General features: G+C 71.7%; 49 protein-coding genes and 3 pseudogenes. 23 read left to right on the top strand and 29 right to left on the bottom strand.

Annotation, left to right across the window (positions count from 1 at the left end):
* The first annotated feature begins 148 nt into the window (after positions 1–148).
* Positions 149–616 (top strand): nucleoside deaminase, encoded by a 468-nt coding sequence (locus tag AB0N31_RS30620; RefSeq protein ID WP_366061705.1) that lies wholly within the window; start codon positions 149–151, stop codon positions 614–616.
* Between the two features lie 29 nt (positions 617–645).
* Here the strand turns inward: AB0N31_RS30620 and AB0N31_RS30615 are convergent, their stop codons facing one another.
* From AB0N31_RS30615 to hemL, 9 genes are all read right to left on the bottom strand, one after another.
* Positions 646–1,050: a hypothetical protein gene (locus tag AB0N31_RS30615; protein ID WP_366061704.1), complete on the bottom strand. Its 405-nt coding sequence runs from the start codon at positions 1,048–1,050 to the stop codon at positions 646–648.
* Between the two features lie 78 nt (positions 1,051–1,128).
* Positions 1,129–2,241 carry a c-type cytochrome biogenesis protein CcsB gene (ccsB, locus tag AB0N31_RS30610; RefSeq protein ID WP_366061709.1) on the bottom strand — a complete coding sequence of 371 codons (1,113 nt, stop codon included), beginning with the start codon at positions 2,239–2,241 and terminating at the stop codon, positions 1,129–1,131.
* Between the two features lie 32 nt (positions 2,242–2,273).
* Entirely contained in the window at positions 2,274–3,992 is a 1,719-nt protein-coding gene (locus AB0N31_RS30605) for a cytochrome c biogenesis protein ResB (RefSeq protein WP_366061703.1), read from the bottom strand.
* A 3-nt stretch (positions 3,993–3,995) separates the two neighbouring features.
* A complete protein-coding gene (locus AB0N31_RS30600; protein WP_366061702.1) occupies positions 3,996–4,769 on the bottom strand; it encodes a cytochrome c biogenesis protein CcdA in 774 nt (257 codons plus the stop codon).
* A 1-nt stretch (position 4,770) separates the two neighbouring features.
* Entirely contained in the window at positions 4,771–5,361 is a 591-nt protein-coding gene (locus AB0N31_RS30595) for a TlpA disulfide reductase family protein (protein WP_366061701.1), read from the bottom strand.
* Positions 5,362–5,481: 120 nt separating this feature from the next.
* Positions 5,482–5,916, bottom strand: coding sequence for a hypothetical protein (locus tag AB0N31_RS30590; RefSeq protein WP_366061699.1), 435 nt, complete (start codon positions 5,914–5,916; stop codon positions 5,482–5,484).
* Positions 5,917–6,005: 89 nt separating this feature from the next.
* Positions 6,006–7,304: a hypothetical protein gene (locus tag AB0N31_RS30585; RefSeq protein ID WP_366061698.1), complete on the bottom strand. Its 1,299-nt coding sequence runs from the start codon at positions 7,302–7,304 to the stop codon at positions 6,006–6,008.
* Positions 7,305–7,416: 112 nt separating this feature from the next.
* Positions 7,417–8,064, bottom strand: a complete 648-nt coding sequence (locus AB0N31_RS30580) for a histidine phosphatase family protein (RefSeq protein ID WP_366061707.1) — start codon at positions 8,062–8,064, stop codon at positions 7,417–7,419.
* A gap of 38 nt (positions 8,065–8,102) precedes the next feature.
* Positions 8,103–9,419, bottom strand: coding sequence for a glutamate-1-semialdehyde 2,1-aminomutase (gene hemL / locus AB0N31_RS30575; protein WP_366061697.1), 1,317 nt, complete (start codon positions 9,417–9,419; stop codon positions 8,103–8,105).
* Positions 9,420–9,951: 532 nt separating this feature from the next.
* Between hemL and AB0N31_RS30570 the strand changes: the two genes are divergently transcribed.
* The 7 genes from AB0N31_RS30570 to AB0N31_RS30540 all read left to right on the top strand — a co-directional run bounded on the left by AB0N31_RS30570 (position 9,952) and on the right by AB0N31_RS30540 (position 15,365).
* Positions 9,952–10,389, top strand: a complete 438-nt coding sequence (locus AB0N31_RS30570) for a hypothetical protein (protein WP_010353923.1) — start codon at positions 9,952–9,954, stop codon at positions 10,387–10,389.
* A 376-nt stretch (positions 10,390–10,765) separates the two neighbouring features.
* The gene (locus tag AB0N31_RS30565) at positions 10,766–11,965 is read left to right on the top strand and encodes a hypothetical protein (RefSeq protein ID WP_366061696.1); all 1,200 of its coding nucleotides are present in this window, start codon (positions 10,766–10,768) and stop codon (positions 11,963–11,965) included.
* 11 nt (positions 11,966–11,976) lie between these two features.
* Positions 11,977–12,564, top strand: coding sequence for a hemerythrin domain-containing protein (locus AB0N31_RS30560; protein ID WP_366061695.1), 588 nt, complete (start codon positions 11,977–11,979; stop codon positions 12,562–12,564).
* A gap of 87 nt (positions 12,565–12,651) precedes the next feature.
* Positions 12,652–12,795 carry a hypothetical protein gene (locus AB0N31_RS30555; RefSeq protein ID WP_366061694.1) on the top strand — a complete coding sequence of 48 codons (144 nt, stop codon included), beginning with the start codon at positions 12,652–12,654 and terminating at the stop codon, positions 12,793–12,795.
* 217 nt (positions 12,796–13,012) lie between these two features.
* Positions 13,013–13,477, top strand: a complete 465-nt coding sequence (locus tag AB0N31_RS30550) for a hypothetical protein (RefSeq protein ID WP_366061693.1) — start codon at positions 13,013–13,015, stop codon at positions 13,475–13,477.
* Between the two features lie 20 nt (positions 13,478–13,497).
* Positions 13,498–14,661 (top strand): zinc-dependent alcohol dehydrogenase, encoded by a 1,164-nt coding sequence (locus tag AB0N31_RS30545; protein ID WP_366061692.1) that lies wholly within the window; start codon positions 13,498–13,500, stop codon positions 14,659–14,661.
* Positions 14,658–15,365 carry a phosphodiesterase gene (locus AB0N31_RS30540; protein ID WP_366061691.1) on the top strand — a complete coding sequence of 236 codons (708 nt, stop codon included), beginning with the start codon at positions 14,658–14,660 and terminating at the stop codon, positions 15,363–15,365. Before AB0N31_RS30545 ends, AB0N31_RS30540 begins: the two co-directional genes overlap by 4 nt.
* Positions 15,366–15,906: 541 nt before the next feature.
* Here the strand turns inward: AB0N31_RS30540 and AB0N31_RS30535 are convergent.
* From AB0N31_RS30535 to AB0N31_RS30515, 5 genes and pseudogenes are all read right to left on the bottom strand, one after another.
* Positions 15,907–16,142 (bottom strand): annotated as a pseudogene (locus AB0N31_RS30535) (DUF899 family protein); the annotation flags it as partial.
* A 198-nt stretch (positions 16,143–16,340) separates the two neighbouring features.
* Entirely contained in the window at positions 16,341–17,759 is a 1,419-nt protein-coding gene (locus AB0N31_RS30530; protein WP_366061690.1) for a HAMP domain-containing sensor histidine kinase, read from the bottom strand.
* Between the two features lie 8 nt (positions 17,760–17,767).
* Complete coding sequence (locus tag AB0N31_RS30525; RefSeq protein WP_366061689.1) at positions 17,768–18,532, bottom strand: response regulator transcription factor; 765 nt, start codon at positions 18,530–18,532, stop codon at positions 17,768–17,770.
* Between the two features lie 91 nt (positions 18,533–18,623).
* Positions 18,624–19,217 (bottom strand): FMN reductase, encoded by a 594-nt coding sequence (locus tag AB0N31_RS30520; RefSeq protein ID WP_366061688.1) that lies wholly within the window; start codon positions 19,215–19,217, stop codon positions 18,624–18,626.
* The gene (locus AB0N31_RS30515) at positions 19,214–20,344 is read right to left on the bottom strand and encodes an LLM class flavin-dependent oxidoreductase (RefSeq protein WP_366061687.1); all 1,131 of its coding nucleotides are present in this window, start codon (positions 20,342–20,344) and stop codon (positions 19,214–19,216) included. The genes AB0N31_RS30520 and AB0N31_RS30515 overlap by 4 nt, the downstream gene beginning before the upstream one ends.
* Positions 20,345–20,538: 194 nt before the next feature.
* Between AB0N31_RS30515 and AB0N31_RS30510 the strand changes: the two are divergent.
* Positions 20,539–20,637, top strand: a pseudogene (locus tag AB0N31_RS30510) (transcriptional regulator); the annotation flags it as partial.
* A 5-nt stretch (positions 20,638–20,642) separates the two neighbouring features.
* Here the strand turns inward: AB0N31_RS30510 and AB0N31_RS30505 are convergent.
* From AB0N31_RS30505 to AB0N31_RS30495, 3 genes are read right to left on the bottom strand one after another with little or no spacing between them, the layout of a single operon-like run.
* Positions 20,643–21,383 carry a TIGR03943 family protein gene (locus AB0N31_RS30505; protein ID WP_366061686.1) on the bottom strand — a complete coding sequence of 247 codons (741 nt, stop codon included), beginning with the start codon at positions 21,381–21,383 and terminating at the stop codon, positions 20,643–20,645.
* Entirely contained in the window at positions 21,380–22,414 is a 1,035-nt protein-coding gene (locus tag AB0N31_RS30500; RefSeq protein WP_366061685.1) for a permease, read from the bottom strand. Before AB0N31_RS30500 ends, AB0N31_RS30505 begins: the two co-directional genes overlap by 4 nt.
* A 2-nt stretch (positions 22,415–22,416) precedes the next feature.
* The gene (locus AB0N31_RS30495; protein WP_366061684.1) at positions 22,417–22,890 is read right to left on the bottom strand and encodes a MarR family transcriptional regulator; all 474 of its coding nucleotides are present in this window, start codon (positions 22,888–22,890) and stop codon (positions 22,417–22,419) included.
* A 333-nt stretch (positions 22,891–23,223) separates the two neighbouring features.
* On the opposite strand from AB0N31_RS30495, the gene AB0N31_RS30490 reads away from it, so the two are divergent.
* From AB0N31_RS30490 to AB0N31_RS30480, 3 genes and pseudogenes are all read left to right on the top strand, one after another.
* On the top strand, positions 23,224–24,000 hold the full coding sequence (locus AB0N31_RS30490; RefSeq protein ID WP_366061683.1) for an SDR family NAD(P)-dependent oxidoreductase: 777 nt from the start codon (positions 23,224–23,226) through the stop codon (positions 23,998–24,000).
* Positions 24,000–24,176: a hypothetical protein gene (locus AB0N31_RS30485; protein WP_366061682.1), complete on the top strand. Its 177-nt coding sequence runs from the start codon at positions 24,000–24,002 to the stop codon at positions 24,174–24,176. Before AB0N31_RS30490 ends, AB0N31_RS30485 begins: the two co-directional genes overlap by 1 nt.
* A gap of 28 nt (positions 24,177–24,204) precedes the next feature.
* A pseudogene (locus tag AB0N31_RS30480) lies at positions 24,205–25,463 on the top strand (GNAT family N-acetyltransferase).
* 70 nt (positions 25,464–25,533) lie between these two features.
* Here AB0N31_RS30480 and AB0N31_RS30475 read toward each other — a convergent pair.
* Complete coding sequence (locus AB0N31_RS30475) at positions 25,534–26,727, bottom strand: RtcB family protein (RefSeq protein ID WP_366061681.1); 1,194 nt, start codon at positions 26,725–26,727, stop codon at positions 25,534–25,536.
* Positions 26,728–26,930: 203 nt separating this feature from the next.
* Between AB0N31_RS30475 and AB0N31_RS30470 the strand changes: the two genes are divergently transcribed.
* The 3 genes from AB0N31_RS30470 to AB0N31_RS30460 all read left to right on the top strand — a co-directional run bounded on the left by AB0N31_RS30470 (position 26,931) and on the right by AB0N31_RS30460 (position 30,223).
* On the top strand, positions 26,931–27,782 hold the full coding sequence (locus tag AB0N31_RS30470) for a DUF3558 domain-containing protein (protein ID WP_366061680.1): 852 nt from the start codon (positions 26,931–26,933) through the stop codon (positions 27,780–27,782).
* Positions 27,783–27,901: 119 nt separating this feature from the next.
* Positions 27,902–28,846, top strand: coding sequence for a DUF3558 family protein (locus AB0N31_RS30465; RefSeq protein WP_366061679.1), 945 nt, complete (start codon positions 27,902–27,904; stop codon positions 28,844–28,846).
* A 75-nt stretch (positions 28,847–28,921) separates the two neighbouring features.
* Positions 28,922–30,223 carry a DUF2637 domain-containing protein gene (locus tag AB0N31_RS30460; protein WP_366061678.1) on the top strand — a complete coding sequence of 434 codons (1,302 nt, stop codon included), beginning with the start codon at positions 28,922–28,924 and terminating at the stop codon, positions 30,221–30,223.
* A gap of 75 nt (positions 30,224–30,298) precedes the next feature.
* Here AB0N31_RS30460 and lysS read toward each other — a convergent pair whose 3' ends face one another.
* On the bottom strand, positions 30,299–32,065 hold the full coding sequence (lysS, locus tag AB0N31_RS30455) for a lysine--tRNA ligase (RefSeq protein ID WP_366061677.1): 1,767 nt from the start codon (positions 32,063–32,065) through the stop codon (positions 30,299–30,301).
* A 143-nt stretch (positions 32,066–32,208) separates the two neighbouring features.
* Between lysS and argS the strand changes: the two genes are divergently transcribed.
* Together argS and AB0N31_RS30445 are read left to right on the top strand one after the other, a co-directional pair.
* Positions 32,209–33,978, top strand: a complete 1,770-nt coding sequence (gene argS / locus AB0N31_RS30450; protein WP_366061676.1) for an arginine--tRNA ligase — start codon at positions 32,209–32,211, stop codon at positions 33,976–33,978.
* Positions 33,979–34,116: 138 nt separating this feature from the next.
* Positions 34,117–34,902 carry a DUF4253 domain-containing protein gene (locus tag AB0N31_RS30445; protein ID WP_366061675.1) on the top strand — a complete coding sequence of 262 codons (786 nt, stop codon included), beginning with the start codon at positions 34,117–34,119 and terminating at the stop codon, positions 34,900–34,902.
* A gap of 115 nt (positions 34,903–35,017) precedes the next feature.
* Here AB0N31_RS30445 and AB0N31_RS30440 read toward each other — a convergent pair whose 3' ends face one another.
* Positions 35,018–36,391 carry a helix-turn-helix transcriptional regulator gene (locus AB0N31_RS30440; RefSeq protein WP_366061674.1) on the bottom strand — a complete coding sequence of 458 codons (1,374 nt, stop codon included), beginning with the start codon at positions 36,389–36,391 and terminating at the stop codon, positions 35,018–35,020.
* A gap of 215 nt (positions 36,392–36,606) precedes the next feature.
* Here AB0N31_RS30440 and AB0N31_RS30435 point away from each other — a divergent pair, with 215 nt between their 5' ends.
* Positions 36,607–37,353, top strand: a complete 747-nt coding sequence (locus AB0N31_RS30435; RefSeq protein WP_366061673.1) for a DUF4232 domain-containing protein — start codon at positions 36,607–36,609, stop codon at positions 37,351–37,353.
* 41 nt (positions 37,354–37,394) lie between these two features.
* On the opposite strand, the gene hemB is transcribed toward AB0N31_RS30435, so the two are convergent.
* The 4 genes from hemB to AB0N31_RS30415 all read right to left on the bottom strand — a co-directional run bounded on the left by hemB (position 37,395) and on the right by AB0N31_RS30415 (position 40,586).
* Positions 37,395–38,387: a porphobilinogen synthase gene (gene hemB, locus AB0N31_RS30430; RefSeq protein WP_366061672.1), complete on the bottom strand. Its 993-nt coding sequence runs from the start codon at positions 38,385–38,387 to the stop codon at positions 37,395–37,397.
* A complete protein-coding gene (locus AB0N31_RS30425; RefSeq protein ID WP_366061671.1) occupies positions 38,384–38,770 on the bottom strand; it encodes a hypothetical protein in 387 nt (128 codons plus the stop codon). Before AB0N31_RS30425 ends, hemB begins: the two co-directional genes overlap by 4 nt.
* 82 nt (positions 38,771–38,852) lie before the next feature.
* On the bottom strand, positions 38,853–39,869 hold the full coding sequence (locus tag AB0N31_RS30420; protein ID WP_366061670.1) for a helix-turn-helix domain-containing protein: 1,017 nt from the start codon (positions 39,867–39,869) through the stop codon (positions 38,853–38,855).
* Between the two features lie 273 nt (positions 39,870–40,142).
* Positions 40,143–40,586 (bottom strand): ATP-binding protein, encoded by a 444-nt coding sequence (locus tag AB0N31_RS30415; protein ID WP_366061669.1) that lies wholly within the window; start codon positions 40,584–40,586, stop codon positions 40,143–40,145.
* Positions 40,587–40,727: 141 nt separating this feature from the next.
* Here AB0N31_RS30415 and AB0N31_RS30410 point away from each other — a divergent pair, with 141 nt between their 5' ends.
* Positions 40,728–41,570, top strand: a complete 843-nt coding sequence (locus AB0N31_RS30410) for a helix-turn-helix transcriptional regulator (protein ID WP_366061668.1) — start codon at positions 40,728–40,730, stop codon at positions 41,568–41,570.
* Entirely contained in the window at positions 41,567–41,770 is a 204-nt protein-coding gene (locus tag AB0N31_RS30405) for a DUF397 domain-containing protein (protein WP_366061667.1), read from the top strand. The genes AB0N31_RS30410 and AB0N31_RS30405 overlap by 4 nt, the downstream gene beginning before the upstream one ends.
* An 88-nt stretch (positions 41,771–41,858) precedes the next feature.
* Here AB0N31_RS30405 and AB0N31_RS30400 read toward each other — a convergent pair whose 3' ends face one another.
* The 5 genes from AB0N31_RS30400 to AB0N31_RS30380 all read right to left on the bottom strand — a co-directional run bounded on the left by AB0N31_RS30400 (position 41,859) and on the right by AB0N31_RS30380 (position 47,585).
* Positions 41,859–43,562, bottom strand: coding sequence for a uroporphyrinogen-III synthase (locus AB0N31_RS30400; protein ID WP_366061666.1), 1,704 nt, complete (start codon positions 43,560–43,562; stop codon positions 41,859–41,861).
* The gene (gene hemC / locus AB0N31_RS30395) at positions 43,559–44,518 is read right to left on the bottom strand and encodes a hydroxymethylbilane synthase (protein ID WP_366061665.1); all 960 of its coding nucleotides are present in this window, start codon (positions 44,516–44,518) and stop codon (positions 43,559–43,561) included. The genes AB0N31_RS30400 and hemC overlap by 4 nt, the downstream gene beginning before the upstream one ends.
* A gap of 5 nt (positions 44,519–44,523) precedes the next feature.
* Positions 44,524–46,239, bottom strand: a complete 1,716-nt coding sequence (locus AB0N31_RS30390; protein WP_366061664.1) for a glutamyl-tRNA reductase — start codon at positions 46,237–46,239, stop codon at positions 44,524–44,526.
* Complete coding sequence (locus AB0N31_RS30385; protein ID WP_366061663.1) at positions 46,236–47,009, bottom strand: redox-sensing transcriptional repressor Rex; 774 nt, start codon at positions 47,007–47,009, stop codon at positions 46,236–46,238. Before AB0N31_RS30385 ends, AB0N31_RS30390 begins: the two co-directional genes overlap by 4 nt.
* 288 nt (positions 47,010–47,297) lie before the next feature.
* Positions 47,298–47,585 (bottom strand): glutaredoxin family protein, encoded by a 288-nt coding sequence (locus AB0N31_RS30380; RefSeq protein WP_366061662.1) that lies wholly within the window; start codon positions 47,583–47,585, stop codon positions 47,298–47,300.
* Positions 47,586–47,706: 121 nt separating this feature from the next.
* Here AB0N31_RS30380 and AB0N31_RS30375 point away from each other — a divergent pair, with 121 nt between their 5' ends.
* From AB0N31_RS30375 to AB0N31_RS30365, 3 genes are all read left to right on the top strand, one after another.
* Entirely contained in the window at positions 47,707–48,609 is a 903-nt protein-coding gene (locus AB0N31_RS30375; protein ID WP_366061661.1) for an HAD-IB family hydrolase, read from the top strand.
* A 431-nt stretch (positions 48,610–49,040) separates the two neighbouring features.
* On the top strand, positions 49,041–49,871 hold the full coding sequence (locus AB0N31_RS30370; protein ID WP_366061660.1) for an ECF subfamily RNA polymerase sigma factor, BldN family: 831 nt from the start codon (positions 49,041–49,043) through the stop codon (positions 49,869–49,871).
* Between the two features lie 266 nt (positions 49,872–50,137).
* The gene (locus AB0N31_RS30365; protein ID WP_366061659.1) at positions 50,138–51,364 is read left to right on the top strand and encodes a DUF5667 domain-containing protein; all 1,227 of its coding nucleotides are present in this window, start codon (positions 50,138–50,140) and stop codon (positions 51,362–51,364) included.
* Positions 51,365–51,449 lie beyond the last annotated feature (85 nt).

Raw genomic sequence — 51,449 nt, 5'->3', positions numbered from 1 at the left:
ATACTGGTTGTATCGGGGCGATCCCGACAACGCGGCGAGCGTGCGTGCCAGGCGTCGCCGGGCAGACGGGACTTTCGAAACACGCCCTAGGGCCTCCCGTGACGCCGCTCCCGGCCGGGGAACCTCACCGCGGGCGGAAGGAGTTCACATGCACCAGCCGACCCCCCTGGACGAGGCGACCGCCCGCACCTGGCTCGCCGGCGCCGTCGAGGAGGCCCGCACCGGGCTCGCCGAGGGCGGCATCCCGATCGGCGCCGCGCTCCACGGCCCCGACGGGACGCTGCTCGGCCGCGGCCACAACCGGCGCGTGCAGGACGACGACCCCTCGGCGCACGCGGAGACGGCCGCGTTCCGCGCCGCGGGACGGCAGCGGACGTACCGCGGGACGACGATGGTCACGACGCTCTCGCCGTGCTGGTACTGCTCCGGCCTGGTCCGCCAGTTCGGCATCTCGCGCGTCGTGATCGGCGAGGCGGTCACCTTCCACGGCGGCCACGACTGGCTCGCCGCGCAGGGCGTGGAGATCGTGCTCCTGGACGACCCCGGGTGCGTCGCGATGATGCGCGACTTCATCGCGGAGAACCCGGCGCTGTGGAACGAGGACATCGGCGCATGACCGCGGGGCCTGCCGCGTCCCGGCCGGCCTTACGGCCCCCGCTCCGCCTGCTGGATCAACTGTTCGAAGCGGGCCCGCCAGCGCGACTCCGTCTCGCCCTCGCCCTGGAACTCGTGGGTGAAGCGCAGGGCGGTGCCGCCCGCGTCGTCGTGCTCCAGGTGGAAACGCATCCGGCCACCGCTCTCCACCGTGTACTCGGCGACCCGCTCCACGTCCCAGGCGGTGACCTGCCCGGCGCCCAGGCCGGGCAGGCCGATCACGCCGCCCAGCCGGGGTTCGAGGACGTCGACGGCGCCGAACCAGCCGGAGAGGCCCTCCGCGGTGGCGAGGGCGGGCCAGACCGTCTCCAGGGGTCGCGGGAACCGCACCAGGAAATGCAGGATGTGCGTGTTCCCGTGGGTCTGGCTGGAGCCCTGTTCGATGGAACCGGTCATGACACCAGAGTGACCCCCGGGAACCGCTTCCGCACGGTCGCGGCGTGCGGCCGGCCCGTCCCGCCGGCCGCGGGGGGCTCAGAACCCGGCCGACCGGAGCACGCCCAGGCCGACGTCGGCGTAGGAGTGCTTGCCGGAGACGAAGATGTTGACGCCGTAGTAGTTGAACAGCCAGCAGCCGAAGGCGCCCAGCGCGAGGTAGGCGGCCTTGCGGCCCTTCCAGCCGGCGGTGGCGCGGGCGTGCAGGTAGCAGGCGTAGGCGACCCAGGTGATGAAGGACCAGGTCTCCTTGGGGTCCCAGCCCCAGTAGCGGCCCCAGGCGTCGCCCGCCCAGATCGCGCCCGCGATGATCGTGAACGTCCACAGCGGGAAGACGGCCGCGTTGACGCGGTAGGCGAACTTGTCGAGGGTCGCCGCGGCGGGCAGCCGGTCGAGGACCGAGTCGGCGAGCTTCCCGGGCCTGCCGCCGCCCGCCAGCTTGTTCTCGTAGGAGTCCTTGAAGAGGTACAGGATCGTGGAGACCGCGCCGACGTAGAACACCGCGCCGCAGAAGATCGCGGTGGAGACGTGGATGTACAGCCAGTACGAGTGCAGGGCGGGCACCAGCTGGTCGCTCGCCGTGTACAGGACGGTGACCGCGAGGCCCAGGTCGAGCAGGACCGAGGTGATCAGGAACAGCCCGAGCCAGCGCACGTTCTTCCTCAGCGCCAGCAGCGCCAGGTACACGCCGACGGCCACCGTGGAGAAGGTGATGTTGAACTCGTACATGTTGCCCCACGGCGCCCGCTGCACCGAGAGCGCGCGGCTGAGCACGCCGCCGAACTCGATCAGGAAGGCCAGCACCGTGAGGGAGATGGCGATCCGGCCGTAGAGGTCGCCCTGTTCGTCGCCGCCGTGCGCGCCCGGCCCGTCGGGCACCTCGCGGGCGCCGGCCGCGGCCCGCACCACGACCTTCGGCCGCTCCAGCACGGCGGTGCCGCCGGCCTTCCGCACGGTGACGGCGGGAGCCGCCTTCCCGGCCGGGGCCCGGTCGGTGAGCGCGGCGGCGGTGCGGCCGACCTTGCTGCGGCCGCCGAAGGTCCATTCGGCGATGTACGCGAAGAAAGCCAGGGTGTAGACGGCCATCGCGGAGTAGATCAGCGTGTTGCTGATGTTCGCGAGGTTCTCGTTGGTGGCGGCGGCGAGGTTCACCGCGCCGGCGAGGTCGGTTGCGGCGGCGAGAGTCACTTCTCAGACCCTTCGGCAGGTACGGCTCGGGAATCGGGGGTGTCGGGATCTTCGGGGGTGTCGGGGCCTTCGGGCGCTCCGGGGGCCCGGTCGTACAGGATCCCGGCGAGGTCGCCCAGTTCCTCGGGCACCTTCGCGGACTCGCTGCGGCCGAGGGCGGCCATCTCGACGACCGTGACGCCGTCGGCGCCCCGCACCGCCCGCACCCACACGCGGCGGCGCTGGATGAACAGGGAGCCGGCCAGGCCGAGGATCGCGGCCACCGAGCCGGCCAGCGCCCAGCCGCTGCCGGGCTGCTGGGTGACCTGGAAGTTGGCCCATTCCTTGGTGCCGTCGTAGGTGATCGAGCCGGCGCCGTCCGGGAGGGTCAGGGTCTCGCCGGGCTTGAGGTTGTCCCGCAGCTGGAGGTCCTTGGCGTCCGTGAACGGCTTCATGTTCCGCTTGTCCAGCTGGTAGACGCTCTGCGGGATGCCCGAGTCGACACCGAGGTCGCCGTGGTACGGCTCCAGGTTCAGCACCGGGTTCAGCAGCGCCGGGAAGGCGGAGGAGACCTCGTTGCCCTCGGCGTAGCTGGGGAGGAGGAAGGCCTGGAAGGCGAGCTGCTCGGTGACGCCCTTGGCGTTCTTGTAGCCGTCGAGGACCTTCACCACGCCGGAGGAGGTGACGTTGGAGTCGAGGGGCAGCAGCGGTACGGCACCGCGGTACACCACCTTTCCCCTGCCGTCCTTGACGGTGACGACAGGGGCGTATCCGTGGGCGGTGAGGTAGACCTTCGAGCCACCGATCTCCAGCGGGTGGTTCACCTTGACGGTGGTCTTCCTCTCCTTGCCGTAGGCGCCCTCGGAGTAGGTGAGGGCGGCCTGATAAGTGCGCGGAGTGCCCTTGTTGGGACCGGAGACCTCGTAGGTCCCGGTGAAGTCCTTCAGGGTGAAGCTGAACGGAGCCAGGTCGTCGACGTCGAAGAGGGTGCCGGACTTGAAGTCGTCGTACTGGGTGAGGGTGTTGGAGAAACCGTCGCCCTCCAGGACCAGCTTGTTGCCCTCCATCTTGAACAGCTGGCCCCAGGCGAAGGCCGTCAGCATCACGATGAGGGCGATGTGGAAGGCGAGGTTGCCGACCTCACGCAGGTAGCCCTTCTCGGCGGCGACCGCGTCCCCGACGAGGTGCGCGCGGAAACGGCGCTTCCTCAGCAGCGCGAGCGCGGCCTCCCGCACCTGCTCCGGCTCGGCGTCCGTGCGCCACGTCGTGTACGCGGGCAGCCGGGTCAGCCGCTTGGGAGCGCCCGGCGGGCGGCCGCGCAGCTGGCCCACGAACTGCCAGGTGCGGGGCACGATGCAGCCGATGAGGGAGACGAACAGCAGGATGTAGACGGCGGAGAACCACACCGAGCTGTAGACGTGGAAGAGGCCGAGCCGGTCGTAGAGCGGCGCGAGCGTCTCGTGCGCCGCACGGAAGTCGGCGACCTTCGTCTCGTCGTTGCCCGACTGCGGGATCAGCGAACCGGGGATCGCTCCGAGCGCCAGCAGCAGCAGCAGGAGCAGCGCCACCCGCATGGAGGTCAGCTGCCGCCAGAACCAGCGGGTCCAGCCGATCACGCCCAGGCCGGGCATGCCGGCCAGGGTGTCGACGGGGGCCGTGGACAGCTGGGAGCCCGCGGCACCGAGGCCTTGGTGGTCGGAGGTGGTGGCGGGCTCGTCGGCGGTGGTCTTGCTCATCGATCAGATCCCCACGGTGAAGCCGGTGGACCAGGACTGCAGGTCCTGCACGAGGTGGTCCCACGCGCCGGTCAGCAGCAGTGCGCCGGTCCCGATCATCATGACGCCACCGACGCGCATGACCCACACGTAGTGCCGCTTGACCCAGGTGAAGGCGCCGAGCGCCTTGCGGAAGGCGATCGCGGCGAGCACGAACGGCACACCGAGGCCGAGGCAGTAGGCGACGGTCAGTATGGCACCACGGCCTGCGCTCGACTGCTGCGAGGACAGGGCGAGCACCGAGGCGAGGGTCGGGCCGATGCAGGGCGTCCAGCCGATGCCGAACAGCGCGCCGAGCAGAGGGGCGCCCGCCAGCCCGGCGGCGGGCCTGCGATGGAAGCGGAACTCCCGCTGGGTCATCCAGGGCATCAGGCCCATGAAGAAGACGCCCATGAGGATCATGAGCACGCCCAGCACCTTGGACAGAACGCCGCTGTTCGCCTGGAGCGTGTCCCCGAAGTAACCGAACAGGGCGCCGCTGGAGACGAAGACCGCCGTGAAGCCGAGGACGAAGAGGGAGGCTCCGGCAACCATCCGACCGCGCCTGGCGTCCCCCAGGTCGGTGCCCGCGACGCCGGTGACGTACGACAGGTAACCGGGCACGAGCGGCAGAACGCAGGGAGAGAAGAAGGAGATGAGACCGCCGAGCAGCGCGACGGGCAGGGCGAGCAGCAACGCGCCGTGCAGAACCGTCTGGTTCGGGTCGGTCGCCGCGGCGACCGTCATGACCGCACTCACGTCACTTCTCCGCGAGAACCGGAGTGATCATCTTGCGGAGTTTCTCCTCGCTCAGCGGTGACAGCGAGCGCGCGGCGATCTTGCCTTCACGGTCGAGGACCAGAGTGGAGGGCACCGTCTGGAGATTGAGGGTGCCCTTCTTGAAGCGCAGCAGCAGGCGGCCTGCCGGGTCATAGAGACTGGGGAAGGTGACGCCCTGCTGCTTCTCGAACGCCACGGCGTTCTCGACGCTGGTATCGCGCGTGTTGATGCCGACGAACTGCACGCCCCGGCTCTTGAGGTCCTGGTAGACCTTCTGGAAGTTCGGCGCCTCCGCACGGCAGGGGGCGCACCAGGAGCCCCAGACGTTCAGGACGACGACCTTGCCTTTGTAGTCGTGGACGTCGAGCTGCCCGCCGTTGACGGTCTCGCCCGACAGATCGGGGGCCGCGTCTCGTTCGGCCTGCTTGACGGTGGAGATGCCGTCCTTGCCCATGACGAATCCCGTGTCCCCGCCTCCACCGGAGATACCGCCGGAGGTGCACGCGGACAACAGCAGCGCCGTGGCGGCTGCGACGGCGACAGACAGGGGGGTGCGGCTGGCGGCACTCATGTGAAAAGTTTCGCATGCCCGTTCCGGGGATCTTGCGCACCCCCCTGGCCAAGGAATCCCCGCATTTCAGACGGCCTTCGCAGGCCTCGAAAGCGGGGGGTTCCCGGCGGAGGCCGACCCCTACGACGTGACGTTGTACTGCGGGGAACAGAGCTGTCCGGCGCTGCCACCGAAGCAGACCCAGAACTTGTACCTCTTGTCCTCGGTCAGATTGCCGCCCTTGGTGACGGTGTACGGCGAGCTGTGGCCGTACGTGCTGGCCTCGCGGATGGGGCTGGTGCTCAGGTAACCGGCGACACCGAATCCGTCGGCGTGGGTGTCGACGACCTCGAGGTAGTCGCCGTCGGCGTGCCAGTGGGCTGCGCCCACGGCCCTGCCGTTGTCGATGACGAGGACGGAACGCGAACCGTCGCTCTGCATGTCGGTGGCACGGAACTCGACTCCCGTCGGCACTGCGGCGGACGCGGTGGACGCGCCCGCGGTCACGGCCGCGCCCATCATCAGGCCGGTAGCCGCCAGGACGGCGGCGGCACGCTTGTGCAGCGAACTGCTCACGGTTTCCCCTCGGTCGATCATGTACTGGTCATGGAGAATTTAATCGAACCTGTGTTCTAGTTCGAGACGTTTTCCACGACTTGAGAGGGTCATGAGACCGTTGAGGCTCCCGTGGCGCCCGGCGCCTTCGTCACGGCCGACAGGAACTCCTTCCAGCCGCCGGCCGGCTCCTGCCCGACGTCCAGCGTGCGCAGCTTGGCGAGCACCTCCGGCTTCTGCACGTCGATCCAGTCGACGAACTGCCGGAAGGAGACCAGGCGCACGTCCGCGCCCTTCTCCTTCTCGCGCGCGATGTGCTTGAACGCCTCCTCGACGGCGTCCATGTAGATGCCGCCGTTCCACTGCTCGAAGTGGTTGCCCACGAAGAAGGGCGCGCGGTTAGTCTCGTATGCCCGCTTGAATCCCTGTATGTACGCCTGGGCCGACTGCTGCCGCCAGCCGGGGTAGTTGTGGCTGGGCGCCTTGGTCGAGTTGACCGACTGGTTGGCGAGCATGTTGTAGTCCATCGACAGGACCTCGAAGCCGCGTCCGGGGAACGGTATCTGCTGCAACGGCAGGTCCCACATGCCCTGCTTCTTGTCGGGCCAGACCTGGCGGCCGCCCGGCGAGGAGGCGTCGTAGCGCCAGCCGAGGGAGCGGGCGGTGGGCAGCAGGTTGTCCTGGCCGAGGAGGCAGGGCGTACGACCGCCGACGAGTTCCTTGTCGTAGTCGAAGGGGAGCGCGGGCAGGTCGGTCCACCCGGTGTTGGTGCGCCACTGCTTGACGAACGACTTGGCCTGGTCGATCTCGTCGCGCCACTGGCGCCCGGTCCAGTTGCCGACCGACCCGGAGCCGGCGCAGAAGTGCCCGTTGAAGTGGGTGCCGATCTCGTGCCCCTCCAGCCAGGCGCGGCGCACGTTGACCAGCGTCGCCTTGACGTGGTCGTCGGTGAGGTAACCGATGTCCGAGGCGCCGCGGGGGTTGTTGGGCGGGTCGTAGAGCCGCTTCTTCGACTCGGGCAGCAGGTAGAGCCCGGAGAGGAAGAAGGTCATGGCCGCGCCGTGCTCCTTGGCCAGGTCCAGGAAGCGCGGGAAGAGGCCGTTGCCGACCTCGCCCGCCCCGTCCCAGGAGAAGACGACGAACTGCGGCGGTTCCTGACCCGGCTCCAGCGGCTCGGGCGCGGCCGGCTGGTGCGGCTGCTTCCCGGTGAAGGAGGTGGAGCCGTCCCCGATCGGACGGACGGTGGCCGTGGGCTTCGGGGATGCCGAACCGCCCTTCCCGGCCCCGCCGGAACCGTCACCGGGGCGCGGGTCGTCCGACGACGTGAAGCCGCCGCAGCCCGCGAGTCCGGCGGCGGCCGCGGCCCCCGCCCCCAGTCCTAGTGCTCCCCTGCGGGTGAGAGTGCGCATGGCATCCCCGTTCGTCGCGTGCTCCGGTGGTCACCCACTCAGAGGACACGTCGAACGGGGAGGTTCCGCTCATGTGTGCGTATTCCGTAACAGTGATCGAGGGACCACCGGCTCACGCCCCGAAGGCCTTGCCCTTCCCCTTCACCGGCTTGGCGCCGGCCAGCAGGTGGGGCGGCACCAGGTCGCGGGCGGGCTCGGAGTAGCCGACGGACACGATCGTGTCGCCCCGGTACGTGAACGACGTCAGCGAGGCGAGCGTGCACTGCCGCTTGCGCGGGTCGTGCCACAGCCGCCGCCGCTCGACGTAGGACCGCACGATCCAGATCGGCAGCTGGTGGCTGACCAGCACCGCCTCGTGCCCGCGGGCCCTGTCCTTCGCCGCGTCCAGCGCGCCCATCATGCGCACCACCTGGTCGACGTACGGCTCGCCCCAGGACGGCTTGAACGGGTTGTAGACGTGCCGCCAGTTCTCCGGCCGGCGCAGCGCCCCGTCGCCGACGCCGAAGGTCTTGCCCTGGAAGACGTTGCCCGCCTCGATGAGCCGCGCGTCGGTGCCGACGTCGAGTCCGTGCGCCTTGGCGATGGGGCCCGCCGTCTCCTGCGCCCGCTCCAGCGGGGAGGCGCAGACGTACGTCACGTCGCGGGGGGCGAGGTGCTCGGCGACCCGGTCGGCCATCCGCCGGCCCAGGTCGGAGAGGTGGTAGCCGGCGAGGCGGCCGTAGAGGATGCCGTCCGGGTTCTCGACCTCGCCGTGCCGCATCAGGTGGACGACCGTCAGGTCCTTGCTGTCGCCGGTGCTCACGCGCGGGCCTCCGCAGCCGCTCGGGCCGCCGCCGGAAGGGCGTCGGCGATGCGCTGGAGGGCCCGTTCGTCGTGGGCCGTGGACACGAACCAGGACTCGTAGGACGAGGGCGGCAGGTAGACGCCGTTCGCCAGCAGCGAGTGGAAGAAGGCGGTGAAGCGGAACGACTCCTGCGCCTTGGCGTCCTCGTAGTTACGGACGGGTCGGTCCGTGAAGAAGACGGAGAACATGTTGGAGGCGCTCTGGAGCGTGTGCGCGACGCTCTCCTTGGACAGGGCCTCCGACACCAGCGTCTGGATCTGCTCGGAGACGGCGTCGAGCTTCGCGTACGCGGCGTCGTCGAGGAGCCGGAGCTGGGCGATGCCGGCGGCGGTGGCAACCGGGTTCCCGGAGAGGGTGCCGGCCTGGTACACGGGCCCGGCGGGCGCGAGGTGCGCCATCACGTCGGCGCGGCCGCCGAACGCCGCGGCCGGGAAGCCGCCGCCCATGACCTTGCCGAAGGTCATCAGGTCGGGCTTGACCCCGTCGATCCCGAACCATCCGGCCCGGCTGGTCCTGAAGCCGGTCATGACCTCGTCGGAGATGTAGAGGGCGCCGTTGTTCTGGCAGGCGTCCTTGAGCCCCTGGTTGAACCCGGGCAGCGGCGGGACCACGCCCATGTTGCCCGGCGAGGCCTCGGTGATGACGCAGGCGATCTCACCGGGGTGCCGGTGGAAGGCCTCCTGCACGGCCTCCAGGTCGTTGTACGGCAGGACGATGGTGTCGCCGGCCTGGGCGCCGGTGACGCCGGGCGTGTCCGGCAGGGCGAAGGTGGCTACGCCGGAGCCGGCCGCGGCGAGCAGCGAGTCCACGTGACCGTGGTAGCAGCCGGCGAACTTGATCACCTTGGAACGGCGGGTGAAGCCGCGGGCGAGCCGGATGGCGGACATCGTGGCCTCCGTCCCGCTGGAGACCAGCCGCACCTGCTCGACGGGCCCGACCCGCGCGACGATCTCCTCGGCCAGCGTGACCTCGCCCTCACCGGGCGTACCGAAGGACGTACCGCGCGAGACGGCGTCCTGGACGGCGGCGATCACCTCGGGGTGCGAGTGCCCGAGGATCATGGGGCCCCAGGAGCAGACGAGGTCGACGTACTCCCGGCCGTCCGCGTCCGTCAGGTACGGGCCGGTGCCGGACACCATGAACCGGGGCGTGCCGCCGACGGCGCGGAAGGCGCGCACCGGGGAGTTCACGCCGCCCGGTGTGACGACGGCCGCACGGTCGAACAGTGCCTGTGAGACAGGCGCTTCGTATGAATAGGGCAGTTCGCTCATGACCTGCGACTTCTCCGACTTCTCGGACTCCGGTTGGCAGTGACCTCCTCAGGGTAGGCCAGCGGCCCCGGAGGGCCGCGGGGCGTGTGCCGTGCCCGCACGGACCGGGCGGGCCGCTCCTGCAAGCTTCTTCATCTGCGAAACTGAAACGGACTGAGCCTGATAGACGTAGCTCACAACGACGGCGTGTCGAGGGGCTGCGAAGATCCTGCGGACAGGTGTTTCACCGCACGTTTCGGCGTGCGGCCGTGGGGGAGGTCACTGACACGATGATCGGGTTGCGCGGCGGAGCCTGCGCGTCCTAGAAAAGCAGTCGGGTGGAGATATGCATCGCGGTGGCGGACTGGGCGAGGGGACTGATGACCGGGGTCCTCGACGTGCCCGGCGGGGAAGGCACCGGCGCGACGCGGAGGAAGCCGACGAAGCACGTCGCACGCAGGGCGTCCCGGGCGTGCCCGAGGTACCGAGTGAGTCCGAGCGGCTCGACCGTACGGTCGACCGGCTCCGGGCGAGGAGCGGGAATGGTGGTCGGGTGGGGGTGACGTACAAGTACTTCGGCGCACCGGACGGCGCGACCGCGGCCCGGGTCCCGATCTCGATGCGCCCCGAGGAGCTCGGCGGCGACGAACTCGGCATGAACGGCATGTTCACCAAGATCAAGCCGGAGACGATGGCCGCGATGGTCCTCACGGGCATCGAGGGCGTCCCCCTGCACAAGGTGCCCCCGCTCGAACTCGTCGTCCTGCACCCCGACTACGCCGTCGTCAAGCTCCCCATGACGGTCGTCGACCCCCTCCGCGACATCGGCGAGGAAGCGGTCGGCGCGGCGGCCTTCATCTGGTCGACGGTCCCGGACCGGGGCGGTCCGCGGGACGCGTTCAACGTGTACCAGTTGCTGCACGAGTGGCAGGACTTCAGCCACCGGCTGCACGAGGCGGGACATCAGCCGTACTGCCTGGTCTGGCCCTGAGCTGGGGTTTCGTAGGAGTCGGGCGGGGTCTTCGGGCTCGCCCTTTTCCGTGCCGGAGAGGGGCCGTCGAGCGGCCAGGGCACATCGAGGGCACATCGGTTTCGCCGGGGGTGCTGATGCGCCCTGGGTGGCGGGCGGTCGCCGTCGTCCGCCGCTGACCGCCGTGTCGTCCGATGAGGCGTGGGCGTACTTCGCCGGTGAGCACGGCATCCGCACGCTGGGCTGACCCGCCAGGGGGAACCATGCGGCCCGCGGGCGTGAGCGGTGGCTGGAAAGCGCCCATCGTGAACAGACTGAGGACCACGTCTGTGCTCGTCGCCCGAAACGGGGTACCCCAGCGGCGCGCGAGTCCCCCTCGCCCTCAGGAGGCACTCCCATGACCTTCAATCCGTTGGAGCAGCGGGGTATCCCGCTGGACCGCCAGCTGCGCAGCTGGCGTGAGCTGAACGTGGACCCGATCGACCCGGACCACTGCGACCCGTACACCCGCTGCCGCGTCATCACGATGAACGGGATCGAGGTGGAGGCGATCCTGTTCAGCCACCAGCTCGCCCGGCACACGGCCGATCCCGAGATCAAGCGGCAGCTGGCGCGGGTGCGCTACATCGAGGCGCAGCAGCAGAAGGTCGTGAACTGGCTGCTTCCGGGTGTCTCCTCGGTACTGGAGACGACCATCGCCTACGAGCAGGTCGCGGTGGACCTGACTGCGTGGGTGGCCCGCATGGAGCCGGACCCGTATCTGAAGCAGGCGTACCAGTTCGGCGTGCTGGAGGACTTCGACCACCTGTACCGGTACGCGAACCTGTACGAGATGATCGAGCACCGCAAGGCCGAGTCGATCGTCGACGACCTGACCGAGGTCATGCCCGGCCGGCCCACCCGGTTCCACCACCGCAACCCCGTCGACAACGTCCGCGACCCCTACGCCAAGGACGAGACGAACCCGCTGTCGAAGCTGCACGCGCTGACGATCATGTCGGCCGAGCAGCAGACCATGAACTTCTACATGAACACCGGCCCCACCTACATGGAGCCGATCGCCCGCCAGCTCTACCAGGAGATCGGGCTGATCGAGGAGGAGCACGTCACGCACTACGAGTCGCTCGTCGACCCGGGTGAGACGTGGTGGGAGCAGCTGGTCAACCACGAGTACAACGAGTGCTACCTCTACTACTCCTTCATGGAGCAGGAGAGTGATCCCAGGGTCAAGGCGATCTGGGAGCTGCACCTGAACATGGAGCTGGAGCACCTGCACGCCGCCTGCGACCTGATGCGCAGGCACGACGGCCGCGACCCGGCCTCGGTGCTGGCGCCCGAGCTGCCCAACGTGCTCACCTTCGAGCCGAACAAGGGCTACCTGCGCGAACTGCTCGACACCCAGATGGACTTGACCACACTCGGTGCCGGTTACGTGCGTGAGGCGCACGAGCGGTTCGAGCAGATGCAGGAGCAGATCCACGGCGGCGAGGCACCGCCGAGCGACCGGGTCATCACCGAGCACGACGAGGTGTTCGGCCGCGAGTACCGCGTCCAGACCGAGGGCGAGCACCCCGACCCCGCGCAGCGCGAGAAGTAGGGGAGGCCGAGATGTCCGAGCTGAAGACCCCGCACGCCGGGGACGATCAGGCCAAGGACGACGACGTCGTCGCGTTGCTGATGCGCCAGCACGGTGACATCCGCAACCTCTTCGACGAGGTCGAGGCCACCGAGGGCGACGAACGCCGGGACGCTTTCCGCCGCCTGGTGCGCCTGCTGGCCGTGCACGAGACCGCCGAGGAAGAGGTCGTCCACCCCTTCGCCCGGAAAGGTTTCCCCGGTGGCGAGCAGGTGGTAGAAAACCGTCTCGCCGAGGAGAGGGCGGCCAAGGAAACACTGGCCGCCCTCGACGAACTGGACACCGAAGACCCGAAGTTCATGCCCCGGCTGCTCGAGCTCCGCAAGGACGTCCAGGAACACGCCCGCGCCGAGGAACGCTACGAGTTCACCCACATCCGCCGCAGCGCCGACGCCGCCGGCCTGGCCGCGATGGCGAAGGCGATCAAGGCCGCCGAGGCGATGGCGCCCACCCGGCCCCACCCGGGCGTCGAGTCCGGGGCGAAGAACATGGCCCTGGGCCCTGTGGCGGCCCTCATGGACCGCACCAAGGACGCCGTGCGCAAAGCCATGGACAAGTAGGTCCGGAACAGCCGTGACCGGGGGCCGGACCCATGCCCCGGCCCCCGGTCGCGCAGACCGCAGACGGCAGCACCGGGGGAAGACCGTATGAAGATCGACGAGCCACTGGTCAGAGGGCTTCTGGACGCTCCATCGGACGACACCGTCGTGGTACTCCTGAAGAACCGTGCTCAGGTGGTCGAGCAGGCCGCCCTCGACAGCGGGCAGTACCCCACGGGGCAGCCGTGCTGATGTCACGCGCAGAGCTCGTGGAGCGGCTCGGCGCACCTTCACCCGCCGAGGAGGACGTCACGCACCTGGCGGCCTCTCTGCAGGACGACGTCGGCGAACCCGGCGCCTGACACCGTCCCGCGCCAACGCGACACGCGGCCGTCACCGTTTCGTTCGGGAGACCGCGGAAACCCAGTGCCGGACGGGGGCCGCCGGACACCGAAGCGGAGGGCATTCGATGAAGAAACTGTGGTGGGCCGTTCCGGTCGTGGCCGCCGGGGCGGCGGCCGTACACCGGTCTTGGCCGGGACACGGACCCGACGAGCAGGCGGGGGGCCGCTGGCTCACCGTGACGGTCAACCGGCCGCCCGCGGACGTGGGCTCCGACGGCAGGCTGCCACCTCCCCTGGACGACCTGACGGAGCGGATCGACGTACAGATCCGGCCGGCACCGGGCGACCGCGGTACGGAGCTGGCCGCGCGGTTCAAGGAGCCCGTCCCCGCCGTGTCGGCCTCCGTGCCCGCGCGCCTGGCCGGGCAGGACCCGCGTCAGGAGCTGCGGCGCGCGTTGCGCGACGCGAAGTCCCTGCTGGAGGCGGGCGAGGTGCTGCGCCCCGACGCGCCGCCCACGACCCGCCCCACGCCGGGCGGCAAGCTGGTCGAACTGTTCACCCGTCGCGCTGGCGGGGAGGGAGTGCTGTGAAGGCGCTGTGCTGGGAAGGCGTGAACAAGCTGTCCGTCGAGCAGGTCCCCGACCCGGAGCTGCGCAACGACCAGGACGTCGTCGTGCGGCTGATCGCGGGCACCACCTGCGGCTCCGACCTGCACCTCATCGGCGGCTACATCCCGGCCATGCGCGCCGGCGACGTCATCGGCCACGAGTTCGTCGGCGAGGTCGTCGAGACCGGCTCCGCCGTGCGCAGGCACAGGGTCGGCGACCGGGTCGTCGTCTGCTCCTTCGTCGGTTGCGGGCGCTGCTGGTACTGCGCCAACGACCTGTGGTCGCTGTGCGACAACACCAACACCAACCCCGGTGTCGGCCAGGCCCTCTTCGGCTACGAGACCGCCGGCATCTTCGGCTACTCCCACGCCATGGGCGGCCTGCGCGGCAGCCACGCCGAGTACGTCCGCGTCCCCTTCGCCGACTACGGCGCCTTCAAGGTCCCCGAGGGCATCGACGACACCAGCGCCCTGTTCGTCTCCGACTCGGTCCCCACCGGGTGGATGGGCGCCGACCTCGCGGGCGTCAAGCCCGGCGACGTGGTCGCGGTCTGGGGCTGCGGCGCCGTGGGGCAGATGGCCGCCAGGGCCGCGATCCTCAAGGGCGCGGAGCGGGTCGTCTCCATCGACCGCATCCCCGAACGGCTGACCATGACCGAGCGGTACATCGGCGCGGAGACCCTCGACTACACCGCCACCGACGTCGCCGCCGAGTTGCGCGAACGCACCGGCGGGCGTGGCCCCGACGTGTGCATCGAGGCCGTCGGCATGGAGGCCCACAGCGACGGACCGATGTACCTGTACGACCAGGCCAAGCAGCGGCTCCGTCTCCAGAGCGACCGGCCCACCGCCGTGCGGCAGGCCATCCACGCCTGCCGCAAGGGCGGCACCGTGTTCATCCTGGGCGTCTTCGCGGGCGCCGTCGACAAGTTCCCGCTCGGCGCCGTGATCAACAAGGGACTCACCGTGCGCGGGGCGCAGATGCACGGTCAGCGCTACATCCCCATGCTGCTCGACCGGCTTGCCGCGGGGGACATCCGGACGGACCATCTCGCGACCCACACCCTCCCCCTCGATCGGGCACCGAAGGCGTACGACATGTTCAAGCACAAGACCGACGGCTGCGTGCGCGCCGTCATCCGGCCCGAGGAAGCGGAGGTCGCGTGATCGACAGATGTACGGCACACCGTGTGGCCCACCGGGTGGCACGGTGGCGCTCGGCACCGGCCCTGCACCCGCACGGGGTGCTGTGCTCGGGAACACTGGCCGTGACCGGCCGCTCGGACACCGGATGGGGTGTGCCGTGGCTGGACCGACCCGGCCCCTATCGGACGACGGTGCGCTGGTCCCGGGCGCTCGGACTGCCCCGGCGGCTGCCGGACGGTCTGGGCCTGGCCGTCCGGGTCGAGAACGTCGACGGCCTCAGCAACGCGCTCGACCTGCTGTTCACGTCCAGCCGCTCCGGTCGCCTCGGTCGCCATCTGCCCCTTCTGCGGCCGGACGCCCTGGGCGGGCCGTACTCCACCCTGTTGTCCTACCGGGTGGGTGACCGCGAACGGGTCCTGGCGGCCTTCCCCGTCCCCGGCCCGGACGGCAGTCCGGACGACACCATGCCGACACTGTGGCAGCAGCTCGCCCGTCGTCCCGTCCGCTTCGACCTGCGCGCGGCCGCTTCCGACGAACCCTGGCGCACCTTCGCCACACTGTCCCTGGAAGCCGTCCACACCGCCCCGGCCGCCCGCACCGTGTCCTACGACCCCTACACCCACAGCCTGCCCGGCCTGCACCCCACCGGACGGCTGCGCCGACTCCGCGACGCCGCGTACGCCAGCTCCCGCCAGGGACGAACCGGCGGCGAGCGCGACCAGTGACCGGTGGGTCCGTCGGCGGTGGGTGCCGGCTCTCGGGCAGGGGACGGGAGACCCGGCCACCGAACGCGATGTCCGGTCCGTGGGCCGGGGACGACGGGCACGGGATGCCGCGGTCAAGGGCCACTGGCGCACGTCGGTCCCGCTCTGAGCGAGACCGAGGACAGCGGTGAGGTGACCTCACCGGTCCACCGACACCGCCGGTCCAGCCGGTCACGCGTCCGCATCCGCACGCGTTCCCGGGCGGGGTGCGTCGGGGAGTGGCCCCGGCAGGTGGTCGGACCGCTCTTGAGGGGCGCCGCCCGTGAGGGCGACGAATGGGCCCGCCGAAGCCCTGCGATCACCGACTGAGACCACCTCCGGCGGCCGGGACAGGGAGCACGCCGTCGGGGGCACGGAAGGCACATCCAGGGCACACGGGCCGGGGAGACGGCGTCGGCCCGCGAGAACCACCGAGAGCAGTTTCCGCAGGTCAACGCACATTTCACCGAGATCCCCAGGTCAACGGCCCCCCGCGTTCAATCGCCGCACGAGTGGCAGGACCTCGGCCACGGAAGAGGTCCAGGAACGGGACCGGGCCGTCGGCTCCGACGACCTCGACCGTCCCGTCGAACTCCACCATCGACATCCGGTGGCGGGCCGCGGCGATGGCGTCGCCCTCGCGGGTGTGGGCCTTCTCGCGCACCAGCAGCTCGTCACGGGCGGCCGCCAGGTGGCCGGGTCGACGACGGACGGGCGGCCGGGCGGCGCGGTGACCGGATCACCGGGCGTGATCGTCATGGTGTCCTCCGTGGTCTCTCGTGCCGGGCGGTGCCGTAGGACACGACGCCCGGCGGGGTCACCAGGACAGACTCGCCGCCCGGCCGGAACTCATCGCCCGTCCGCGCGTCCGGCACCGTGCCGGCCGGCACGGTCCGAGCCCGTCCGGGCCGTGAGCGTCCCCCCGGCCCGTCGGGGGACCGGCAGCACCGGGGCCGTCTACTCCGCCCCGCCCACCGTGAACCCGGTCACCGCGCCGCCGCCCGCCCTGCGGAAGGCGAACGCCGCTCCCCCGTGCGCCAGCGCGACCTCCCGGACGATCGAGAGGCCGAGCCCCGAGCCCGGCAGGGAGCGGGCGTCCGCGGCGCGGTAGAAGCGGTCGAAGACGCGGGTGAGGTCGGTCTCGGTGATGCCGGGCCCGCGGTCGAGGACCTCGACGCGGACGGTGCCCGGCAGGGCCGGGCCGGTCACCCTGATCTCGATGGGCTCGCGGCCCTCGCGGTCGAACTTGGCGGCGTTCTCCACCAGGTTGGACAGCGCCCGCTGGAGCATGCCGGGCCGCCCGTCGGTGGTGGTGTCGCCGGCGGCACGGACCACGATCCGCCGCCCGGTACGGCGCCGCGCGAGCCCCGCCACGTCCTCGGCCAGGTCGGCGAGGTCGATCCGCTGCGGCGGCTCGGTGTCCGACTGCCCGGCTGCGAGGTCCACCAGTTCGTTGACCAGGTCGGTCAGTTCGCGCGCCTCCTGGCCGAGGTCGGCCACGAGTTCGTCCCGGGTGGCGGGCGGCAGTTCGTCGATGCGGCGCAGCAGCGAGATGTTGGTCCGCAGCGAGGTCAGCGGCGTCCGCAGCTCGTGCCCGGCGTCCTGGACCAGCCGCCGCTGGTCCTCCTCGGACTGGGCGAGGCGCCCCAGCATGCGGTCGAAGGCGCGGCCGAGGCGCCCCACCTCGTCGTAGCCGGTGACGGGCACCTGGACGCCGAGGCGGCGGGTGCGCGCGACGTCCTCGGCGGCGGTCGTCAGCATGACCAGGCGGTGGGTGATGCGCCGGGCCAGCCACCAGCCGGACAGTCCGGCCGCCGTCACGACCGCGGCCATCAGGAGCAGCGTGCGCTGCTGGAGCGCCCGCAGCAGGTCCTCGGTGTCGCTGAACTCCTGCGCGATCTGCACCGCGCCCCGGCCGCCGCCGAGCGCGACGGTGGCGACCCGGTAGACGTCGCTGCCGACGTCGACGTCCTTGTGCTCGACGATCGTGCCCGCGACCGCCGCCGCGGCGATCTCCCGGTCGGCGTCCTTCACGGGCAGCCCCGGGTTCCCGGGGTCGACGACGGTTCCGTCCGCCCCCAGCACCTGCACGTCGGTGCGGGCCGGGCGCACGATGTCGTGGCCGGGCGCGGCGGAGGAGAAGTCGGCGGGGGCCATCGCCCGGTCCCGCACCTCGTCGCGCAGGTCCTGCACGACCTCGTCGAAGACGGACTCCTGGTCCACCCGCACCAGGCGGGCGGCGGCGTTGTACGACAGGACGCCGACGATGACGGTGACGACCGCCGTCACCGCCGCGAAGGACACCGCGAAGGTGGTGCGCAGCGAGACGGCCTGCGGGCGTCGCCGGGACACCCACTGCCGCAGCGGGCCGGACACGGGGCGCCTCAGTCTTCCCGCAGCACGTAGCCCACGCCCCGCACGGTGTGGATCAGCTGCGGGGCGCCGGGCCCGTCGAGCTTGCGGCGGAGGTAGCCGACGTAGACGGCGAGGTTCTTGGAGCCGGGGCCGAAGTCGTAGCCCCAGATGCGGTCGTAGATCGTGGAGTGGTCGAGGACGATGCCGGCGTTGCGCACCAGCAGTTCCAGCAGCTCGAACTCGGTGCGGGTCAGTTCCAGTTCGCGTTCCCCGCGCCAGGCCCGCCGCGCCTGCGGGTCCACACGCAGCCCGGCCGCCTCCAGGGAACGCGCGGCGGCCACCGGCACCGGGGCCGCGTCCTGCGGGACACCCGCCGTGGTGTCCGTCCCGGCGGCGTCCTTCCCGGCGGCGTCGGCCGGCGCGCCGGTACCGGTGCGGCGCAGCAGGGCGCGCAGCCGGGCGAAGACCTCCTCGACGTCGAAGGGCTTGACCACGTAGTCGTCGGCGCCCGCGTCCAGGCCGGCGATCCGGTCGGCGGTCTCCACGAGCGCCGTCAGCATCAGGATCGGGGTGCGGTCGCCCTCGGCGCGCAGCACCCGGCAGACCTGGAGGCCGTCGATGCCGGGCATCATCACGTCCAGGACGAGGACGTCCGGCGACGACCGGTGGGCGTGCGCCAGGGCCTCGACGCCGTCGGCGACCGCGGTGACCCGGTAGCCCTCCAGGGTCAGCGCGCGTTCCAGGGCGTGACGGATGGCGCGGTCGTCTTCGGCGAGCAGCAGCGTGTGGGGCACGCGCCCAGTCTCCCAGCCGTCACGGTCCCACGGCGTGACGGGCGGCTCACCGGGCGCCCTTCTTACGTGCCTCTCACCCGCCCCGGCCCGCTCAGCCCGCCGGCCGCAGGGCCGCGAGCTGCTCCGCGAACGGCACCACCGCGAACTCGTCCTTCACGGCGGGCCGGGCCGCCGCCAGGCCGCTCATCAGCGCGGCCAGTTCCCCGGCGGCCCGCTCGATCCGCTCGGGCAGGCCCGGCGCGCCCCAGTCCTCGGAGGCGGCGTAGACACCGGTCGGGACGACGACGGCCCGCAGGTGGGCGAACAGGGGCCGCAACGCGTGCTCCAGCACCAGCGAGTGCCGGGCCGTGCCGCCGGTGGCCGCGATCAGCACGGGCTTGCCGGCCAGCGCGTCCCTGTCGAGGACGTCGAAGAAGGACTTGAACAGTCCGCTGTACGACGCCGAGAACACCGGGGTGACCACGATCAGCCCGTCCGCCGCCGTGACCGCCTCCAGCGCGGCGGCCAGCTCCCGGCCGGGGAATCCGTTGGTGAGGTGGTGGGCGATCTCGACGGCGAGGTCGCGCAGCTCCACGACCCGTACGTCGGCCGGGGCGCGTCCGGTGGTGGCGGCCGCGAGCCGGTCGGCCAGCAGGCGGGTGGACGACGGGACGCTCAGTCCCGCCGAGACGACGACGAGCTTCATGCGACGGTCTCCTTGTCCTGAGCGTTGTCCTGCGCGGCGGCGTCCTGAGCGGTGGCGTTCTTGGCCGCCAGGAGCGACCGGTGGGTCGGCGCGTCCGGCACGTCGGCCGGGCGGCCCTTGGCGAACTCCTCGCGCAGCACCGGCACGACCTCCTCGCCGAGCATGTCGAGCTGCTCCAGCACGGTCTTCAGCGGCAGTCCGGCGTGGTCCATCAGGAACAGCTGGCGCTGGTAGTCACCGGCGTACTCCCGGAACGCCAGCGTCTTCTCGATGACCTGCTGCGGCGAGCCGACGGTCAGCGGGGTCTGGTCGGTGAAGTCCTCCAGGGACGGCCCGTGCCCGTAGACCGGCGCGTTGTCGAAGTACGGCCGGAACTCGCGCACCGCGTCCTGCGAGTTCCTCCGCATGAAGACCTGCCCGCCGAGGCCGACGATCGCCTGCTCGGGGGTGCCGTGCCCGTAGTGGGCGTAGCGGGCCCGGTACAGCTCGATCATCCGCCTGGTGTGGTCGGCCGGCCAGAAGATGTTGTTGTGGAAGAAGCCGTCGCCGTAGAACGCGGCCTGTTCGGCGATCTCGGGCGAGCGGATGGAGCCGTGCCAGACGAACGGCGGGACGTCGTCCAGCGGGCGGGGCGTCGAGGTGAAGCCCTGGAGGGGGGTGCGGAACGTGCCCTCCCAGTTGACGACGTCCTCGCGCCACAGCCGGTGCACCAGGTTGTAGTTCTCGATGGCGAGGTTGATGCCCTCGCGGATGTCCTGGCCGAACCAGGGGTAGACCGGGCCGGTGTTGCCGCGGCCCATCATCAGGTCGACGCGCCCGTCGGCCAGGTGCTGGAGCATCGCGAAGTCCTCGGCGATCTTCACCGGGTCGTTCGTGGTGATCAGCGTCGTGGAGGTGGACAGGATCAGCTTCTCCGTCCGCGCGGCGATGTAGCCGAGCATCGTCGTCGGGGACGACGGCACGAACGGCGGGTTGTGGTGCTCACCCGTGGCGAAGACGTCCAGGCCTACCTCCTCGGCCTTCAGCGCGATGGCGACCATGGCCTTGATCCGCTCGCGCTCGGTCGGCGTACGCCCCGTGGTGGGGTCCGGCGTGACATCGCCGACCGTGAAGATCCCGAACTGCATGGCCGCTCACCCTCCAACTTGTTTACGGTTCAACTATACCGCCCAACAGCGACCCCGCACCCCGTATTCCGCCTCACCACCGGCGGCCCGTCCCCGACCCCGGCACGCCCCCCCCCGCCGACGAGACCACGGCGGGCGCACCACCGGCGGCCCGCGCGTCCCGCCGGGGGTGCCGTCCCGGCCCGATGCGCTACAGCGACCTCGCCCTGCTGCTGGTCGCCGTGAAGGACTGGGCGGAGACCCGCTTCGACGAGGTCCACGCCGCCCGCGAGCGCTACGACACCGCGGGCTGACCCCGCTACGACCCGAGCGGCAGCGCGTCGGTGTAGCCGTTCACCGGCCGTTCCACCTCCGCGACGGTACGACCGTCCAGCGCGACCGCCGCCGAGGACGTACCCAGCGCGCCCTGCGCGTGCCAGGTCCCCGTCACCGTGACCCAGGTGTCGGCCTTCGGCGCACGCACGCCGTACACCCGCACCTTCACGGACTGCGCGTCCGCCGCACAGCACGACAGCATGATCCGCGTCAGGTACCAGCCCCCGCCCCCGTCCGCGGGCGTGACGAAACCGGTCATCCGCACCGTGCGCCCTTCGATGGCCCGTCCCTCGTCCTGCTGCACCCGCTGGGTGAAGTCGGTCAGCGTGATCGGCAGCGGCGAGGTCGCGGGCAGCGGGTCGAAGCCGTCCTCGGCGACCACCGCGACCGCCTTGGGCGCCTCCCGCGAGGCGGTGTAGGAACCGAGCGCGGGCGGGGCGTAGAACAGCAGGCTCAACGCGGGCAGGAACAGCAGCCAGGCGACCCGGGGCACACCCGAGTGATCGTGCCCGTGACCGTCGCCGTCCTCCGCGGGCCGCTCCACCGGCCGCCGGGCCGACCACGCCTCCGCCGCCCCCAGCAGGATCAGCAGCACCCCCGAGGCGATCAGCAGCGGCCGCATCCCCTCCTTCACGTACCTCAGGTACGCCTCCGAGAACAGCGCGGCCCGCAGCAATCCGACACCGCTCAGCACCAGCAGCGCCACCTGCGCGAACCGCTTCACAGCAGGACCCCTCCCACGACCACGCTGCACACCACCGCGACGACGGCCGTGGCGCCGGAGAACCGGACCGCGAAGGCCCGCCCGAAGGTGCCCGCCTGGAGGGCGATCAGCTTCAGGTCGACCATCGGGCCGACCACCATGAACGTCAGCCGCGCCGTCGGCGAGAACCCGCTGAGCGAGGCCGCCACGAACGCGTCGGCCTCCGAACACACCGCCAGCACGATCGCCAGCACCGCCAGGAACAGCACCGACAGCCACGGCGAGCCGGCGAAGGCGTCCACCACCGAACGGGGCACGGCCACGTTGAACGTCGCCGCCGCCATCGCACCCACCACCAGGAAACCCCCCGCGTGCAGGAAGTCGTGCTGGAAACCGCGCCGGAACTCCGTCCAGCGACTGTGCCCCGGCCGGTGCCCGGTGTGCCGCACCGCCGGCTTCAGCCACTCCTCGCGCCCCCGCCACAGCCACAGCCAGCCCATCGCGGCCGCCGTCACCAGCGAGGCCAGCAACCGGGCCAGCACCATCTCCGGACTGCCGGGGAACGCGATCGCCGTGGCGGTCAGCACCACCGGGTTCACGGCGGGCGCCGACAGCAGGAACGCGAACGCCGCGGCCGGATTCACGCCCCGCCCGATCAGGCTGTTCGCCACCGGCACCGACGCGCACTCACAGCCCGGCAGCACCACCCCCGCCGCCCCCGCGACCGGCACCGCGAGCGCGGCCCGCTTCGGCAGCAGCCGGTTGAAGAGGCTCGCCGGCACGAACGCGTCGATCGCCCCGGACAGCGCCGTACCCAGCAGCAGGAACGGCAGCGCCTGCACGGTCACCGCGAGGCACACCGTCCGCCACGCCTGCACGGCCGGGTCCTCCAGCGACCGCCCGACCAGCACCAGCACCGCACCCGGCAGCACGGCGGCACCGACCAGCAGCAGCGGCCAGTTCCGCGGCAGCGCCCGCCCGGCCCCCGGCCCCGCCCCCTCGGCCGGCAGGTGGCCGTCGTCCTCCACCCGGCTGTCCTCGACCGTCCGCATGCCTACCCCAGCCCTCCCCGCAGCCGCGCGACCTGCTCCCCGCTGAACTCCACCGTCCGCCCCATGTGCCGCACGATCACCGCCAGTTCCGCGTCGTCCAGATCCTCGAAGAGGGGACTCCAGTCGCCGCCCAGCCGCTCCCAGGTCCGCCCGAACTCGGCGATCCGCTCCGGCACCGTCGCCACCAGCACCCGCCGCCGGTCCGCCGCGTCCCGCTCCCGCACGACGTACCCCGCCTTCTCCAGCCGGTCCACCAACCGCGTCGCCGACCCCGTGGTCAGCCCCGTCAGCTCCGCGACCCGGCCCGCCGTCACCGGCTCCCGCTCCAGCGAGAGCAGGTTCAGGCACTGCAGGTCGGTCGGGTGCAGCCCCAGCCGGTCCGCGACAGCCTGGTTGAACAGCGCGAACGCCGCGACATACCGCCGGGAGACGACGGACAACTCGCCGAGCAACCGCGACCGCACGTTCCCGGACATCGCCCGCACACCCCTTCGTAGCGCCGTCCGCAGATCGTACGACGTACCCGGACCGGGCCGGCCGACAGCGCGACCCCCGCCCACCGCCGTCCACCGGGGCCGAGGACCCGCCCCGTGCGAAGCCGCCGCCGAGCCCCTCCGGCGCTCCGCCGCCCTCCTCACCGTCGCCGCCCTCTTCGCGATCGGCGGCGCCCGGCCCGTCCGGCACCGCCGTCACCATGTGGGCACCGCGGACGGCGAGCGCACGGACCCGCCTATCCTGGCCGGGCAGGCGTTCGACCGCCCGCGTTCTCCGTACGTCCGCCCCGCCCGAGGAACCGAGGAGCAGCCCCCATGGCCACCGCCGCCCCGTCCGCCGCGTCCCGCATCGCCGTCGTCACGGGTGCGAGCAGCGGCATCGGCGCCGCCACCGCCCGGCAGCTCGCCGCGGCCGGCTACCGCGTCGTCCTCACCGCCCGCCGCAAGGACCGCATCGAGGCCCTCGCCGAGGAGATCACCGCGGCGGGCGGCTCCGCGACGGCCTACCAGCTGGACGTCACCGACCGCGCCGCCGTCGACGAGTTCGCCACGGCGTTCCGGACCATCGGCGTCCTGGTCAACAACGCGGGCGGAGCGCTCGGCGCCGACCCGGTCGCCACCGGCGACCCCGCCGACTGGCGCACGATGTACGAGACCAACGTCATCGGCACCCTGAACCTCACCCAGGCCCTGCTCCCCAAGCTGGTCGCGAGCGGCGACGGCACGGTCGTCGTGGTCTCCTCCACCGCCGGCCACGGCACCTACGAGGGCGGCGCGGGCTACGTGGCCGCCAAGCACGGCGCCCACGTCCTCGCCGAGACCCTCCGCCTGGAGATCGTCGGACAGCCCGTCCGCGTCATCGAGATCGCCCCCGGCATGGTCAGGACCGACGAGTTCGCGCTGACCCGCTTCGGCGGCGACGCCGACCGGGCCGCGAAGGTCTACGAGGGCGTGGCCGAGCCCCTCACCGCCGACGACGTCGCCGAGACGATCACCTGGGCGGTGACCCGCCCCAGCCACGTCAACGTCGACCTGCTGGTCCTGCGCCCGCGCGCCCAGGCGTCCAACACCAAGGTCCACCGGGAGTCGTGATGACCGGCGCAGGCGGGACGGGAAGCCCGCAGACCCCCGAACGGGCGGCGGAGCAACGCCGCCTGGCCCAGGAGACCAAGGACGAACGCCAGGTCTGGTACTTCCTGGCCTACTTCCTCTTCGGCATCCACCTCATCGCCTTCGTGATGATCTACGCGGTGAAACACGGGAACTGAGCCCCGCACCCGGCGGGTCCTCACCGGCGTGGACAGACATCTCCCCTTCGAGACCCTGCACAACTTCCGCGACCTGGGCGGCTACCGCACCCCGGACGGCCGCCACCGCGTCCGTCCGGGCCGCCTCCACCGCTCCGACTCCCTGGGCAAGCTCACCCCGGACACCCCCGACTGGGACCTCTTCCTCTCCCTGGGCATCCGCACGGTCATCGACCTGCGCCACCCCTGGGAGGCGGAGCGCGCCGGCCGCGTCCCGGCCCACCCCTCCTTCACGTACCGCAACCTCAGCATCGAGCACCGCTTCTACGACCAGGCGGCGCAGACCCCCGACGTCGAACCCGGCCCCTACCTGGCCGAGCGGTACATGGAGGTCGCGCAGGACGGCACCGCGGAGATCCGCGAAGCCCTGCACCTCATCACCGCGACGGACGCCCCCTGGTCTTCCACTGCGCCTCCGGCAAGGACCGCACCGGACAGCTGGCCGCCCTGGTCCTCACCCTCCTGGGCATCGACGACGACCTGATCACCGAGGACTACACCCTCACCGAACTCGCCACCCCCGCCCTCCTCGCGGACTGGCGCACCCGCAACGACGGCGCCTCCCCCACCTGGCCCTACTACCTTCACGCCCCCGGATCGGTGATGCGCCTGTACCTGACCGCACTGGCCTCCCGCTACGGCTCCACGGAGGGCTACGTGGAAAGGGCCCTGGGCCTGGACCCGGAGGCCCTCGCGGCGACACTGCGCGCCGGGCTCCTCGAACCCGTCCCCCTCGGCCGGCCGGAGCTGACCTTCCGCAGAGCGCCCCCGGAGGACGCCCGCACCCTGGTCAGGCTGCGTGACACGGCGGCGCTGAGGCAACTGGCCCGCGGCATCGACCAGTGGCTGCCGGGCGAGAAGGACGAGGCCCACTTCCGCACCCGGATGCGCGAGGGCGAGGTCTGGCTCGCCCTCGCCGGCACCGCGGTGACCGGCGCCTGGGAACTCTGGTGGGACGATCCGGCGGCCTGGGGCCCCCGCCCGCCCGAGGCCGGGTACATCCACCGTCTGATGACCACCCCGCACACCTCACCGCCCGGCACCGGCCGCCGCCTCCTCGCCGAGGCGGAGTCCCGCATCGCGGCCACGGGCCGCGCGTACGCCCGCCTCGACTGCCTCTCCTCCAACCTCCGCCTGCGGACCTACTACGAGGCGGCCGGCTACCGGGTGGTCGGCGAACAGCGGGCCGAGGACGGCGGTACGGGCAGCCCGTACGCGGTGACGCTGCTGGAGAAGCGGCTGGCCTGACGCGTGCGAAGGGGTCCGGGCCACCCGGCCCGGACCCCTCGCCCCGCGGACACCGGCCGCCCGGCGGGGCTCAACCCTTCACGCAGACGACCTGCTTCAGCTTCGCCACGACCTCGACCAGGTCCCGCTGCTGGTCGATGACCTGCTCGATGGGCTTGTAGGCGCCCGGGATCTCATCGACGACGCCGGAGTCCTTGCGGCACTCCACGCCCCGCGTCTGCTCCTCCAGGTCCTTCGTCGTGAAGCGGCGCTTGGCCGCGGTGCGGCTCATCCGCCGACCCGCGCCGTGGGACGCCGAGTTGAAGGCCTTCTCGTTCCCGAGGCCCTTCACGATGTACGAACCCGTGCCCATGGAGCCGGGAATGATCCCGTACTCGCCGGAGCCGGCCCGGATCGCGCCCTTGCGGGTCACGAGCAGGTCCATCCCGTCGTAGCGCTCCTCCGCCACGTAGTTGTGGTGCGCGCTGATCTCCTTCTCGAAGGCGGGCTTGGCCTTCTTGAACTCCCGGCGGATCACGTCCTTCAGGAGTGCCATCATGATCGTCCGGTTGTGCTTCGCGTACTCCTGCGCCCAGAACAGGTCGTTGCGGTACGCCGCCATCTGCGGGGTGTCCGCGACGAACACGGCGAGATCGCGGTCGATCAGGCCCTGGTTGTGCGGGAGTTTCTGCGCCACGCCGATGTGGAACTCGGCGAGTTCCTTGCCGATGTTCCGGGAACCGGAGTGGAGCATCAGCCAGACAGAACCGGTCGTGTCCGTACACACTTCGACAAAATGATTTCCTCCGCCGAGTGTTCCCATCTGCTTCGTGGCGCGTTCCTGACGGAATTTGACCGATTCGGCGATCCCCCCGAACCGCCCCCAGAAGTCGTCCCACCCCCCGGTGGCCAGCCCGTGGAACCGGCCCGGCTCGACGGGACTGTCGTGCATCCCCCGTCCCACCGGAATCGCCTGCTCGATCTTCGAGCGCAGCCGGGAGAGGTCGCCCGGCAGGTCGTTCGCCGTCAGGGACGTCCTGACCGCGGACATCCCGCAGCCGATGTCGACCCCCACCGCCGCCGGACACACCGCGCCCTGCATGGCGATGACCGATCCGACCGTCGCGCCCTTGCCGTAATGGACGTCCGGCATGACGGCCAGGCCCTTGATCCAGGGCAGGGTGGCGACGTTGCGCAGCTGCTGGAGCGCGCCGTCCTCGACCGTCGCGGGGTCGGTCCACATACGGATCGGCACCTTCGCGCCCGGCATCTCCACGTACGACATATCGTCCTCATTCCCCCGGAAAACAACAGAAGTCTCGAATCGCAAAACCGGTGCCAAGGTCGGCAATAGAGACGGCGGACCGGCATCCACGGTGTTGCGTGCGATACACATTGTCTGCCGGTGCCGCCCCCGTCCGGCAAGCGAATAACCAGCGGGGACACTGGACCTGCCACCCACGATGTGCCCGTCGAGAGGAGCCGACCGTGCAGCGGAAGGCGTACGTACCCGGCGTCGCCGCGCTCCTCGCGGCCCTGCTGGCCGGCTGCTCGAGCAGTTCGGGCGACGGCGGCCCGACGGACAACTCCAATCCGGGCGACGCCGGCACCGTGACCGCAGCCGCTCAGCCGGGCCGCTACGACGCCCTCCCGGAGGCCTGCGGGGCGGTGGGCCGCAGCACCCTCGACTCCCTTCTGCCGGGCATCGTCCAGATCCCCGACGAGGCGCGGCGCGAGGCCGCCTACGCGGGCCAGGCGACGCTGACGTTCGACACGGACCGCAAGGCGGGCTGCCGTTGGAAGGTGGACTCCACCGACGCCATCGACCACCTGAGCGTCGACTTCGAGCGGGTGGTCTCGTACGACAACGCGGTCAGTGACGACAGCCAGGCCGAGACGCTGTTCGCCGGAAAGGTGACGGCGGCCGGTCTGCCCGCGCCCACCGCGTCGCGGCCGGCCGGCGTCGCGGCCACCCCCTCCGGCGGTACGACGGCGGCCCCTTCCGCCTCGTCCTCCTCGTCCCCGTCGCCGTCCTCGTCCGCCTCGGCCTCGGCGTCCGCCTCCGCTTCCCCTTCCACTTCCACTTCCGCCTCCGCCGACCTCCAGTCCCGGCTCCTGGACGATCTCGGGGACGAGGCCTTCGTCGACGACGTGCTCGCCAGCTCCGGTTCGACGGCGAAACAGCGCACGGTGACTGTGGTGTTCCGCACGTCGAACGTCATCGTGACCATCGAGTACGAGGAGCAGGCGACGTCCCTCGGCGTCGTCCCGGACAGCAAGGAAATGCAGGACAGCGCCCGGAAACTGGCCGCGCAGCTCGCCGACTCCCTGGCCGGCTGAGGCCACTTCGGGCGCACGGGCCCCGCGCGTGCGATGCCCTCGAAGCGGAAACGCACGGCTTCTTCACCGCGTACCGTGGCCCACCGGACCCCGATCCGACCGCAGGAACCACGAGCGTCATGAGTGAAGGAACCATGCAGCGACGAGCCCAGCGAGACGACCAGCGTGCCCAGCGAGACCGGCGAGCGATGCGTGCGGGAGGCGTGAACCGTCTTCTGGCCGCGGCGGCCGCGGTCCCCGTGATGCTGATCGTCGCGGGCTGCTCCTCGGACTCCGGCTCGGACTCCGGCTCCGGCTCCGGTGGTGCGTCCGCCGCGCAGGAGACCGGTGGCGCGTCCGCCGTCGCCTCCCCGAGTGCCGAGCCGACCGTGCAGGCGGCGGCGTACAGGACGCTGCCCGAGGCGTGCGGCGTGCTGTCGAAGAAGACGCTGACCGCGCTGGTGCCGAAGGCCCCCGCCAAGGGCAAGGAGGGCACGTCGAGCGACCGGGCGGCACGGGCCTCCTGTTCCTGGTCCAGCCTGGACAACAACGGGGTGAAGGGCTCGCAGTTCCGCTGGCTGAACGTCTCGATGGTCCGTTTCGAGACGGACGCGGCGAGCAGCGGCGAGCAGCAGGCGCAGGAGTACTACGCGAAGCAGGTGCAGGGCGCGTCGGCGACGACGGGGGCGAAGAACGCGAAGTCGCAGGCGCTCGCCGGGACGGGCGACCAGGCGACGACCGTGCGCTACGACCTGAAGAAGTCGGAGGGCGCCTTCAAGCAGCAGACGGTGGTGGCGCGCGTGGAGAACGTGGTCGTCACGCTGGACTACAACGGTGCCGGTCTGGCCGGTGAGAAGACGCCGGACGCGGACGCGCTGGTGAAGTCCGCGGAGCTGGCGGCGAAGGAGGCGGTGGCGTCGGTCGAGACGGCCAACGGCGAGGGTTCGGGCGGCGGTTCGTCGTCCCCGGCGCCGTCGGAGACGTCGTCGAAGGCCCCGCCGGCGGCGGCGTCGCCCTCGGTCTCGGCGTCGGCCTCGGCGGCGGTCGCCAAGAAGACCTCGACGGCGGCCGCGAAGAAGAGCTGACGTACCCGCAACACGTGAGCCGCACACATGTGCCACCCTGTTGCGCGCAACAACACGCAAGGGAGGGGAGTACGGGTGGCCGCGCCAATCCAACTGACCCGGATGCACCGCATTCTCATCGGTGTGGTCGTGACCGGCGCCGTGATCATCGCCGCGATCGGCTTCGCCGGTTCGTACGCGGCCGTCCGTGAGCTGGCTCTCGAGAAGGGCTTCGGGAACTTCGCGTACGTGTTCCCGATCGGCATCGACGCGGGCATCTGCGTCCTGCTGGCCCTGGACCTGCTGCTGACGTGGATCCGCATCCCCTTCCCGTTGCTGCGGCAGACGGCGTGGCTGCTGACGGCGGCGACGATCGCGTTCAACGGCGCGGCCGCCTGGCCGGACCCGTTGGGCGTCGGCATGCACGCGGTGATCCCGATCCTGTTCGTGGTGTCCGTCGAGGCGGCCCGGCACGCGATCGGCCGGATCGCCGACATCACGGCCGACAAGCACATGGAGGGGGTGCGGCTCACCCGCTGGCTGCTGTCCCCGGTGCCGACGTTCCTGCTGTGGCGCCGGATGAAGCTGTGGGAGCTGCGCTCGTACGAGCAGGTCATCAAGCTGGAGCAGGAACGTCTCGTCTACCAGGCCCGGCTGCGTTCCCGCTTCGGCCGGGCCTGGCGCCGCAAGGCTCCGGTGGAGTCCCTGATGCCGTTGCGGCTGGCGCGTTACGGCGTTCCCCTGGCGGAGACGGCCCCGGCGGGCCTGGCGGCGGCGGGGATCGAGCCGGCGGTGCTTCCCCCGGCGTCGCCGCAGCCGCAGGCTCTCGCGCCCCAGCAGGAGCTGCAGGAGCTGTCGGCGGCCCCGGCCCAGCAGCAGTTGCGGCAGGGCCGGCAGGAGCCGCAGCAGCAGTTCCGGCAGCAGGCGGAGCAGCCGGAGCAGCCGGAGCAGGCGCCCGAGGACGACCAGAGTCCCTGGTTCCAGTCGCCGCACGAGGTGCAGTACCAGGGCGGCTACGACCCCACCTACGACCCCTCGGAGCAGTACGCCCGGTGGTACGAGGAGCAGCAGCAGGCCGAGCAGTACGCGGACCAGTACCAGGAGGAGCCCCCGGCGCAGGAGCCCTCCCCGGAGGAGACCGGTTCCTTCCCCATCCCGGTGGTCCCGGGCCGCAACCGCGAGCTCGGTGAGGGCGGCGGCAGTCCGGAGCCGACCGAGGAGGACTACTACCTGGTCTTCAAGAAGTCGATCAACGGCAGCTACCCCACCTCGGGCCAGCTCCGGGACGACGTGGAGGCGACGTTCGGCGTGACGCTCCCGCCGCGCGAGGCCGACCGCATGGTCAACCGCTTCACCAACCGCCACACGGCGGAACTGCAGGACGACCACATCGCGTAGCCGGCGGACACGGAGACGACGGAAGGGGGCACCCGGTGCTGACACCGGGTGCCCCCTTCCGTCGTCCGGCCGGGCCTACTCCCCGAGCAGGGCCCGCACCCGCTCCTGGCCCACGGCCAGCAGCAGGGTGGGCAGTCGCGGCCCGGTGTCGCGCCCGACGAGCAGGTGGTACAGCAGCGCGAAGAACGTCCGCTGGGCGGTCTTGATCTCCGGCGGCAGTTCCTTGGGCGTGGCGTCCGGGGAGAACCCGGCCTGCACCTTGGGCACGCCGTACACGAGGTGGGTGAGCCCGTCGAGGGACCAGTTCTCGGCGAGGCCGTCGAGCAGGAGCCGCAGCGACTGCTGGGAAGCCTCGTCGAGGGACTTCAGCAGTTCGGCGTCGGGTTCCTCGCGCACGACGGTCCGCTGGTCGGCGGGGACGTGCGTGTTGATCCAGGCCTCGGCCCTGTCGAAGCGGGGGCGTGCCTCGTCGAGGGTGCCGAGCGGGTTGTCGGGGTCCAGTTCGCTGAGGATGCGCAGCGCCTGGTCCTGGTGTCCGGCGGTGATGTCGGCGACGGAGGCGAGGGTGCGGTACGGCAGCGGCCGGGGCGTGCGGGGCAGCTCGCCGCCGGCAGTGCGGACCGCGCGGGAGTGGGCGGCCACGTCGGCGGGCAGGGCGGAGCCGTCGGCGACCTTGGCGTCGAGCTTGTCCCACTCGTCGTAGAGCCGCTGGATCTCCTGGTCGAAGGCGATCTTGAAGGACTGGTTGGGGCGGCGGCGGGCGTACAGCCAGCGCAGGAGCTGCGGCTCCATGATCTTCAGGGCGTCGGCGGGGGTCGGGACGCCGCCCTTGGACGAGGACATCTTGGCCATGCCGCTGATGCCGACGAACGCGTACATCGGGCCGATCGGCTGCTTGCCGCCGAAGATGCCGACGATCTGCCCGCCGACCTGGAAGGAGGAGCCGGGCGAGGAGTGGTCGACGCCGCTGGGCTCGAAGATGACGCCTTCGTACGCCCAGCGCATGGGCCAGTCGACCTTCCAGACCAGCTTGCCGCGGTTGAACTCGTTGAGCCGGACGGTCTCGGAGAAGCCGCAGGGGTCGCAGACGTACGTCAGCTCGGTGCTGTCGTCGTCGTAGGCGGTGACGGTGGTGAAGTCCTTCTCGCAGTTGCCGCAGTACGGCTTGTACGGGAAGTAGCCGGCCGAGCCGGAGCTGCCGTCGTCCTCGGCCGCGGCGCCGGAGCCCTCGGCGGCCTCCAGCTCGGCCTCGTCGAGCGGCTTCTGCTGCTGCTTCTTGGCCGGGGCCTTCTTGGTGCGGTACTGGTCGAGGATCGCGTCGATGTCGCCGCGGTGCCGCATGGCGTGCAGGATCTGCTCGCGGTAGACGCCGGAGGTGTACTGCCGGGTCTGGCTGATCCCGTCGAACTCGACGCCCAGCTCCGCCAGCGACTCGACCATCGCGGCCTTGAAGTGCTCGGCCCAGTTCGGGTGGGCCGAGCCCGGCGGGGCGGGGACGGAGGTCAGCGGCTTGCCGATGTGCTCGGCCCAGGACTCGTCGACCCCCGCGATCCCGGCCGGCACCTTGCGGTAGCGGTCGTAGTCGTCCCAGGAGATCAGGTGGCGCACCTGGTGGCCGCGCCGGCGGATCTCGTCGGCGACGAGGTGCGGCGTCATGACCTCGCGGAGGTTCCCGAGGTGGATGGGGCCCGAGGGGGAGAGGCCGGACGCGACGACGACCACCGGAGCGGCAGCGAGTGATGTCGCTTTGCCCGGGGCCCGACGCTCCGACTCCTCGATGACCTCATCCGCGAAACGGGAGACCCAGTCGGTGGTCTCGGTGCTCTGAGCCACGATCGGCACGTCCTCTGGTGTGAAGGCTTGAAGGTTCGAAGTGCGTTCCATTGTCCCAGGCCGGGCCGCATCCGCGAAAACCGCTTTTCACCGCGTGGGATACTCGGTCTCCGTAGTACTTTCCGGAACCCGAGCAGAACGGCAGCCACCCCATGGCCTCGGTCACGTCCCTCAGTCACTCCGTCGAACAGCGCCTCGCGTCCGCCCTCTCGGCTGCTCTGCCGGAGGCCGTCGGCGCGGACCCGCTGCTGCGACGCAGCGACCGGGCGGACTACCAGGCGAACGGCATCCTGGCCCTGGCGAAGAAGGCGAAGGCCAACCCGCGGGAGCTGGCGACGCAGGTCGTCTCCCGGGTGGCCGCCGGTGACCTGATCAAGGACATCGAGGTCTCCGGGCCGGGCTTCCTGAACGTGACGGTCACCGACCGGGCGATCGTGGAGAACCTCGGCGCGCGGTACGCGGACGCCGACCGCCTCGGTGTGCCCCTCGCGGACGCGCCGGGCACCACGGTGATCGACTACGCCCAGCCGAACGTGGCGAAGGAGATGCACGTCGGCCACCTGCGGTCGGCGGTCATCGGTGCCGCGGTCGTGCAGATCCTGGAGTTCACCGGCGAGACCGTGGTGCGCCGGCACCACATCGGCGACTGGGGCACCCAGTTCGGCATGCTCATCCAGTACCTGGACGAGCACCCGCACGAGCTGGACCACAAGGACTCCGAGGTCAGCGGTGAGGAGGCGATGTCGAACCTCGACCGCCTCTACAAGGCCGCGCGCAGGCTGTTCGACGCGGACGAGGAGTTCAAGACGCGGGCCCGGCGCCGGGTGGTGGACCTCCAGGCCGGGGACCCGCACACCCTCGCCGTGTGGCAGCGGTTCGTCGACGAGTCGAAGATCTATTTCTTCTCCGTCTTCGAGAAGCTGGACATGGAGATCCGGGACGAGGACATCGTCGGCGAGTCGGGTTACAACGACATGCTGGCGGAGACCTGCCGTCTCCTGGAGGAGTCGGGCGTGGCGGTCCGCTCGGAGGGCGCCCTGTGCGTCTTCTTCGACGACGTCAAGGGCCCGGACGGCAACCCGGTCCCGCTGATCGTGCAGAAGTCGGACGGCGGCTACGGCTACGCGGCGACCGACCTGTCGGCGATCCGCGACCGCGTCCTGCACCTCAAGGCGGACACGCTCGTCTACGTCGTCGACGCCCGGCAGTCGCTGCACTTCAAGATGGTCTTCGAGACCGCGCGCAGGGCCGGCTGGCTGAACGGCGACGCCACGGCGCACCAGCTCGCCTTCGGCACGGTCCTGGGCAAGGACGGCAAGCCGTTCAAGACCCGTGAGGGCGAGACGGTGAAGCTGGTCGACCTCCTCGACGAGGCGGTCGACCGCGCCACGGCGGTCGTGCGGGAGAAGGCGGAGAAGGTCGGCCTGACCGAGCGGGAGATCGAGGAGAACGGCCGGTACGTCGGCATCGGCGCCGTCAAGTACGCCGACCTGTCGACCTCCGCCGTGCGGGACTACAAGTTCGACCTGGACCAGATGGTCTCGCTGAACGGCGACACGTCGGTCTACCTCCAGTACGCGTACGCGCGTGTCCAGTCGATCCTGCGCAAGGCGGGCGAGGCCCGCCCGGCCGCGCACCCGGAGCTGGAACTGGCCCCGGCGGAGCGGGCGCTGGGCCTGCACCTGGACCAGTTCGGCGAGACGGTCCAGGAGGTCGCGGCGGCCTACGAGCCGCACAAGCTGGCCGCGTACCTGTACCAGCTGGCCTCGCACCTGACGACGTTCTACGACCAGTGCCACGTGCTGTCCGCGGACAATGCACCGGAGGTCGTCGAGAACCGCCTCTTCCTGGTGGACCTCACCGGCCGCACCCTCCACAAGGGCATGGCCCTGCTGGGCATCCGGACGCCCGAGCGGCTCTGACGGTGCGCCGCCCACCGGACCGCGCGTCTGCGGCCCGGTGGACGGCCGGCGAGCGCCGGTCCCCGGCGCACCGCCCCCGTACGGCCCTGCCGGCCGGCTTCTGAGCCGTTGTCAGACCCTCCCCCTACAGTCACCGGCATGGCGACTCTTCCCAACCCGCTGCCCAAGCTGGCGTCCGACCCCAGCGGACGTTCCCTCGGCCTCCAGCTCCCGCCGGGCCGGCTGATCGACACGACGGACCAAGGGGTGTGGCACGAGCCACTGTTGTGGCACGCCGAACGGGCGGCGGCACCGGGCAACTGGGCGGCGCTGGGCGGACCCGCGGGGCGGGCCGGTCTGGTCCCGGTCCTCGTCGCCCTGGGCGGTTCCCAGGGCGGGCCGCAGCGGTGGGACCTGGCGCCCGCCGACATGTCGTACCCGGGGGACCACGACGCGGAGGAGGTGCTCGCGGACCTCTGGGAGGAGTGGGCGGCGGAGGACGAGGAGTGGCCCGGTCCGGCCGACGCCCCCTCGCTCCAAGCCGATCCGGACGCGCGGGCCGCGCAGGTCGCCGACCTCCTCGCGGGTGAGGGACCCTCGTGGTTCGAGGCACCGCACCTGGCCCTCGTACCGGCCCGCCGCAGCGCGGACGTACCGGCGGTCATCGGCTGGTCGGGCCCGGTGAACCACGAGAACGACACGGCGCGGCTGTCCGCGGTCCTGCGTTCGTGGGAGGACCGTTTCGGCATACGGGTCGTGGGTATCGGCTTCGACGTCCTGGCCGTCTCGGTGGCGGCCCCGCCCACCACCGTCGCGGAGGCGGAGGCGGTGGCCGCCGAACACTTCGCGTTCTGCCCGGACAACGTCCTCCAGGGATCCGGCACCCTGAAGGCGTACGCCGCCGGGCTGCTCGGCGAGCACGCCTGGTCCTTCTGGTGGGACTGACCGCCCTCCCCGCTCCCCCTGAATCCCCGTCCCGGCAGCCCCTCCGCGGTCTCCTGCGGGGTCTGCGTCACGAAGCACGGCCGGGAGGGTGCGGACCGCGAAAGGCGGACGGGCTCTACGGCGTCGGGGACGCCCCCGCCCGCTGCCACGCGGACCCGCCGAGCGGGAACTCGTACGCGGGCCGCCCGTTGTTGCCGCTCGTGCGGAACGGCCTGCCCTTGTCGTCGACGACCAGCGTGCCGTGCCGGGACCCGCTGGACCAGGACAGCTCCAGCGTCCAGCTCACGTCGTACGCGGAGGCGTCGGCGTCGATGTAGTAGACCTCGGGGTCGGACTCGCTGACCTTGAAGGGGAAGTCGGCGTGCCCGGCCTCCGGCACCAGCGCCGGGCGCACGGCGTCGAGGGCCACGGTGAAGTAGCGGGTCGGCACCCCGCCCCCGCAGCCGACGCCCGGATAGCCCATGGCGTAGTCGTTCCAGGCGAGCGGCGTCCGCTTCTGGACCGTGCGGACCTTCAGCCCGTCGACGACCACCGTCTCGTCACCGGTCCCCTGCACGGTCACCTGCACGAACTGCGACCCCGAGGACACGGCCCCGTGCGCGGCCACCCAGGCGGGCGCGTCCTGCTCGACGGGCGGCGGCGAGACCCGTCCCGGCTCACGGTCGATCAGGTAGCGCTGGCCGCAGGGGTCCAGCCAGGCGTTCGGGCGGACCTCCACCGTGAGCGGAGGAGCCCCGCCGCCGTCCTCGACGGCCGCGCCGGGCCGTTCGGCGCCGGAGACCGAGGGTGACGGCGTCCCCGAAGAGGACGCGGACACGGACGCCGACGCGGACGGCGAGGCGGAGGCCGACCCGCTCCCGGACGGCGACGCGCTCCCCGTCCCCCTCTCCTGCACGGACGGGGCGGCCCCGGCGCCCCGCGCACCCCCGGCGTCCTCGACGCCACCGTCGGACAGCCGCATCCCGAGAACCACGGCTCCGGCCACGGCGACGACGGCGACACCGGCCAGAACGGCCCGCCGTCGGCGCCGACCGGCGGACGGCCGCGGTACGCCGTCCCGCACGAGGTCGGTGACGAGGGCGGCCGGACCCGGCTCGGGGTCGCCGCCCCGCACGCCCTCCGCCGGCCCGGGCTCGGGTTCCCCCCGCACGCCCTCCGCCGGGGCCGCGTCAGGCTCCACCACCGGCACCGCGTCCGGCTTCACCGTCGACGCCGCGTCCGGCTCCGCCGCCGGCCCGCTCTCCTTCTTCCCCCGCGCCGCGTCCGCCAGCACCCACCGCCGGTGCAGCTCGACCAGCTCGGCCGGCGAGGCCTTGCACAGCCGGGCGAGCCGTTCCACAGGCGCGTAGTCCGTGGGGACGGCGTCCCCGTTGCAGTAGCGGTGCAGCGTCGACGTACTCATGTGGAGCCGTTTCGCGAGCGTGCCGTAGCTCAGCCCGGATCGGTCCTTCAGTTCTCGCAGTAGTTCCGCGAACTCGGCCGCAGCCACTGTTCGTCCACCCCTCGTGTCCCATCCCGGCGTTCCAGGGATGGTGCGTTTCCCCAGCTCAGACGCGTTGCGGGCGTTCCAGCGTCCCGGATCGTCCGCAGGTCGTGGCGGCCGGGACGGATCTCCCCACAAGCTGTGGCCATCCAAGCACGCCGCCCCCGGCACCCGGTCGAGCGGCGTACGCCAACCACCCTTTTCGGTAAGAGGAATTCACCATGCGCATCCGCCGCACCAGCCGCCGGCTCGTCCCCGCAGTCGCCGCGCTCGCCGCCCTCTCGCTCACGGCCTGCGAGAACGGAACGGGCACCGAGGACGAGGGCGCGTCCGCCCCCGCGTCGTCGGTCACCGCACAGCCCCGGGGAACCGACAAGCCGACCACCGGCTCGGACACGGGGACGGGTACGGGTACCGGCACGGACACCAGCACCGGATCGGGCTCGGGCTCGGCCGCGAAGCCGGCCGGCGGAACGTCCGCCAAGCCGGGCGCCGGTGCCGGCACCGCCACCGACGACAAGGACCCGAACGCCCCCGAGAACCGCGTCCTGTGCAACGGCTCGAACACGAAGGTGACCGCCCAGCCGGTCCCGCGCCCCCTCAACCACATGCTGATCACGGTCACCAACACCGGCAGCAAGGTGTGCGACCTGACCTACTACCCGGTGCTCCGCTTCGACGAGATGCAGTGGGCGCCCGCGGCGGCGGAGGCGACCAAGCCGCAGGCGGTCACGACCCTCTCGCCCGGCGAGTCCGGCTACGCGGGCGTCCTGCTGTCGGCGGCCGACGGCAGCGGCGACGGCGGGACGACCGCCAAGAAGCTGACGGTCGCCTTCCAGGGCCGCACCCCGAACAGCAACGGCGGCGCCTCCGCGACGCCGCCGCTCCCGGCCGAGGGCGTCTACTACGACAGCTCGCTGACGGTGACGTACTGGCAGCAGAGCATGGACGACGCGCTCGCCTGGTGAGCCGGTGAGCAAGGAGGCCGACGGGTCAGCGGGTCAGCGGGTCAGCGCAGGGTCCGGGCCACCTCGGTGGCCCAGTAGGTGAGGATGTTCTGCGCCCCCGCCCGCTTGATGCCGGTGAGCGTCTCCAGGATCGCCCGGTCGCGGTCGATCCAGCCCTTCTCGGCGGCGGCCTCGATCATCGAGTACTCGCCGGAGATCTGGTAGGCGGCGACGGGCACGTCCACCGCGTCGGCGACCCGCGCGAGGACGTCGAGGTAGGGCCCGGCCGGCTTGACCATCACCATGTCGGCGCCCTCCTCGAGGTCGAGAGCCAGCTCGCGCAGGGACTCCCGCACGTTGGCGGGGTCCTGCTGGTACGTCTTGCGGTCCCCCCGCAACGAGGAGCCGACGGCCTCCCGGAAGGGCCCGTAGAAGGCGGAGGAGTACTTGGCGGTGTAGGCCAGGATGGCGACGTCCTCCCGCCCGATCTGGTCGAGGGCGTCGCGGACGACCCCGATCTGCCCGTCCATCATGCCGCTGGGCCCCACGACGTGGGCGCCCGCGTCGGCCTGGACCTGCGCCATCTCGGCGTACCGCTCGAGGGTGGCGTCGTTGTCGACCCGGCCCTGCTCGTCGAGTACCCCGCAGTGCCCGTGGTCGGTGAACTCGTCGAGGCAGAGGTCGGACATCACCAGCAGGTCGTCCCCGACCTCGGCCCGCACGTCCCGCAGCGCGACCTGGAGGATGCCGTCCGGGTCGGTCCCCACGGTCCCGAGGGCGTCCTTCTTGGACTCCTCCGGCACCCCGAAGAGCATGATCCCGGAGATCCCGGCCTCCACGGCCTCCGCGGCGGCCTTCTTCAGGCTGTCGCGGGTGTGCTGCACGACCCCGGGCATCGCCCCGATCGGCACCGGCTCGCTCACGCCCTCCCGCACGAACGCGGGAAGGATGAAGTCGGCCGGGTGCAGCCGGGTCTCGGCGACCATGCGCCGCATGACGGGGGTGGTCCGCAGCCGCCGCGGACGCGAACCGGGAAAGGATCCGTACGTCGTCATGCGTCCACGCTACGCCCGTCCCACCCACCCCTTTGCCGACGCCCCGTCGGCCCCGGACCGCCCTCGCCGTCCTGGCCGTCCTCGTCCGCGACGATCCGCAGCGCGGGCTCCGGCGCGAACTCACCGACCCGGAAAGCGGCGTCACGCCAGTTGACGCACAGGTCCAGCAGGCGGTCGGTGTCCTGGGACCAGGGCGGCGTCTGACAGCGCACGGTGGGGAACAGCACGGCCGAGGCGAGCCTGACCGCCGCCAGCGCGGCACCGGCATGGGGTTCCACGCCGATCTCGGCGCCCTCCTGCCTCAGGGTCTCCAGGTCGTCGGCCGCTTGGAGCAGGACTCGGTACACGCGTGCGTAGGCGGAGTGGGTCGCGTCGTCGGGCATGGGCTGCTTCCTCGGGAGTCGTGGAGGGTCGGGGCGGGTTCCGCGGCCGCGGGGAGACATCCGGCCGTTCCCCGCGAGAGGTTCAGGCCGCGGGGGCGGGCACGGGGGCCGTCGCCGCTCTGCGGGCACGGCAGTCGCGACAAACCCTCTCCGGCCCCGCGGTGGGAAGGACGCGGGTGCAGCCGCCCTCGCAGTCCGTCCAGGGGTCGGCCCAGGGCTCCGGTGTGGTCGCCACCGGTGCGGGAGGCGGGTCCTCGCCGGGTGCCGCGAAAGGTGACAGGGGTGGCAGGGGCGGCGGGAGCCCCTCCCGGAGCCGGCGGGCGAGGAACCCGGCGGGAGTTTTCAGGAGGACGGGAACGTCGTCGGTCATCGCGTGGATCACGGCGGCCCGGGAGGCGCCGTTGTCGAACCAGGCGACGACGGCGGGAATGAGGCGTTCCACGTCCTTCCGGGAGAGCGTGAAGCGGTCGTCGGTGCGACGCAGTCCGGCAAGCAGGGCGGAGGCCTTGTCGCGGTGTCCGCTGTCGAACGGTTCCTGTCCGCGGGGTTCGGACGGCACCGACGGAGGCTCTTCGGGCACGGGGTCGTCCGCCCCCTCGGCTCCTGCGACTTCCGCGACGGCGGCCGGCACGGCCGGGGCCACGGGCACCGCCGTGGTGACGGAGGCGACCCTGGCGACGGACACGACGACCGGCTCGTCCCGTACCTCGGACGCCTCCGCCCGGCTCCGGGTGAGCGCCGGGGCGTTGTGCGCGTACGTCCGTGTGACGAAACGGCCCCCCTCCGTGCGCTCGCGCACCCGCTCCAGATAGCCGTGCGCCTCCAGCTCCCGCAGCCCGAAGGCGATGCGGTCCCGCCCTTCGGGGAAGCGGTCGGCGAGGCTGCGGATGTCGACGGGGGCGCCCTGCGGCAGCGACAGGATGTGGACGGCCGGTCCGATCGCGGTCAGGGACAGCGCCCGGTGCTGGGCGAGGTGGTTGCCGATGATCGTGTAGTGGCTCGACTGGTACGCACGTACGTGGGTGACACCGGAGGGGGTGGCGCTCCGCCGAACGCCCGGTGCCGGGCGCGGGGCAGGGATAGGCTTCGTCACAGCCATGGGGAAGGGGTTCGACTTCCTCTTTGGTCAGGCCCTCGCACTGGGATGGCAGTCCCGGCGGGGGCCGAAGCATGTGTGGGGTGGTCCGTGCCGAGCGTGCACGGCGGGACGGCGCACACGCCAGCCACAACGGCCCGTTTCACCCACCCGAGTGACAAAGACGGGGTTTGGTTTGGTTGGAAGGGTTTTTCCCCGGTTTCTTGAGTCTTTTACGGCCCGGAGCACGGGCGTCCCTCTCACCGGGCCCCGTGTTTCCGGGCTCCGGTGCGGAGTTCACCGGGGCGGGGCGAAATCCACTTCCGCCCACACGGTCTTGCACGGCACCGGCCCGCACCGAACACCCCACCGGTCGGCCGACTCCTCGACGAGCAGCAGCCCGTAGCCGGATTCCGCGAGGGCCTCGCCACTCGCCCGTGCCGAGCCAGGCAGGCGATCACCCCGGGTGTCCGCGACCTCGATACGCAAAGTTCCGGGCCCGAGGACGGAGAGCGTGAGCCGGAAGCTCCGACCGGGGACGTGACCGTGCAGGGCCGCGTTCGCGGCGAGTTCGGCGACGACGAGCCGGGCCGGGTCCAACGGCAGCCCCCAGGAGTTCAGTTGCTCGGCGGCGAGGAGGCGGGCGAGACGGGCTCCGCGACGGGTGGCGGAGAGCGGGACGGAGAACTGGCGGAGGGGCGTACGCACGGATTGCTGATTCACGTGACTCAGAGTGTCCATGCGTGCGTACGCTGTGAATGATCGCAACCCGTGCGGACGGTGTCTGTCCGTGAGGTGTCCGGTTCCGTCCGGGCCGTACGGGGTGACCGCGGGCGGGCGTCGGGGTTGGACCGGGAAGGGCGCGACGGGAGGACGGCGGACGTGGGTGGATGGGACGCGGGGCCGGAGGACGACGAGGAAGCCGGGGCGGTGATGAGGACCGTCCAGCGGCAGTTGAAGCTGTGGCGGGAGTCGGCCGGCCTCACCCAGGCCGAGTTCGGCGCGGCCATCGGGTACGGCGAGGAACAGGTCTCCTCCGTGGAGCGGGGCCGGCGCATCCCCCGCCCCGAGTACCTGGACCGCGCGGACGAGGTCCTGTCGGCGGGCGGCAGGATCGCGGCGCTGAAGGAGGACCTGGCGGAGGTCCGGTACCCGAAGAAGGTCCGGGACCTGAAGAAGCTGGAGGCGGACGCTGTTGAGCTGGGCGCGTACAACAACTCGGTGATCCATGGGCTGTTGCAGATCCCGGAGTACACCCAGGCGGTCTTCGACGCGCGCCGTCCACCATTCACCGAGGAAGAGGTGAACCAGCAGGTTTCTGCGCGCTTGGCGCGTCAGAGGATCCTCGATCCGCGGTCGGGAGCACGCGTTTTCAGCTTCGTTCAGTGCGAGTCGACGCTGCGCAGGCCCATTGGGGGCAGGATGGTCATGCGACAGCAGCTCGAACGGCTGTTGGAGGTGAGCCAGTGGCGCAACGTGGACCTTCAGATCCTGCCCCTCGACCGCGAGGAGAACTCGGGAACCGATGGTTCGTTCCGGCTCCTCAAGCTCAAGGACGGAGCCACAGTTGCGTTCAGTGAGGCGCCTCTTAGCAGCCGGGTGATGACCGACCCCAAAGAAACGACGGTTCTCGACATCCGCTACGGAGTCATCCGCGCGCAGGCTCTCAGCCCTCGGGAGTCGTTGGCCTTCATCGAAAAAGTACTGGGAGAGACGAAGACATGACGCTCAAGGCTTCCGCTTCCGACGCCAAGCTGGAGTGGATAAAGAGCAGCTACAGCACGGCTGACGGTCCCGACTGCGTCGAGGTGGCCACCGCCCCTGGCCAGATCCTCGTCCGCGACTCCAAGAGCCCGCACGGTCCGCGCCTCACCCTCCCCCCCACCGCCTGGGCGGCCTTCCTGCCGTACGCGTCCGACCACTGACGTCACGCACCACGCGTCACGCACAACGCCCCGCCGTCTCCGACAGGAGACGACGGGGCGCACGAGGTGCCTCCGAGGCTGAGGGCGGCTACGTCGCCCGACGCCGCCGCGCCCCCGGCCGCCGCTCGCTCGGCCGGCTGACCGGATCCCCGGCCTCCCGGGCGGCGGCACGCCGCCGCAGGCCGAACTCGGCCAGCGCCTCCGCGAGCTTGTGCACGGACGGCTCCGGAGCCATCACGTCCACCCGCAGCCCGTGCTCCTCGGCCGTCTTCGCGGTCGCCGGGCCGATGCAGGCGATCACCGTCACGTTGTGCGGCTTGCCGGCGATGCCCACCAGGTTGCGCACGGTGGAGGACGACGTGAACAGCACGGCGTCGAACCCGCCGCCCTTGATGGCCTCCCGCGTCTCGGCCGGCGGCGGCGAGGCCCGCACGGTCCGGTAGGCGGTGACGTCGTCGACCTCCCAGCCCAGCTCGATGAGCCCGGCCACGAGCGTCTCGGTGGCGATGTCGGCCCGCGGCAGGAACACCCGGTCGATCGGGTCGAAGACCGGGTCGTAGGGCGGCCAGTCCTCCAGCAGGCCCGCCGCGGACTGCTCACCGCTGGGCACCAGGTCCGGCTTCACGCCGAAGGCGACCAGCGCCTTGGCCGTCTGCTCCCCCACCGCCGCGACCTTGATCCCGGCGAAGGCGCGGGCGTCGAGCCCGTACTCCTCGAACTTCTCCCGCACGGCCTTGACCGCGTTCACCGAGGTGAAGGCGATCCACTCGTACCGCCCGGTCACCAGGCCCTTGACGGCCCGCTCCATCTGCTGGGGCGTCCGCGGCGGCTCGACGGCGATGGTCGGCACCTCGTGCGGCACGGCGCCGTAGGAGCGCAGCTGGTCGGAGAGCGACGCCGCCTGCTCCTTGGTGCGCGGCACGAGCACCTTCCAGCCGAACAGCGGCTTGGACTCGAACCACGCGAGCTGGTCGCGCTGGGCGGGGGCGGAACGCTCGCCGACCACGGCTATGACCGGCCTGCCGCCCTCGGGCGAGGGCAGCACCTTCGCCTGCTTCAGCGTCTGCGCGATGGTGCCGAGCGTGGCGCTCCAGGTCCGCTGCCGGGTCGTCGTACCGGCGACGGTGACGGTCATCGGGGTGTCGGGCTTGCGCCCGGCCGCGACCAGTTCCCCGGCGGCGGCAGCCACGGAGTCCAGCGTCGTGGACACGACGACGGTCCCGTCGGACACGCCGACCTCGGTCCAGCACCGGTCGGAGGCGGTCCGCGCGTCGACGAACCGGACGTCCGCACCCTGCGCGTCGCGCAGCGGCACACCGGCGTACGCGGGCACGCCGACGGCGGCCGCGATGCCGGGGACGACCTCGAAGGGCACACCGGCCGCCGCGCAGGCGAGCATTTCCGCGGCCGCGTACGTATCAAGTCCCGGGTCCCCGGACACCGCACGGACGACCCGCCTGCCGCCCCGCGCGGCCTCCATGACAAGATGTGCGGCATCCCGCACGGCGGGGGTCCCAGCGGTTGTTGACGTGGCGTCAACGAGCGTCGGGTGCGGTCCGCCCGTGCCCGGAAGAGGACCCGAGGACGGGCCGGCTTCCGCGTGCACGACGGCGACGCCGGGTCGGGCGTGCGTGCGCACGACGTCGAGCACCTCGTGCTCGGCGACGAGGACGTCCGCGTGGGCCAGCGCCTCCACGGCGCGCAGAGTCAGCAGTCCCGGATCCCCGGGTCCGGCACCCAGGAAGGTGACGTGCCCGTGTTCCGGAGCGGTGGGAAGAGTGGTGGGGCTCACTGTGCTCGCTCCCCCATCAGACCGGCCGCGCCCTGGGCGAGCATCTCGGCGGCGAGTTCGCGGCCGAGCGCCATTGCCCGGTCGTACGTCTCGGGCACGGGACCGGTGGTGGACAACTGCACCGTGCGGGAACCGTCGGTGGTGCCGACGACGCCCCGCAGGCGCATTTCCTTGACAATCTGCCCGTCGGCCAGGAGGTCGGCCAGCGCGCCCACAGGGGCGCTGCAACCGGCCTCCAGGGCGGCGAGCAGTGACCGTTCGGCGGTCACGGCGGCCCGGGTGAACGGGTCGTCGAGTTCGCCGAGCGCGGCGATCAGATCCGCGTTGCCCGCGGCACACTCGATCGCCAGTGCTCCCTGGCCGGGAGCGGGCAGGACCGTGTCGACCGACAGGAAGTCGGTCACCTCGTCGCCGCGGCCCATGCGGTTCAGCCCGGCCGCGGCCAGCACGACCGCGTCCAGTTCGCCGTCGCGCACGTACCCGATCCGGGTGTCGACGTTCCCCCGGATCGGCACGGTCTCGATGTCCAGCCCGTGGCTGCGCGCGTACGCGTTCAGCTGCGCCGTGCGGCGCGGCGAGCCCGTACCGATGCGCGCCCCGCGCGGCAGGTCGGTGAACTTCAGCGCGTCCCGGGCGACGATGACGTCACGCGGGTCCTCGCGTTCCGGTATCGCGGCCAGGACCAGGTCCTCGGGCTGCCCGGTCGGGAGGTCCTTCAGCGAGTGAACCGCGAAGTCGACCTCACCCCGCGACAGCGCGTCCCGCAGCGCGGTGACGAACACGCCCGTGCCGCCGATCTGCGCGAGGTGCTCTCGGGAGGTGTCGCCGTACGTCGTGATCTCGACGAGTTCGACAGGCCGGCCGGTCACCTGGCTCACGGCGTCCGCCACCTGCCCCGACTGGGCCATGGCGAGCTTGCTGCGCCTGGTCCCCAGTCTCAGTGCGTTCGTACTCATGCCGCTCATGCCGGCCCTCGGTTCTCTGCGTTCTTCTCGGTGCTGTCCTCGGCGCGCGAGACGGAGGCCACCGTCTCCTGGTCGAGGTCGAACAGGGTCCGCAGCGCGTCCGCGTATCCGGCTCCGCCGGGTTCGGCGGCGAGCTGCTTGACCCGTACGGTCGGCGCGTGCAGCAGCTTGTCGACGACGCGCCGCACGGTCTGGGTGATCTCCGCGCGGTGTTTGTCGTCCAGGCCCGGCAGCCGGCCGTCGAGCCGGGCGATCTCGCCGGCGACGACGTCGGCGGCCATGGCGCGCAGGGCGACCACGGTCGGGGTGATGTGCGCGGCGCGCTGCGCGGCGCCGAACGCGGCGACCTCGTCGGAGACGATCCGCCGCACCTGGTCGACGTCGGCGGCCATCGGCACGTCCGCGGAGGCCTCGGCGAGCGACTCGATGTCCACCAGCCGCACCCCGGCGAGCCGGTGCGCGGCCGCGTCGACGTCCCGCGGCATCGCCAGGTCCAGCAGGAACAGCACCGGCTCGGGCCGTACCGGCACGGGGGCGGGCTCGGGCCTGCGGCGCTCGGGGATGCGGCCGACGGTGGCGGCGGTCGCGGCCAGCGCGGTGATCAGCTCGGCGTCGGCCCCGGGGCGGCGCGCGGCCTCGCGGCGGTCGACGGCCTGGCCGGCCGCCCAGGTGGCGTGCTGTTCCAGCGTGGCCGCGTCCATGCCGGCCACGGCGGCCTCCCCCATCAGGGAGAAGCCGGGCTGCACGGCGGAGAGGTCCAGCGGACAGCCCTCGTCGGTTCCCACGGAGGTCGGCGGCAGCGGCCGTATGTCCGCGTGCTCGGGCCGGCCGCCGGCGGGGGCGGGAGCGGCGGGCGCTGCGGGCGTTCCGGCACGGCCCTCGACGGCGGCCGCGACCGCTTCCGCCGTGAGGACGAGTCCGGTAGCGCCGGTGCAGGAGACGGCGACGTCGGCACGGGCCAGTTCCGCCGGTACCGACTCCATGGGCACGGCCCGGGAGACGATGACCGGCTCCCCGTTCTCGGCGAGGATCTGCGCGAGGCGCTCGGCGCGGTCGAAGGTGCGGTTGGCGACGACGATCTCGGCGACGCCGGCGCGCGCGAGCGTCGCGGCGGCCAGCGAGGACATGGAGCCGGCGCCGATGACCAGGGCGCGCTTGCCCCGCGCCCACGCGGTGACGTCCCCGCCCGCCGCCAGCTGCTCCAGGCCGAAGGTGACCAGGGACTGCCCGGCGCGGTCGATGCCGGTCTCGGAGTGGGCCCGCTTGCCGACCCGCAGGGCCTGCTGGAACAGGTCGTTCAGCAGCCGTCCCGCGGTGTGCAGCTCCTGGGCGCGGGCCAGGGAGTCCTTGATCTGGCCGAGGATCTGCCCCTCGCCGACGACCATCGAGTCCAGTCCGCAGGCCACCGAGAACAGGTGGTGGACGGCGCGGTCCTCGTAGTGCACGTAGAGGTAGGGGGTGAGCTCCTCCAGACCGACGCCGCTGTGCTGGGCGAGCAGCGTGGACAGCTCGGCGACACCGGCGTGGAACTTGTCCACGTCGGCGTAGAGCTCTATGCGGTTGCAGGTGGCGAGCACCCCGGCCTCGGTGGCCGGTTCGGCGGCGACGGTGTCCTGCAGCAGCTTGGTCTGGGCGTCCGCGGAGAGCGCGGCCCGTTCCAGGACGCTCACGGGGGCGCTGCGGTGGCTCAGCCCGACGACGAGGAGACTCATGCCGGCATCACGGCGGGTACGTCCCCGTCGGGTCCCTGGTCGGTGGCGCCCGCGCGGCGCACGGCGGGGGCGGGGGCGGGGGCGGCGCCGTCGTGCGCCGCGGCCTCCTCACCGGCCTTGCGCTGCTCGTGGAAGGCGAGGATCTGCAGCTCGATGGAGAGATCGACCTTGCGCACGTCGACGCCGTCCGGGACGGACAGCACGGTCGGCGCGAAGTTCAGGATGGAGGTGACGCCGGCGGCGACGAGACGCTCGCACACCTGCTGGGCGACGCCCGGCGGGGTGGTGATGACCCCGATGGAGACGCCGTTGTCGGAGATGATCTTCTCCAGGTCGTCGCTGTGCTGGACCGGGATCCCGGCGACCTGCCGGCCGGTCATCTCGGGGTCGGCGTCGATGAGCGCCGCGACCCGGAAGCCCCTGGAGGCGAACCCGCCGTAGTTGGCCAGCGCCGCGCCGAGGTTGCCGATGCCGACGATCACAACCGGCCAGTCCTGGGTCAGGCCCAGTTCGCGGGAGATCTGGTAGACGAGATACTCGACGTCGTAGCCGACGCCCCGGGTCCCGTAGGAACCCAGGTAGGAGAAGTCCTTGCGCAGCTTCGCGGAGTTGACTCCCGCCGCGGCCGCGAGCTCCTCGGAGGAGACCGTGGGAACCGAGCGCTCCGACAGTGCGGTCAGCGCGCGGAGGTACAGCGGAAGCCGGGCGACGGTGGCCTCGGGAATCCCTCGGCTACGGGTCGCCGGTCGGTGAGTTCGGCCAGTTGCCACGGTGCTCCTGCGGGTAGAGCGGGGCTGTAGGCGGTCACACGTCCCCAGACCGCCCCGTCGAATGCAGGCTATGTCTTTGTGAACGCGTGCACAAAGATAGTGTCCGATTTGCCCGGCCAACGTGACCGGGGTCACGCGCCCCCGGCGTCTTCGCGGGGAACCGGCGCAGACCCGCGCGCGTTCCTTGATTATCGGGGGCAAAACCGCACACTCTCCTCACGAATCCCGCCCCCGAGATCTGGTCACCATCGATCCTAAGCGACTTTTCACCACACTTGGACTGCTCGGTCAGTTCCCCGTGAGCTCCGCGCGGAGCCGTTCCTCGTTCACGCGCCAGAAGGTGTGCTGCCGCCCGTCCACGAGCACGACCGGGACCTGCTCCCAGTACTGCTCGTGCAGCCGCGGGTCCTCGGTGATGTCCCGCTTCTCCCACGGCACGCCGAGATCGGCGCACACCTTCTCGATCACCTCCTGCGCGTCGTCGCACAGATGACATCCGGGTTTGCCGATCAACGTCACGAGCCGGTCCTGCGGAGCGGGGCCCTTGCGGCGGAAGAGGGGACTCATGTCGGCCATTCTCCCGCGCGCCGCGCACCGGCGGCCGGACGCCTTCCTTGACGACACGGCCGCGGAGTGTTCACACCCTCCGAACCCCGTGACCGACGGAACCGCCGGCCGGACTGGCTATGCTCACGCCATGGCCGCTCTTGGATGGCTCACCCCCCGTAGGCGCTCCGCCACGGCGCGGAGCGTGTTGGCAGGCGAGGCCTCGGCGGAGGCCGCCCGCAAGGACGTCTCCGCGCAGGAACCGCAGTTCCCCGTGCAGGGCGACGACCTGGCCGCCGCGTTCTTCGACCTCGACAACACGGTGATGCAGGGCGCCGCCCTCTTCCACTTCGGCCGGGGCCTGTACAAACGGAAGTTCTTCGAGACCCGCGACCTGGCCCGGTTCGCCTGGCAGCAGGCGTGGTTCCGGCTGGCCGGCGTCGAGGACCCGGAACACATGCAGGAGGCCCGCGACTCGGCCCTGTCGATCGTCAAGGGCCACCGGGTGGCCGAGCTGCAGTCGATCGGCGAGGAGATCTACGACGAGTACATGGCCGAGCGGATCTGGCCCGGCACCCGTGCCCTCGCCCAGGCCCACCTGGACGCGGGCCAGCGGGTGTGGCTGGTCACCGCGGCCCCCGTGGAGATCGCCCAGGTGATCGCCCGCCGTCTCGGCCTCACCGGCGCCCTCGGCACGGTCGCCGAGTCCGTCGACGGCATCTACACGGGCAAGCTGGTCGGCGAACCGCTGCACGGCCCCGCGAAGGCCGAGGCGGTCCGCGCCCTGGCCGCGGCGGAGGGCCTGGACCTCTCCCGCTGCGCCGCCTACAGCGACTCCCACAACGACATCCCGATGCTCTCCCTCGTCGGCCACCCCTACGCGATCAACCCCGACGCCAAGCTCCGCAGGCACGCCCGCGAACTCGACTGGCGGCTGCGCGACTACCGCACGGGCCGCAAGGCGGCGAAGGTCGGCATTCCGGCGGCGGCGGGCGTGGGCGCGGTGGCGGGCGGCACCGCGGCGGCCATCGCACTGCACCGCCGCCGCCGCTGACCGCTGGCCGCTGGCCGCTGGCCGCTGGCCGCTGGCCGACGGCCGCTGGCCGCTGGCCGCTGGCCGACGGTACGACCGTCCGACCGCGGTCACGGCGCTCACTCCCACGGGCAGCCGCAGCGAAACGCGGCCAATCCCGCCTTCGTGCGCCCGCACGCCCCCGGCCAGTCCTGTTGTCTGCGCACCGCCACAACACGCCCCCGTCCGGCCGAAAATACGAACCTTTCCGGTCAACAAGCGTTCACCCTAAGCAACCTGAATGGGCGTCAACAGGTCATGGAAGCGACGTAACCGGTGAATTGAGCAACTGGGTGTAGCAGTGCCTGCACGAAGCGTTATTCTCCTCAGACGCATTCCGGTACCCCTCCGTCGCTACGACGGGTGAAAGGTTCCGCACTGCACGTGATGGAAGCTCTGCCTCTGGGAGTCCCGTGTACCCACACGTCGGGGTTGACGCCTCGGGCCTGGCTACGCTGCGCGCAACGGTCGCTACGGTCCAGGACCTGTTGCGCGGCTTCGTCCCCACCGCGTACGCCGTCCCCGCCTTCGCCGCCGCGCCCGTGCGCCCGTGCTACGCACTGGCCGACGGCCTCGAGCAGGTGCCGGCGCGCGGCGCCGTCGCCGAGGGGCGGCGGTCGGGCGACGGACGGGTGGTCGGCAGACGCGGACGCGCGACCGGCGCGACCGCCGCCCGCCGACCGGCCGCCGACAGCGACAGCGCCCGCATGATGGACCTCGTCGAGCGGGCCCAGGCCGGCGAGGCCGACGCGTTCGGGCGGCTCTACGACCAGTACAGCGACACGGTGTACCGATACATCTACTACCGCGTGGGCAGCAAGGCGACCGCCGAGGACCTGACCAGTGAGACCTTTCTGCGCGCCCTGCGCCGGATCGGCACCTTCACCTGGCAGGGCCGCGACTTCGGCGCCTGGCTCGTCACCATCGCCCGCAACCTCGTCGCCGACCACTTCAAGTCCAGCCGCTTCCGGCTGGAGGTCACCACCGGCGAGATGCTCGACGCCAACGAGGTCGCGCGCTCCCCGGAGGACTCCGTCCTCGAGTCCCTCTCCAACGCCGCCCTGCTGGACGCCGTACGACGGCTCAACCCGCAGCAGCAGGAGTGCGTGACCCTGCGCTTCCTCCAGGGCCTCTCCGTCGCCGAGACCGCGCGGGTCATGGGCAAGAACGAGGGTGCCATCAAGACCCTGCAGTACCGGGCCGTCCGGACGCTCGCCCGTCTCCTGCCGGACGACACCCGCTGACCCGGCACCGGCCCCGCCCGCTCCCACTCCGCCCCCGCCTACTGTCGGCGACATCAACTCACGTTCAGTGAAAGTCCGTTGACTTCCCCATCCGATCATCCGCCGTCCGTAACCCAAGTGCCGCGCCAGTCGTTGTGCGGGATACAGGCTCCCTGTGGTCACGTCCTGGCCGGCCTCGATCACTCGTTCGCGCGGAAGCGGTCGAGGGCGTGCAACCCTCAGGACCCCCGAGGAGTCGACCGTCATGACGAGAGGAGGTGCCGCCAGTGATCGCGAACGTATCGGCGCACCGGCGGGCGAACGCCTTCGCCCAGGCCCTGGAGGAGCAGTCCGACCGGGGCACGGCGGCCGAGCAGACCGAAGGACCACCGCCGGCCCCGGCAGCCGCGGACCAGACCGAGCAGGGCCGGATCCTGGCCCTCGCGACGAGTCTCGCCGAGCTGCCCAGACCGGAGATGGACCCCGAGGTCAAGGTCGTCCAGCGGGCGCAGTTGGTCGCCGCGATGGAGGCCATGCTTCAGGCGGGCACCATGGGCGAGGCGGCGGGCCGTTCGGTGCCTGAACAACGCGCCGTCCGGGCGCGGGGTGCCCACAGGGCGACACCGCTGGGCAAGTTCCGGCCGCGGACACGGCTCGCCAAGGGCCTCACCGCGGGCGGCCTGAGCATCGGAGTGGCCGCCGGCGCCCTCGGCGGGGTCGCGGCCGCGAGTTCCGAAGCCCTCCCCGGCGACTCGCTCTACGGCCTGAAGCGCGGCATAGAGGATTTCAAGCTCAACTACCTCGCCGAGGGCGAGAGCGAGCGCGGCCAGGCCTATCTCGACCAGGCCTCCACCCGGCTCAGCGAGGCCCGTCGGCTCATGGAGCGCGGGCGCGGCGGCGCCCAGCTCGACCACGAGTCCGTCGGCGAGGTCCGCCGTGCCCTGTCCGGCATGCGCTACGACGCCTCCGAGGGCCACCGCCTGCTCCACGAGGCGTACGAGCGCGACCCGGACTCCCTCGGCCCCATCCAGGCCCTGTCCACCTTCTCGCGCTCGCACCGCGAGGTCTGGGGAGCCCTGCGCGACCGGCTCCCCGTCCAGCTCGGGGACGTCAGCCGGCAGGTGTCGTCGGTGTTCGACGCCATAGACGAAGAGGTCGCCCCGCTGCGCTCCCTGCTGCCCCAGCCCCCCGCCCCGGGCGGCGGACAAGGCAGTGGACAGGGCGCCGGCCCGACGTCCCCCGGCCCGTCGGGCACCGGCCGCTCGACCGCGCCCGGCGCGGGCGGCGACTCCTCGGCCACCGGCAGCCCCGACAGCGGCGGCCCCAGCAAGTCGGCCGACTCCGGCGAGGACGGCCTCCTCGACGGCAACACGGGCGGCCTGCTCGACCCGCCGCAGGACACCGGCACCTCGTCCCCGTCCACGACCCCGACCACCGAGCCGGACGTCACGCTGCCGCCCCTCCTCCCCGGCCTCCTGCCGGGCCTGGGCATCGACAGCGAGGACGCGGGCTAGGGCGTGTTTCGAAAGTAGCGTCGTCTGCCCGAAGGGCAGGCCCGGCGGCGTCTGGTGCGTGCGATCGCAAGGCGGAGGGTCGCCC

Source organism: Streptomyces sp. NPDC051051, from assembly GCF_040682975.1.
Lineage (GTDB): Bacteria > Actinomycetota > Actinomycetes > Streptomycetales > Streptomycetaceae > Streptomyces.
Note: the sequence above shows the minus strand (reverse complement) of the source record. Positions and strands in the feature narration are given on the sequence as shown.

Coding starts and splice junctions, on each gene's coding strand:
- AB0N31_RS30475 (WP_366061681.1), bottom strand. CDS start 26,727: ATGTCGTACGTGGAGATGCCGGGCGCGAAGGTGCCGATCCGTATGTGG.
- AB0N31_RS30550 (WP_366061693.1), top strand. CDS start 13,013: ATGAAGAAACTGTGGTGGGCCGTTCCGGTCGTGGCCGCCGGGGCGGCG.
- AB0N31_RS30595 (WP_366061701.1), bottom strand. CDS start 5,361: ATGAGTGCCGCCAGCCGCACCCCCCTGTCTGTCGCCGTCGCAGCCGCC.
- AB0N31_RS30495 (WP_366061684.1), bottom strand. CDS start 22,890: ATGTCCGGGAACGTGCGGTCGCGGTTGCTCGGCGAGTTGTCCGTCGTC.
- AB0N31_RS30565 (WP_366061696.1), top strand. CDS start 10,766: ATGACCTTCAATCCGTTGGAGCAGCGGGGTATCCCGCTGGACCGCCAG.
- hemB (WP_366061672.1), bottom strand. CDS start 38,387: ATGACGACGTACGGATCCTTTCCCGGTTCGCGTCCGCGGCGGCTGCGG.
- AB0N31_RS30485 (WP_366061682.1), top strand. CDS start 24,000: ATGACCGGCGCAGGCGGGACGGGAAGCCCGCAGACCCCCGAACGGGCG.
- AB0N31_RS30500 (WP_366061685.1), bottom strand. CDS start 22,414: ATGCGGACGGTCGAGGACAGCCGGGTGGAGGACGACGGCCACCTGCCG.
- AB0N31_RS30585 (WP_366061698.1), bottom strand. CDS start 7,304: ATGCGCACTCTCACCCGCAGGGGAGCACTAGGACTGGGGGCGGGGGCC.
- hemC (WP_366061665.1), bottom strand. CDS start 44,518: ATGAGTACGAACGCACTGAGACTGGGGACCAGGCGCAGCAAGCTCGCC.
- hemL (WP_366061697.1), bottom strand. CDS start 9,419: ATGAGCGAACTGCCCTATTCATACGAAGCGCCTGTCTCACAGGCACTG.
- AB0N31_RS30560 (WP_366061695.1), top strand. CDS start 11,977: ATGTCCGAGCTGAAGACCCCGCACGCCGGGGACGATCAGGCCAAGGAC.
- AB0N31_RS30435 (WP_366061673.1), top strand. CDS start 36,607: ATGCGCATCCGCCGCACCAGCCGCCGGCTCGTCCCCGCAGTCGCCGCG.
- AB0N31_RS30415 (WP_366061669.1), bottom strand. CDS start 40,586: ATGGACACTCTGAGTCACGTGAATCAGCAATCCGTGCGTACGCCCCTC.
- AB0N31_RS30425 (WP_366061671.1), bottom strand. CDS start 38,770: ATGCCCGACGACGCGACCCACTCCGCCTACGCACGCGTGTACCGAGTC.
- AB0N31_RS30465 (WP_366061679.1), top strand. CDS start 27,902: ATGAGTGAAGGAACCATGCAGCGACGAGCCCAGCGAGACGACCAGCGT.
- AB0N31_RS30605 (WP_366061703.1), bottom strand. CDS start 3,992: ATGAGCAAGACCACCGCCGACGAGCCCGCCACCACCTCCGACCACCAA.
- AB0N31_RS30515 (WP_366061687.1), bottom strand. CDS start 20,344: ATGCAGTTCGGGATCTTCACGGTCGGCGATGTCACGCCGGACCCCACC.
- AB0N31_RS30520 (WP_366061688.1), bottom strand. CDS start 19,217: ATGAAGCTCGTCGTCGTCTCGGCGGGACTGAGCGTCCCGTCGTCCACC.
- AB0N31_RS30445 (WP_366061675.1), top strand. CDS start 34,117: ATGGCGACTCTTCCCAACCCGCTGCCCAAGCTGGCGTCCGACCCCAGC.
- AB0N31_RS30615 (WP_366061704.1), bottom strand. CDS start 1,050: ATGACCGGTTCCATCGAACAGGGCTCCAGCCAGACCCACGGGAACACG.
- AB0N31_RS30405 (WP_366061667.1), top strand. CDS start 41,567: ATGACGCTCAAGGCTTCCGCTTCCGACGCCAAGCTGGAGTGGATAAAG.
- AB0N31_RS30380 (WP_366061662.1), bottom strand. CDS start 47,585: ATGGCCGACATGAGTCCCCTCTTCCGCCGCAAGGGCCCCGCTCCGCAG.
- AB0N31_RS30375 (WP_366061661.1), top strand. CDS start 47,707: ATGGCCGCTCTTGGATGGCTCACCCCCCGTAGGCGCTCCGCCACGGCG.
- AB0N31_RS30390 (WP_366061664.1), bottom strand. CDS start 46,239: ATGAGTCTCCTCGTCGTCGGGCTGAGCCACCGCAGCGCCCCCGTGAGC.
- AB0N31_RS30490 (WP_366061683.1), top strand. CDS start 23,224: ATGGCCACCGCCGCCCCGTCCGCCGCGTCCCGCATCGCCGTCGTCACG.
- AB0N31_RS30555 (WP_366061694.1), top strand. CDS start 12,652: ATGAAGATCGACGAGCCACTGGTCAGAGGGCTTCTGGACGCTCCATCG.
- AB0N31_RS30580 (WP_366061707.1), bottom strand. CDS start 8,064: ATGCGGCACGGCGAGGTCGAGAACCCGGACGGCATCCTCTACGGCCGC.
- AB0N31_RS30620 (WP_366061705.1), top strand. CDS start 149: ATGCACCAGCCGACCCCCCTGGACGAGGCGACCGCCCGCACCTGGCTC.
- AB0N31_RS30420 (WP_366061670.1), bottom strand. CDS start 39,869: ATGGCTGTGACGAAGCCTATCCCTGCCCCGCGCCCGGCACCGGGCGTT.
- argS (WP_366061676.1), top strand. CDS start 32,209: ATGGCCTCGGTCACGTCCCTCAGTCACTCCGTCGAACAGCGCCTCGCG.